Annotated in this window: 52 protein-coding genes, 1 tRNA gene and 1 pseudogene (2 of these 54 running past the window's edge); 31 read left to right on the forward strand and 23 right to left on the reverse strand. The window is 62.4% G+C overall.

From position 1 onward, the window contains the following. Positions 1-324: the start of a LysR family transcriptional regulator gene (locus tag PCE31106_RS17400; RefSeq protein ID WP_150564143.1), read on the reverse strand. The gene continues 672 nt to the left of window position 1, outside the view; the window shows 324 of its 996 coding nt (coding positions 1-324); it begins with the start codon at positions 322-324; the stop codon falls past the left edge of the window. 250 nt (positions 325-574) lie between these two features. Here PCE31106_RS17400 and PCE31106_RS17405 point away from each other — a divergent pair, with 250 nt between their 5' ends. From PCE31106_RS17405 to PCE31106_RS17425, 5 genes are all read left to right on the forward strand, one after another. Next, positions 575-949 (forward strand): HAD family hydrolase, encoded by a 375-nt coding sequence (locus PCE31106_RS17405; RefSeq protein WP_017231689.1) that lies wholly within the window; start codon positions 575-577, stop codon positions 947-949. Positions 950-991: 42 nt separating this feature from the next. Beyond that, a complete protein-coding gene (locus tag PCE31106_RS17410) occupies positions 992-2,122 on the forward strand; it encodes a Re/Si-specific NAD(P)(+) transhydrogenase subunit alpha (RefSeq protein ID WP_150564144.1) in 1,131 nt (376 codons plus the stop codon). A 15-nt stretch (positions 2,123-2,137) separates the two neighbouring features. Beyond that, entirely contained in the window at positions 2,138-2,482 is a 345-nt protein-coding gene (locus PCE31106_RS17415) for an NAD(P) transhydrogenase subunit alpha part 2 (RefSeq protein WP_023596913.1), read from the forward strand. A 1-nt stretch (position 2,483) separates the two neighbouring features. Then, positions 2,484-3,926 (forward strand): NAD(P)(+) transhydrogenase (Re/Si-specific) subunit beta, encoded by a 1,443-nt coding sequence (locus PCE31106_RS17420; RefSeq protein ID WP_150564145.1) that lies wholly within the window; start codon positions 2,484-2,486, stop codon positions 3,924-3,926. Positions 3,927-4,032: 106 nt separating this feature from the next. Beyond that, positions 4,033-4,983 carry a LysR family transcriptional regulator gene (locus tag PCE31106_RS17425; protein WP_150564146.1) on the forward strand — a complete coding sequence of 317 codons (951 nt, stop codon included), beginning with the start codon at positions 4,033-4,035 and terminating at the stop codon, positions 4,981-4,983. Positions 4,984-5,252: 269 nt separating this feature from the next. Here PCE31106_RS17425 and PCE31106_RS17430 read toward each other — a convergent pair whose 3' ends face one another. Next, entirely contained in the window at positions 5,253-6,011 is a 759-nt protein-coding gene (locus PCE31106_RS17430; protein WP_150564147.1) for a 2-keto-4-pentenoate hydratase, read from the reverse strand. Between the two features lie 291 nt (positions 6,012-6,302). Here PCE31106_RS17430 and PCE31106_RS17435 point away from each other — a divergent pair, with 291 nt between their 5' ends. After that, a complete protein-coding gene (locus PCE31106_RS17435) occupies positions 6,303-7,022 on the forward strand; it encodes a GntR family transcriptional regulator (protein WP_150564148.1) in 720 nt (239 codons plus the stop codon). Between the two features lie 72 nt (positions 7,023-7,094). Here PCE31106_RS17435 and PCE31106_RS17440 read toward each other — a convergent pair whose 3' ends face one another. Then, positions 7,095-7,769 (reverse strand): GntR family transcriptional regulator, encoded by a 675-nt coding sequence (locus PCE31106_RS17440; RefSeq protein WP_039829942.1) that lies wholly within the window; start codon positions 7,767-7,769, stop codon positions 7,095-7,097. Positions 7,770-7,979: 210 nt separating this feature from the next. On the opposite strand from PCE31106_RS17440, the gene PCE31106_RS17445 reads away from it, so the two are divergent. From PCE31106_RS17445 to mdtD, 5 genes are all read left to right on the forward strand, one after another. Beyond that, a complete protein-coding gene (locus PCE31106_RS17445; protein ID WP_150564149.1) occupies positions 7,980-8,759 on the forward strand; it encodes an enoyl-CoA hydratase-related protein in 780 nt (259 codons plus the stop codon). A gap of 1 nt (position 8,760) precedes the next feature. Continuing rightward, on the forward strand, positions 8,761-9,990 hold the full coding sequence (locus PCE31106_RS17450; RefSeq protein WP_150564150.1) for a CaiB/BaiF CoA transferase family protein: 1,230 nt from the start codon (positions 8,761-8,763) through the stop codon (positions 9,988-9,990). 155 nt (positions 9,991-10,145) lie between these two features. After that, positions 10,146-10,313 (forward strand): hypothetical protein, encoded by a 168-nt coding sequence (locus tag PCE31106_RS24035; RefSeq protein ID WP_174975254.1) that lies wholly within the window; start codon positions 10,146-10,148, stop codon positions 10,311-10,313. After that, entirely contained in the window at positions 10,297-12,168 is a 1,872-nt protein-coding gene (locus PCE31106_RS17455; RefSeq protein WP_150564151.1) for a glycoside hydrolase family 15 protein, read from the forward strand. Before PCE31106_RS24035 ends, PCE31106_RS17455 begins: the two co-directional genes overlap by 17 nt. A 112-nt stretch (positions 12,169-12,280) precedes the next feature. Continuing rightward, entirely contained in the window at positions 12,281-13,726 is a 1,446-nt protein-coding gene (gene mdtD / locus PCE31106_RS17460) for a multidrug transporter subunit MdtD (protein WP_150564152.1), read from the forward strand. 9 nt (positions 13,727-13,735) lie between these two features. Here mdtD and PCE31106_RS17465 read toward each other — a convergent pair whose 3' ends face one another. The 5 genes from PCE31106_RS17465 to PCE31106_RS17485 form a co-directional block, all read right to left on the reverse strand. Continuing rightward, on the reverse strand, positions 13,736-14,995 hold the full coding sequence (locus tag PCE31106_RS17465; protein ID WP_150564153.1) for an ABC transporter substrate-binding protein: 1,260 nt from the start codon (positions 14,993-14,995) through the stop codon (positions 13,736-13,738). Positions 14,996-15,175: 180 nt separating this feature from the next. Further along, complete coding sequence (locus tag PCE31106_RS17470; RefSeq protein WP_150564154.1) at positions 15,176-15,850, reverse strand: PqiC family protein; 675 nt, start codon at positions 15,848-15,850, stop codon at positions 15,176-15,178. Further along, positions 15,847-17,511, reverse strand: a complete 1,665-nt coding sequence (locus tag PCE31106_RS17475; protein ID WP_150564155.1) for a PqiB family protein — start codon at positions 17,509-17,511, stop codon at positions 15,847-15,849. The genes PCE31106_RS17470 and PCE31106_RS17475 overlap by 4 nt, the downstream gene beginning before the upstream one ends. Next, a complete protein-coding gene (locus PCE31106_RS17480; protein WP_150564156.1) occupies positions 17,504-18,148 on the reverse strand; it encodes a paraquat-inducible protein A in 645 nt (214 codons plus the stop codon). Before PCE31106_RS17480 ends, PCE31106_RS17475 begins: the two co-directional genes overlap by 8 nt. Further along, positions 18,145-18,777: a paraquat-inducible protein A gene (locus tag PCE31106_RS17485; RefSeq protein ID WP_150564157.1), complete on the reverse strand. Its 633-nt coding sequence runs from the start codon at positions 18,775-18,777 to the stop codon at positions 18,145-18,147. Before PCE31106_RS17485 ends, PCE31106_RS17480 begins: the two co-directional genes overlap by 4 nt. A 218-nt stretch (positions 18,778-18,995) precedes the next feature. Between PCE31106_RS17485 and fdnG the strand changes: the two genes are divergently transcribed. The 7 genes from fdnG (at position 18,996) to PCE31106_RS17520 (ending at position 28,295) form a co-directional block, all read left to right on the forward strand. After that, entirely contained in the window at positions 18,996-22,064 is a 3,069-nt protein-coding gene (gene fdnG, locus PCE31106_RS17490; protein ID WP_150564158.1) for a formate dehydrogenase-N subunit alpha, read from the forward strand. Between the two features lie 9 nt (positions 22,065-22,073). Continuing rightward, a complete protein-coding gene (gene fdxH / locus PCE31106_RS17495; protein ID WP_017232448.1) occupies positions 22,074-23,024 on the forward strand; it encodes a formate dehydrogenase subunit beta in 951 nt (316 codons plus the stop codon). 2 nt (positions 23,025-23,026) lie between these two features. After that, complete coding sequence (locus PCE31106_RS17500) at positions 23,027-23,674, forward strand: formate dehydrogenase subunit gamma (RefSeq protein ID WP_017232447.1); 648 nt, start codon at positions 23,027-23,029, stop codon at positions 23,672-23,674. A 51-nt stretch (positions 23,675-23,725) separates the two neighbouring features. Beyond that, complete coding sequence (fdhE, locus tag PCE31106_RS17505; protein WP_437343829.1) at positions 23,726-24,754, forward strand: formate dehydrogenase accessory protein FdhE; 1,029 nt, start codon at positions 23,726-23,728, stop codon at positions 24,752-24,754. A gap of 21 nt (positions 24,755-24,775) precedes the next feature. After that, positions 24,776-26,206: an L-seryl-tRNA(Sec) selenium transferase gene (gene selA, locus PCE31106_RS17510; protein WP_150564159.1), complete on the forward strand. Its 1,431-nt coding sequence runs from the start codon at positions 24,776-24,778 to the stop codon at positions 26,204-26,206. Beyond that, the gene (gene selB / locus PCE31106_RS17515) at positions 26,203-28,113 is read left to right on the forward strand and encodes a selenocysteine-specific translation elongation factor (RefSeq protein ID WP_150564160.1); all 1,911 of its coding nucleotides are present in this window, start codon (positions 26,203-26,205) and stop codon (positions 28,111-28,113) included. Before selA ends, selB begins: the two co-directional genes overlap by 4 nt. 86 nt (positions 28,114-28,199) lie before the next feature. After that, a tRNA-Sec gene (locus tag PCE31106_RS17520) sits at positions 28,200-28,295 on the forward strand. A gap of 204 nt (positions 28,296-28,499) precedes the next feature. On the opposite strand, the gene cynS is transcribed toward PCE31106_RS17520, so the two are convergent. From cynS to PCE31106_RS17565, 9 genes are all read right to left on the reverse strand, one after another. Further along, a complete protein-coding gene (cynS, locus tag PCE31106_RS17525; RefSeq protein WP_150564161.1) occupies positions 28,500-28,949 on the reverse strand; it encodes a cyanase in 450 nt (149 codons plus the stop codon). A gap of 33 nt (positions 28,950-28,982) precedes the next feature. Next, a complete protein-coding gene (locus PCE31106_RS17530) occupies positions 28,983-29,912 on the reverse strand; it encodes an ABC transporter ATP-binding protein (protein WP_150564162.1) in 930 nt (309 codons plus the stop codon). Further along, complete coding sequence (gene ntrB / locus PCE31106_RS17535; RefSeq protein WP_150564163.1) at positions 29,902-30,771, reverse strand: nitrate ABC transporter permease; 870 nt, start codon at positions 30,769-30,771, stop codon at positions 29,902-29,904. The genes PCE31106_RS17530 and ntrB overlap by 11 nt, the downstream gene beginning before the upstream one ends. A 15-nt stretch (positions 30,772-30,786) precedes the next feature. After that, positions 30,787-32,181 carry a CmpA/NrtA family ABC transporter substrate-binding protein gene (locus PCE31106_RS17540; protein WP_150564164.1) on the reverse strand — a complete coding sequence of 465 codons (1,395 nt, stop codon included), beginning with the start codon at positions 32,179-32,181 and terminating at the stop codon, positions 30,787-30,789. Between the two features lie 59 nt (positions 32,182-32,240). Then, entirely contained in the window at positions 32,241-33,596 is a 1,356-nt protein-coding gene (locus tag PCE31106_RS17545; RefSeq protein WP_150564165.1) for an FAD-dependent oxidoreductase, read from the reverse strand. Then, positions 33,593-34,732 (reverse strand): acyl-CoA dehydrogenase family protein, encoded by a 1,140-nt coding sequence (locus PCE31106_RS17550; RefSeq protein ID WP_150564166.1) that lies wholly within the window; start codon positions 34,730-34,732, stop codon positions 33,593-33,595. Before PCE31106_RS17550 ends, PCE31106_RS17545 begins: the two co-directional genes overlap by 4 nt. A 44-nt stretch (positions 34,733-34,776) precedes the next feature. Beyond that, a complete protein-coding gene (locus PCE31106_RS17555) occupies positions 34,777-35,316 on the reverse strand; it encodes an OsmC family protein (RefSeq protein WP_017232437.1) in 540 nt (179 codons plus the stop codon). 218 nt (positions 35,317-35,534) lie between these two features. Further along, complete coding sequence (locus PCE31106_RS17560; RefSeq protein WP_150564167.1) at positions 35,535-37,064, reverse strand: sigma-54 interaction domain-containing protein; 1,530 nt, start codon at positions 37,062-37,064, stop codon at positions 35,535-35,537. A 399-nt stretch (positions 37,065-37,463) separates the two neighbouring features. After that, on the reverse strand, positions 37,464-38,852 hold the full coding sequence (locus PCE31106_RS17565; protein WP_017232435.1) for an NAD-dependent succinate-semialdehyde dehydrogenase: 1,389 nt from the start codon (positions 38,850-38,852) through the stop codon (positions 37,464-37,466). 266 nt (positions 38,853-39,118) lie between these two features. Here PCE31106_RS17565 and PCE31106_RS17570 point away from each other — a divergent pair, with 266 nt between their 5' ends. The 6 genes and pseudogenes from PCE31106_RS17570 (at position 39,119) to PCE31106_RS17595 (ending at position 44,933) form a co-directional block, all read left to right on the forward strand. Next, positions 39,119-40,069 (forward strand): AraC family transcriptional regulator, encoded by a 951-nt coding sequence (locus PCE31106_RS17570; protein WP_150564168.1) that lies wholly within the window; start codon positions 39,119-39,121, stop codon positions 40,067-40,069. Positions 40,070-40,096: 27 nt separating this feature from the next. After that, entirely contained in the window at positions 40,097-40,981 is an 885-nt protein-coding gene (locus PCE31106_RS17575) for a LysR substrate-binding domain-containing protein (RefSeq protein WP_150564169.1), read from the forward strand. A 152-nt stretch (positions 40,982-41,133) separates the two neighbouring features. Next, on the forward strand, positions 41,134-42,357 hold the full coding sequence (locus PCE31106_RS17580; RefSeq protein ID WP_150564170.1) for a CaiB/BaiF CoA transferase family protein: 1,224 nt from the start codon (positions 41,134-41,136) through the stop codon (positions 42,355-42,357). A 198-nt stretch (positions 42,358-42,555) separates the two neighbouring features. Continuing rightward, positions 42,556-42,684 (forward strand): annotated as a pseudogene (locus PCE31106_RS24360) (enoyl-CoA hydratase); the annotation flags it as partial. Between the two features lie 44 nt (positions 42,685-42,728). Then, positions 42,729-43,520 carry an enoyl-CoA hydratase-related protein gene (locus tag PCE31106_RS17590; RefSeq protein WP_150564213.1) on the forward strand — a complete coding sequence of 264 codons (792 nt, stop codon included), beginning with the start codon at positions 42,729-42,731 and terminating at the stop codon, positions 43,518-43,520. A gap of 60 nt (positions 43,521-43,580) precedes the next feature. Next, complete coding sequence (locus PCE31106_RS17595) at positions 43,581-44,933, forward strand: MFS transporter (protein WP_150564172.1); 1,353 nt, start codon at positions 43,581-43,583, stop codon at positions 44,931-44,933. Positions 44,934-45,210: 277 nt separating this feature from the next. Here PCE31106_RS17595 and PCE31106_RS17600 read toward each other — a convergent pair whose 3' ends face one another. Both PCE31106_RS17600 and PCE31106_RS17605 read right to left on the reverse strand, forming a co-directional pair. Beyond that, the gene (locus PCE31106_RS17600; protein ID WP_150564173.1) at positions 45,211-45,942 is read right to left on the reverse strand and encodes an ABC transporter substrate-binding protein; all 732 of its coding nucleotides are present in this window, start codon (positions 45,940-45,942) and stop codon (positions 45,211-45,213) included. 186 nt (positions 45,943-46,128) lie between these two features. Then, on the reverse strand, positions 46,129-46,878 hold the full coding sequence (locus PCE31106_RS17605; RefSeq protein ID WP_369751549.1) for a GntR family transcriptional regulator: 750 nt from the start codon (positions 46,876-46,878) through the stop codon (positions 46,129-46,131). 146 nt (positions 46,879-47,024) lie between these two features. On the opposite strand from PCE31106_RS17605, the gene PCE31106_RS17610 reads away from it, so the two are divergent. From PCE31106_RS17610 to PCE31106_RS17625, 4 genes are all read left to right on the forward strand, one after another. Then, positions 47,025-48,323 carry an MFS transporter gene (locus PCE31106_RS17610; protein WP_150564174.1) on the forward strand — a complete coding sequence of 433 codons (1,299 nt, stop codon included), beginning with the start codon at positions 47,025-47,027 and terminating at the stop codon, positions 48,321-48,323. Between the two features lie 73 nt (positions 48,324-48,396). Next, a complete protein-coding gene (locus tag PCE31106_RS17615; RefSeq protein WP_017232426.1) occupies positions 48,397-49,131 on the forward strand; it encodes a maleate cis-trans isomerase family protein in 735 nt (244 codons plus the stop codon). A gap of 4 nt (positions 49,132-49,135) precedes the next feature. Beyond that, positions 49,136-50,551: a dihydropyrimidinase gene (gene hydA / locus PCE31106_RS17620; RefSeq protein WP_150564175.1), complete on the forward strand. Its 1,416-nt coding sequence runs from the start codon at positions 49,136-49,138 to the stop codon at positions 50,549-50,551. 30 nt (positions 50,552-50,581) lie between these two features. Next, positions 50,582-51,340: an aspartate/glutamate racemase family protein gene (locus tag PCE31106_RS17625; RefSeq protein WP_150564176.1), complete on the forward strand. Its 759-nt coding sequence runs from the start codon at positions 50,582-50,584 to the stop codon at positions 51,338-51,340. A 28-nt stretch (positions 51,341-51,368) separates the two neighbouring features. Here PCE31106_RS17625 and PCE31106_RS17630 read toward each other — a convergent pair whose 3' ends face one another. The 4 genes from PCE31106_RS17630 to PCE31106_RS17645 all read right to left on the reverse strand — a co-directional run bounded on the left by PCE31106_RS17630 (position 51,369) and on the right by PCE31106_RS17645 (position 54,921). Beyond that, positions 51,369-52,832, reverse strand: coding sequence for a heavy metal sensor histidine kinase (locus PCE31106_RS17630; protein WP_150564177.1), 1,464 nt, complete (start codon positions 52,830-52,832; stop codon positions 51,369-51,371). Further along, the gene (locus PCE31106_RS17635) at positions 52,829-53,506 is read right to left on the reverse strand and encodes a heavy metal response regulator transcription factor (RefSeq protein ID WP_130025430.1); all 678 of its coding nucleotides are present in this window, start codon (positions 53,504-53,506) and stop codon (positions 52,829-52,831) included. Before PCE31106_RS17635 ends, PCE31106_RS17630 begins: the two co-directional genes overlap by 4 nt. A 257-nt stretch (positions 53,507-53,763) precedes the next feature. Further along, positions 53,764-54,060: a DUF4148 domain-containing protein gene (locus tag PCE31106_RS17640; protein ID WP_150564178.1), complete on the reverse strand. Its 297-nt coding sequence runs from the start codon at positions 54,058-54,060 to the stop codon at positions 53,764-53,766. A 219-nt stretch (positions 54,061-54,279) separates the two neighbouring features. Continuing rightward, complete coding sequence (locus tag PCE31106_RS17645) at positions 54,280-54,921, reverse strand: LysE family translocator (protein WP_150564179.1); 642 nt, start codon at positions 54,919-54,921, stop codon at positions 54,280-54,282. A gap of 381 nt (positions 54,922-55,302) precedes the next feature. Here PCE31106_RS17645 and ribA point away from each other — a divergent pair, with 381 nt between their 5' ends. The 3 genes from ribA to mgtA all read left to right on the forward strand — a co-directional run. Continuing rightward, positions 55,303-55,950 (forward strand): GTP cyclohydrolase II, encoded by a 648-nt coding sequence (gene ribA, locus PCE31106_RS17650; protein ID WP_150564180.1) that lies wholly within the window; start codon positions 55,303-55,305, stop codon positions 55,948-55,950. Between the two features lie 533 nt (positions 55,951-56,483). Beyond that, positions 56,484-56,840: a hypothetical protein gene (locus tag PCE31106_RS17655; protein ID WP_150564181.1), complete on the forward strand. Its 357-nt coding sequence runs from the start codon at positions 56,484-56,486 to the stop codon at positions 56,838-56,840. A gap of 308 nt (positions 56,841-57,148) precedes the next feature. Next, a protein-coding gene (mgtA, locus tag PCE31106_RS17660) for a magnesium-translocating P-type ATPase (protein ID WP_150564182.1) crosses the window boundary here: on the forward strand, positions 57,149-57,159 show its start. Its footprint extends 2,758 nt past the window's final position; only the first 11 of its 2,769 coding nucleotides appear in the window; it begins with the start codon at positions 57,149-57,151; the stop codon falls past the right edge of the window.

Genomic DNA, 57,159 nt, shown 5'->3' on the forward strand with positions numbered 1-57,159 from the left:
AAAGAAATAGTCTCCCGCGCTGATCACGGCCACGTTGAGCTTGCCGCCCGTGATGCCCTTGAGGTGATCCATTGCCTCTTCGGTTTCGCGAAAGAGCGCAATGATCGCGCGGCTGTAGTGGAGCATTTCGGTACCCGCCGGCGTGAGGAAGACCTTCTTGCCCAACTGCTCGAACAGCGGCAGGCCGACGTGACTCTCGAGCTGCTTGACCTGTGTCGAGACGGCCGGTTGCGTGAGGTGAAGTTCTTCGGCGGCGCGCGAAAAGCTCAAATGGCGCGCCACGGCTTCGAAGACCTTGAGTTGACGGAGCGTGGCGTGTTTCATGCGGCGGTCATCCTGACATCGGCGGGGGGGCGGAACGATTTCCGCACGCTAAGCGTTGCCAAAGAAGTATAAGTAATCGTAGATGGTTTGCATAATTAACTTTAACTGTCTTTTATGGATTGGGCTGCGTAATCTGCAATGGCAGCCCGCATGAAAGTGGTGTGACAGCAAAGCGTCGGTGACCTGTCATGTCAGGCGAGCGCGGGTCTGCGTGTTCTGGAGACGATCACTGTTTTGGGAGAGCGCCATCATGTCTGTCATCGAATCGCATATCAAACCAGCTGCCCTGGCACCGGTTGCCAACGCCCATCTGCATGCGTTCAACAACGCATTCGTCGAATTGGGGCTGGACTGGTATTGGGACCATCCCACCTATGCCCGGTTGCTGCACGCGACCGGGAACCAAGATTTACCGCTGGCGTATCTTGAAGGCGCTTCGGCGCAGGCGTTGCGCATGGCCGAGCTGTTGCTGATCGGGGCTTACCTCGACGGACATCAGCCGCATCTGCTGCGCGCCTACGAGCCGGAATTCCTGTGCGACCTGATTCACTGCACTAAGGTGCGTTGCTTCGAAGCGGCCAATGAAGGGCGTTCGATGCAGTCGCCGAGAGCCGTTGCGGCCTGAGTTTCACAACACGACAGGGGCTCAGACCCCGAGACAATAACTATGCATATTGGCATTCCAAAGGAGACGGCCGCCGGCGAATCCCGCGTCGCGGCCACACCGGAAACGGTGAAGAAGCTGGTGGGCGCAGGGCATCGCGTCACCGTGGAGCGTGGTGCGGGCGAGGCGGCCAGCGTGCCTGATGCGGCGTATGTCGCAGCGGGCGCGTCGAGCGGTAGCGCGGCCGAAGCCCTTGGCGCCGAGTTGGTGCTCAAGGTACGCGCGCCGTCGATCGCGGAAATCGCGTTGATTCCACGTGGCAGTGCGGTGGTCGGCATGCTCAACCCGTTCGATGCCGAGAACAATGCGCGCATGGCGGCGGCGGGTGTCATTGGCTTCGCCCTGGAAGCCGCGCCGCGGACCACGCGCGCGCAAAGCATGGACGTGTTGTCTTCGCAGGCCAACATCGCCGGCTACAAGGCCGTGATGCTTGCCGCCAATCTGTATCAGCGCTTCATGCCGATGCTCATGACGGCCGCCGGCACGGTCAAGGCCGCGCGTCTGGTCGTGCTGGGCGCCGGCGTCGCCGGGTTGCAGGCCATCGCCACGGCCAAGCGTCTCGGCGCGGTCATCGAAGCCTCGGATGTGCGTCCGGCCGTGCGCGAGCAGATCGAATCGCTCGGCGCCAAGTTCATCGACGTGCCGTTCGAGACCGACGAGGAACGCGAGATCGCCAAGGGCGTGGGCGGCTATGCGCGTCCGATGCCGGCCGCATGGCTCGCGCGTCAGTCGCAACTCGTGCACACACGTTTGACGCAGGCGGACATCGTCATCTCCACCGCGTTGATTCCGGGACGCGCCGCACCGACGCTCATCGCCGAAGACACCGTCAAGGCCATGAAGCCCGGCTCGGTGATCATCGATCTGGCGGCAGGGCGCGGCGCGAACGGCGGCGGCAATTGCCCGTTGTCGGTAGCCGACGAGGTCGTCAAGGTGCATGGCGTAACGATTGCGGGCTACACCAACCTCGCGGGCATGGTGGCGGCCGACGCCTCGGCGCTGTATGCCCGTAACGTGCTCGACTTCCTGAAGCTGGTGATCGACAAGGAAGGCAAGCTCGTCATCGATACCAACGACGACATCGTCAGTGCGTGCCTGATGTGCCGCGACGGTCAAGTGCTGCGTGCGGCATAAGGGGGAGACACGACCATGGAAATGATCAATCACACGGTGATCAATCTGATCATCTTCGTGCTGGCGGTGTACGTCGGCTATCACGTGGTGTGGAACGTCACGCCTGCGCTGCACACGCCGCTCATGGCGGTCACGAACGCGATCTCGGCCATCGTGATCGTGGGCGCGATGCTCGCGGCCGGGCTCACGGAAGGCGCGCTCGGCAAGACGATGGGTGTCGTGGCCGTGGCGCTTGCGGCGGTCAACGTGTTCGGGGGCTTCCTCGTCACACAGCGCATGCTCGAGATGTTCAAGAAGAAAGACAAGGCCCCGGCAAAGACCGCGGCCAATGACGAAGCCGCAGCCAAGGGAGCGCACTGACATGAGCATGAATCTTGTGACGCTGTTGTATTTGGTCGCGTCGATCTGTTTCATTCAGGCGCTCAAGGGCCTGTCGAATCCGAAGATGGCGCGACGCGGCAATGCGTTCGGCATGATCGGGATGACGATTGCGGCGCTGACGACCGTGGCGCTGATCTTCGAGTTGCGCAAACTCTCGAACGGCAACTTCTCCGGACTCGGATTGATCCTCGCGGGGCTCGTGGTCGGCGGCGGCATCGGTGCGTTCGTCGCGCGCAAGGTCGAGATGACCAAGATGCCGGAGCTGGTCGCGGCCATGCACTCGCTGATCGGTCTGGCGGCCGTGTGCATCGCGGTGGCGGCGGTGGCGGAACCGGCGGCGTTCGGCATCGTGCCGGCGGGGCAGACGTCGTTGCCGGCAGGCAATCGTATCGAGCTGTTCATCGGCACGTTCGTTGGCGCGATCACGTTCTCGGGGTCGGTCATCGCCTTCGGCAAACTCTCGGGCAAGTACAAGTTCCGTTTGTTCCAGGGCGCACCGGTGGTCTTCACGGGTCAGCACATGGTGAATCTGGCGCTGGCGATTGCGATGCTCGGCTTTGGCGGTGCGTTCTTCGTCTCGCAGAGCTGGACGCCGTTCGCCATCATGACGGCCATCGCGTTCGTGCTCGGTGTGCTCATCATCATTCCGATTGGCGGCGCGGACATGCCGGTCGTCGTGTCGATGCTGAACTCGTACTCGGGCTGGGCGGCGGCCGGTATTGGCTTCTCGCTGAACAACCCGATGCTCATCATCGCGGGTTCGCTCGTGGGTTCGTCAGGCGCCATTCTGTCGTACATCATGTGCAAAGCCATGAATCGCTCGTTCTTCAACGTGCTTCTCGGCGGCTTTGGTGCCCAGGCGGGGGCGGGGGGCGCAGTGGGAGATCAACCGCAGCGGCCGGTGAAGTCGGGTTCGCCTGACGACGCCGCATTCCTGATGAGCAACGCCGAATCGCTGGTGATCGTGCCGGGTTACGGTCTGGCTGTCGCCCGCGCGCAGCACGCCCTGAAGGAGTTGACCGACAAGCTCGTCGAGAAGGGCGTGAGTGTGCGTTACGCGATCCACCCGGTGGCGGGGCGCATGCCGGGTCATATGAACGTGCTGCTCGCGGAAGCCGAAGTGCCGTACGACCAGGTGCTGGAGATGGACGAGATCAACGGCGAATTCGGTCAAACGGACGTGGTGCTGGTGCTCGGCGCGAACGACGTGGTGAATCCGGCCGCGAAGACCGATCCGACGTCGCCGATCGCCGGCATGCCGATTCTCGAGGCGTACAAGGCCAAGACGATCATCGTCAACAAGCGTTCGATGGCGGCGGGTTATGCCGGGCTGGACAACGACCTGTTCTACCTCGACAAGACCATGATGGTCTTCGGCGACGCGAAGAAAGTGGTCGAAGAGATGGTCAAGGCAGCGGCCTGATCGCCGCGACCGTTTGACTGGCGCAATACGGGGCGCGCCGCCGAGCGCGGCGCGCCGGAGCCACTGCGGTGGTTCGTTCGCTTAATTATCCGCAGGGCAATCGCACATGAACGTATCGCTGAGACAACTGAAGGTTTTCATGGTCGTGGCGCGCAGCAAGAACTTCAGCCGCGCCGGGGCCGAGATCGGCCTGACACAACCGGCCATCAGCCGGTGCATCAATGAACTGGAAGGACAGCTTGGCCTGCGTCTCGTTGACCGGACCACGCGCGAGGTCGCCCTGACCGACGCCGGTGTGACGCTCGCCGCCAGTCTCGACCGTGTGCTCGACGAACTCGAGATCGCCCTGCTGCAGACGCATGGCGCGGAAGCCCGCACGACCGGAAGGGTGCGCATCGGCGCCGCCCCGACCATCTCCGCGACGCTCATGCCGCGTGTGCTGTTGGCGTCGCAGGCAACGTATCCGGATGTGGCGCTTGCCCTCGTCGACCAGATGCAGCGCGCCGTTCTGGACAGCGTGCGCGCGGGCGATGTGGACTTCGGCATCGTGGTTGCGCCGCAGGGCGCGGACGACCTCACGACCGAGCACCTGATGAGCGAGCCGTTCTGTCTGGTGTGCCGCAGCGATCATCCGTTGGCCACACAGGCGGCCGTGCACTGGTCGGAGCTCTCAGGCGAAAATCTGGTGCTGCTCAATCAGAGTTCGGGCAGCCGTCCGCTCATCGATCGCGCGCTCACCACGCAAAAGGTGCAGGGAACGATCACGCAGGAGCTGGGGCATGTGAGCACCATCTTCCGCATGGTGCAGGAGGGGCTGGGGGTGAGCGTGCTGCCGCCGCTCGCGTTGCCGTTGCCGGAGAACTCCACGTTGGCCGTGCGTCCGCTGTTGCCCGCGTTCGAGCGCAACATCGTGCTCGTGCGGCGCAAGAACCGTTCGCTCTCGCCCGTTGCGCATACGGTGTGGGACCTGATTCACCGTGTCGTTCGCGAGCGCAACAAGAGCTTTGCGCTGGCGATGGACCGCCAGAGCGCTGCTTCCACGACGGCTGTCAACTGAATCTCTGAGTCGAATCAACGGCTTGCGTTCTCTCATCAAGGACTTGTCCACAGACTTGAACACAAAATCTGTGGATAAATCGTAGGCGCTCGCAGGCAGTTTGCCTGCGGGGAGCGCCTCCTGATCCGTTCGGTCGAAAACGCCATACCGATCAAGCGCTTGGCAACCGTGCCTCATTCGTTGTCCACAACGTTGTGAACAAAAACTGTGGATAAGTCGCGGCTTGATCGAAGGACACACTCACGGCGACCCCGGGCGATCGCCCACTCTTACTTCAGCGTGACGGACGCCTCGCCGATCCCGTCGATCGTGCCGCGCAGTACGCCCGCACCGCGCGCGGGAAGCATGCCCAGACAAGAGCCACAGGTGATCACGGCGCCCGCGTGCATCGTGATGCCGCGCTTGCCGTTGTGATTCACGAGCCACGTGAGCAAGGTGCGCGGATCGCCCCCCGTGTTGAATCCCGTGTCTGCCGGCGCGATGTTCACCCCATCGAGCGAGAACGTAAGCTTCGGCGTCAGGTAGTCGAGCGACGCATCGTAGGCGCGCCCGCTCCCGATCACGAGCGCACCGTTGTTCTGCAAGTCGGCCAACGTGAACCGACTGTCGAGACCGCTCGTCGCGAAACGGCTGTCGGTGATCTCGATCGTCACGAGCGTTTCGCCGACAAACATGAGCGCCTCACGCTCGTCGTAGATTCCCGGCTTGATATCGCGGGCCAGTCGGAACGCGATCTCCAACTCCAGTCCCGGACGGAAGAAGTCACCCAGTGCGAGAGTGCAGCCCGCGTCGCTCACGACGGAGGCGGGAATCGGCGCGCAATTCGGCAGATCCATCGGCGTTTTCGCTCCCACTTTCCACGCTGCGATCGTCTCGCCGAGCAAATCGAGGGTGCGCAATTGCACGGCGTAGGCGGCGTCGAAGTCCACCGGCAGCAGCGCCGGGGCGGGGGAGGCGATCGGCGTATCGCCGCGACGGGTGTCGGCCAGCAACTGGGCCAGCGATTCGACGGTGGGGGTCTCGAACATCTTGCAAGTCTCCTGGGAAAAAGGCGATGCCCCAGCGATGCGCTGGCGGCAAGTGGCTCCACATCGTATACAAAATTCAGTCGTTGTTGCGCAGTGCGGTGAACGTGACGCCTACTCGGTGAAAACACCACCTAACGTAGTCAAAGTCCTGGGGATCTGCGAGAATCGGACTTCGTAATATTTCGTAATATTTCGCGCGATGTGGCAGCGGGGACGCTTGCCATGGCTTGCGAAAGTGCAGTGCGTGCAGTCGATGACCTTCTTCTCCAAGCGAACGACCTGGCCAAGCCTATGCACTCTGTGACCCTGAACGTCCTGCGTGATCCTGTCATTCATCCGCCAGACGGCGAGACGGCGGCGCCCATCAGCCGGCAGGCGCTGCATCTTGCCGTGATGGACCGCCTGCGCAAGATGATGATCGAAGGCACCCTGCCGCCGGGCGCGCATCTGAATGAGCGCGCCCTGTGCGAGCAACTCGGTGTGTCGCGCACGCCGCTGCGCGAGGCGCTCAAGATGCTGGCCGTCGAGCGGCTGATCGAACTGCTGCCGAATCGCGGCGCGCGTGTCGTGACGTTGTCGGCCAGCGATATCGCCGATGCCTTCGAACTGCTCAGCGGCCTTGAAGCGCTGGCTGGCGAATTGGCTTGCGAGCGCATCACGTCCGCGGAAATCGACGATATCCAGGCGTTGCACAGCGAAATGATGACGTGTCACGCGAACGGCGACCTTCCCGGCTATTTCGACTGCAATCAGCGAATTCACGATTGCATCAATGTGGCGGCGCGTAATCCCGCCCTCACGCAAATGTACCAATCGGTCAATCAACGGCTGCAGGCGCTGCGATTCCGCTCCAATCTGCATGCCGGCAAGTGGGAGCAAGCCGTCGACGAGCATGTTGCGATGCTGCGCGCCCTGCATGCGCGCGACGGTGCCGCGCTCGGCCGACTGTTGCGTGGGCATCTGATGGCCAAGTGTGCCACCGTGCTCGCCCATCGACTCGCGGCCGCGTGACACGCCGGCGCGGCGCAGGCGTCGGAATGCGCTGGCGTGTTCACACGCTCACACATTCATGCGTTCACAGGCTCACGCCGCGCGCCCCAGACTCACCAATCCTTCGTTGAGCATGGCGGCGACATAGGCGTCGGTCTTGCTGCGCAGGTGCGCTTCCATCAGCGTGCGCAGTCGCTTGCCATCGCGTCGGCGTAGCAGCGCGAGCATTTCCGCATGTTCATCGACGGCCTGACGCCAGCGCTCGGGCGTTGGCGTCAATCGCTCGCGCACATACCGCAGGCGTGCGTTGAGATTGTGGAAATACTCGGCCAGCGGCCCGTTGTCCGCCATGCGCAGAATGCTCAGGTGAATCTGCTGATTCAGGGCGAAGTAGGCGGCGTGATCGGCGCGGGCGTAAGCCGATTCCATGTCGGCTTGCAGTTGCGTGAGGGCGTCAAGATCGGCCTCCGACGCTTTTTCGCACGCCTGCTCGCCCGAGAGTCCTTCGAGGACTGCCATCACGGCGAGCAGATTCACGACTTCGTCGACACTCACACGCGCCACGCGTGCCCGGCGCGTTTCCGAGATTTCCACCAACCCTTCGTTCGCCAGTCGCTTGAGCGCTTCACGCAGCGGCGTGCGCGAGACAGCCAGCGCGTCGCATAGCGCGCGTTCCGAGAGGGGCGCGCCGGGACGAAGCTCGCCGCGCACGATGCGCGCCTTGAGGGCTTCGTAAGCGGCGGCGTTCAGCGAGGCGGACGTGCTCATGCGCAATGATCGTGAAAATGGAATGCCAATTTTGATGGGGATGTCATCCGTCGTCAATCGGTAATGCGCGCATTTCCCACGTTAACCCTGAATTTTGCGATTGCCGCTTGCCAATCCCATCTCGAAGATCTTATCGTTTACGAAAAATTGGTATACCAAAAAGACAGGCTGGCCGACATCGGGTGCGTGCTGGCGTTGGAAGGAGGCTATGTGACATCCACCGTTCTGACCGAGCGAGACGGCGCCATCGCGCGGGTCACGCTCAATCGTCCTGAGAAGCTCAACGCGTTGACCAAGCCAATGTGGCAGGCCTTGGGCGACACGATCCTCACGTTGTCCGAAACGCCCGACGTGCGCTGTATCGTGCTGCGAGGGGCGGGCGAGAAGTCCTTCGCGCCGGGCAACGACATTGCGGAGTTCGAGACCGATCGCGCCAACGTCGAGCAGGCAAGAACGTATGGCGCGCTCATGCACCGTACGCTCGACGCCTTGTCCCGATGCCCTGTGCCGCTCGTCGCGATGATTCACGGCATTTGCGTCGGCGGCGGCATGGAGATCGCGGCGGCGTGCGACGTGCGCATCTGCGGCGAAACGAGCCGTTTCGGTGCGCCGATCAACAAGCTGGGCCTGGTGATGGCGCACGCGGAGCTATCGGGCCTGGTCCGTCTGCTCGGTCCCTCGCGCGCGCTCGAGATCCTGCTCGAAGGCCGGATCTTCGATGCGCAGGAGGCGTTGCGCATCGGGCTCGTGACCCGCGTGGTGGCCGACGGCGACGTCACGCGCGAAGCGTTGGAGAGCGCGTCGCGCATCGCTGCCGGCGCGCCGCTGGTGGCACGCTGGCACAAGCGCTTCGTGCGCGAACTGGCCAGCGGCCAGCCGCTCAGCGCCGCGCAGATCGACGAAGGTTTCGCGTGCTTCGGCACGGCCGATTTTCAGACGGGCTATCGCGCCTTCCTCGCGAAGACGCCGCCCGTGTTCGAGGGGCGGTGACATGACCGATACCGTCAAACCGGCCGGCGGGCCGTTGCAGGGTGTCAAGGTGATCGAGCTGTCGCACATCATGTCCGGCCCGGTGTGCGGCATGATGCTGGCCGACATGGGCGCCGACGTCATCAAGGTCGAGAAGATGGACGGCGACGACGCCCGTCGTTTTGCGCCGATCCTCCCGCACGGCGAATCGGCGTCGTTCATGATGCTCAATCGCAACAAGCGTGGCATTGCGCTCAATCTCAAGACGGAGGGCGGCTGCGCGGTGTTGCGCGAGATACTGGCGAGCGCCGACGTCGTCACCGAGAACTATCGCAAGGGGACGATGGAGAAGCTCGGCCTGGGTTACGAGACCCTGCGCGCAGCCAATCCGGCGCTCATCTATTGCTCGATTTCCGGCTATGGACGCACTGGCCCGTACGCCGACAAAGGCGGCTTCGATCTGATCGCGCAAGGGCTCTCAGGCCTGATGAGCGTGACGGGCGAGCCGGGTCAGGCGCCCATCAAGGCGGGCTCGCCGATTGCGGATATCAACGCGGGCATTCTGGCGGCGCTCGGTATCTCGGCGGCGTACGCGCATCGACTGCGCACGGGGCAAGGACAGATCGTCGACACGTCGCTGCTCGAAGCGGGATTCCAGCAGATGTACTGGGCGGCGGCCAACTTCTTCGCGAGCGGCGAGAATCCGCCGAAGCTTGGCTCGGCGAATCCGACGAGCACCCCCTATCAGGCGTTTCGAACGCAAGACGGGTGGATCAATATCGGCGCGGCCAATCAGGCGAACTACGAACGGTTGCTGCAGGTGCTCGACGCCCCCGAGATCGCCGGTGATCCGCGTTTCGCCACCAACGCCGGGCGCACGGCGCACCGTGCCGAACTCGTCGAGCGCCTCACGGCGTACCTGATGCGCGACACCACCGAGCGCTGGGTCGAACGGCTCGACGCCGTGGGCTTGCCGGTCGGCCCGGTGCTGCCGATCTCCGAAGCGGTGACGCACCCGCAGATCGTAGCGCGCGAGATGGTGGTGGAAACCGTGCACCCGCTGGACGGCCCGACACGCAGCATCGGTCTGCCGATCCGCTTTTCCGAGACGCCGAAACGCACGGGCGGTCCCGCGCCGCGGCTTGGCGAACACACGTGCGAGGTGTTGATGGCGTATGGCTTCGACACGACGCGGATTCGCGACTTGATCGCGCAGGGGGCGGTGCATGCGCTGGAGGACCGGCACGCGTGAGCGCATGACGTACGCCGCCCGTCGGCGATGCGGATTCTCCGCGTGTTGACGCGCAGCGCAGAACTTCCCTCCCGGTGGCCGGTCGGTTTTAGACTGGCGCATGACAGGCCACCGATCAATCCGACCCGACGCCCAACGTCGACAGGAGGGAGCGCATGACTTCTGGCAGTATCTCCGGCAATCGTCTCGGCCCGTCGCCGGCCCGATGGTCGCGCCTTGACCACGCGCGTAACATAGGGCTTCACTCGTTTGCGCTCCATCGTCTGCCGATGGGCGCGCTGTTCCTCTTCCCTTCGCGAGGTGAGCATGCCGGCACCTATTGAAGATTACGCAATGATTGGCGACTGCCGAAGCGCTGCGCTCGTCGCGCGCGACGGCTCGATCGACTGGCTCTGCTGGCCGTATTTCGATTCGCCCGCGTGTTTCGCGGCGCTGCTTGGCGGCCCGGAGCATGGCCGATGGAAGCTCGCCCCCGACGATCCTCGCGTGACCTGTACGCGTCGTTATCACGACGACACGCTGATTCTCGAGACCCGCTTCGAGACGGTGGAGGGCTGCGTGGCCGTGATCGACTTCATGCCGTTGCGCGACGGCGCGGCCGACCTTGTGCGGCTCGTCAAGGGCATCCATGGAACGGTGACCATGTCGATGGAGTTGATCCTGCGCTTCGACTATGGGGCGTCGGTGCCGTGGTCGCGTCCGCTCGACGGCGACGATCCCACCGGGCCGGGGATGCGGCTCATCGCGGGACCCGACAAGGTCGTGGTGCGCACGCCCATCGAGATTCAGGATGTGCCGGGCAGTCTGCGCGCGCGCTTCGATGTGACGGCCGGTGACACCGTGCCGTTCGTGCTTTCGCGTGTGCCGTCGCATCACGCCGATCCGCGAGAGATCGATCCGCTCGCCGCCCTCGCCGATACCGAGCGCTACTGGCGCACCTGGGCTCACCGCTGCCAGCTCGACGGCCGCTGGGCCGATGCGATTCGCCGCTCGCTCATCGTGCTCAAGGCGCTCACGTTCGTGCCGACGGGCGGCGTGGTGGCCGCGCCGACGACGTCGTTGCCCGAACAGCTCGGCGGCGAGCGCAACTGGGACTATCGCTATTGTTGGTTGCGCGACGCCACGCTCACCTTGCAGGCGCTCATGCTCGGGGGCTACTACACCGAAGCGAACGACTGGAGCGATTGGCTGGTGCGCGCCGTGGCCGGTGCGCCGTCGCAGGTGCAGATCATGTACGGACTCTCCGGCGAGCGGCGTTTGCCCGAGTGGGAGGTCGATTGGCTGCCCGGCTACGAAGGGGCGAAGCCCGTGCGCGTGGGCAATGGCGCGGTCGGGCAGTTGCAGCTCGACGTGTATGGCGAAGTGATGGACGCGTTGCATCAGGCGCGTCTGGGCGGATTGACGCCGGACGAGGCCACCTGGGAGGTGCAGACGAAGCTCGTGGCGCATCTCGAGACGGTGTGGCGCAAGCCGGACGAGGGCATCTGGGAAGTGCGCGGCGGACGCCAGCACTTCACCTACTCGAAGGTCATGGCCTGGGTCGCGTTCGATCGGGCGATCAAGTCGGCCGAGCGCTTCGGCCTGCCGGGGCCGATCGATCACTGGCGCGACTTGTGCAAGGAGATTCATGCGGACGTCTGCGCGCACGGCTTCGACACGACACGCAATGCGTTCATGCAGGCCTATGGTTCCGCGGAGATGGATGCGAGCGTGCTGATGATTCCGCTCGTGGGCTTCCTGCCGGCGAACGATCCGCGCGTGATAGGCACCATCGAGGCGGTCGAGCGAGACCTCATGCACGACGGGCTGGTGCAACGCTATCGCACGAGCCGGGTCGACGACGGTCTGCCGGCGGGCGAGGGCGCGTTTCTCGCCTGCAGCTTCTGGATGGTCGATTGCCTGGTGATGATCGGCCGTCAGCGCGACGCCCGTGCCCTGTTCGAGCGGTTGCTGTCGTTACGCAACGACGTCGGTCTGCTGGCCGAGGAGTACGACACGCATCATGCGCGTCAGGTCGGCAACTTCCCGCAGGCGTTTTCGCACATCGCGCTCGTGCACGCGGCCATCCGACTCGAAGCGCTTGCAGATGACGAGCGCGCGGATAATTCGGCGGACGAACAAAATGCCGATGACGAGGATCGGTTTGAACATGTGGGGTATCGCGCGATCGGGGTTTGAGATGGAGCGCGCGGCGCAACAGGGTCGGCCCGCCTGAAGCGGGCTAGAATTCTGCTTTCGCTTAATTCTTTTGAGGGACGGGATTGACCGCCGCGTCTCGTCACCACGCCGCATGACGCAAGACAAAACACTCACCGCGCTGCTGTGGATCGTAGCGGCGGGCTTTTTCATGCAGGCGCTCGATACGACCATCGTCAATACGGCGCTGCCCGCGATGGCGGCGAGCCTGGGCGAGAACCCGCTGCGCATGCAGCCCGTGGTGGTCGCCTACTCGCTGACGATGGCCATGCTCACCCCGGCGTCGGGTTGGCTGGCCGACCGGTTCGGCACGCGCCGCGTCTATTTCGTTGCGATTTTGCTGTTCGTGATCGGTTCTATCTGCTGTGCGATGGCGCACACGATGACGCAACTGGTGCTCGCGCGCGTGTTGCAGGGGGCGGGGGGCTCGATGCTCTTGCCGATCGGGCGTCTCGCGGTGCTGCGCACCTTCCCGGCGGGGCAATATCTGGCGGCGCTCGCGTTCGTGTCGATTGCCGGGCAGGTCGGGCCGATGATCGGCCCTGTGCTGGGCGGCTGGCTGGTGCAGGTTGCCTCATGGCATTGGATTTTCCTGATCAATGTGCCGATCGGCATCGTCGGCAGCTTGGCGGTACGGCGCTACTTGCCGCCTCCGGCGCGTGACGAGGTCATCGACGCCGGCTTTGACTGGGCGGGTTTCGCGCTGCTCTCGATGGCGATGGTGTCGTTCACACTGGCGCTGGATCATCCGTTCTCCGACCGGGGATGGGGGGTGTCCGTCGGGCTGGCGCTGCTTTGCGTCGTCACGACGCTGGGATATTGGCCTTATGCCCGGCGTCGCGCCGCGCCGTTGTTCCCGCTCGAACTCTTCGCGACGCGGAGTTTCCGCCTCGGGCTGCTGGGCAATCTCGTCGCGCGGATTGGCAGTAGCGCCGTGCCTTTCCTTTTGCCGTTGCTGCTTCAGGTGGCCATGGAGTATAGCCCGCTTGCGTCGGGACTGATGATGTTGCCGGTTGCACTGGCGGGCGTGGTGGTCAAGCGGATGGTGACGCCGCTGGTGGCGCGCTTCGGCTACACGCGTTTTCTGATGGTCAACACGGCGGTGGTCGGCGGTGCGATCGCGAGCTTCGCGCTGTTCGGGCCGGGGTGGCCGATGTGGCTAGGGTTGGGGCAACTGGCGATCTTCGGCGGCGCGAACTCGATGCAGTTCGCCGCGATGAACAGTGTCACCCTGAAGGATCTTGGCACGCGCCGCGCGAGCGCGGGCAATGGCCTGTTCTCGATGGCGCAGATGCTTGCGTTGGGACTGGGCGTGACCATCGGCGGCCAGTTGTTGGCACTGTTCGGTCAATTGGCCGGGCAGGCAGGCGAGGGCGGAATGGGCGGTACGGTGGCGGGGTTTCGACTGACGTTCGTATGTGTCGGGCTGATTACGCTCGCGTCGGCGATCATTTTCCGCCGCGTGGAGGATCCCGCGGCAGGGGGCGCCCAAGGCGGCAGCGAGACGCGACCCGCGTCTGCCACCGATCTCAGGCGCTGAGCGCGCGGGTTACCGTTTTACCAGCGCACACTTCGAATCGGCCAACGGGGCGAACGCCTTGTCGGCCGGAATCGTCTCCAGGATCTTGTACAGATCCCACGCCGACTTCGATTCGGCCGGCGTCTTGACCTGCACCAGCAGCATGTCGTGCACCAGCTTGCCATCGGCGCGAATGTGTCCGTTGCGGATCACCGGGTCGTCGATCTTCATCGACTTGAGCTTGGCCATGACGGTGTCGGCGTCGTCGGTGCCCGCCGCCTGAATCGCCTTCAGGTAATTGAAAACGGCGGAATAGACGGCGGCCTGCATCATGGTCGGCATCTTCTTGTGCTGCGCGTAGAAGCGCTGGGCGAAGGCGCGCGAGCGGTCGTCCTGGTCCCAGTAGAAGCCGTTCGTGAGAATCATGCCCTGCGCGTTCTTCAGGCCCATGCCGTGCACTTCAGTGATCAAGGACAACAGTGGCGTGAAGACCTGCTTGCCGCCCTGGATCATGTTGAACTGCGACGCCTGCTTGACGGTGTTGAGCGTGTCCGTGCCCGAGTTCGCCAGCGCGATCACCTGCGCCCCGGACGTCTGCGCGCGCAGCAGGTACGACGACATATCGGGCGAGTTCACCGGATGCTTCACCGAACCCACGACCTTGCCGCCCTGGCGCGTGAGAATCTCGCTGGCGTCCTTCTCGAGCGCCTGACCGAACGCGTAGTCGGCGGTGATGAAGTACCACGACTTGAGGCCTCGGCGAAGCAGCGCCTGCGACGTGGAATTCGCGAGCGCGTAAGTGTCGTACATCCATTGCACGCTGTGCGCTGTGCATTGTTCATTGCTGATGGCCGACGAACCCGCGCCGGTCACCAGCGCGATCTTCTTCTTTTCCTCGGCGATGCGATCGACGGCGAGCGCGACGTTCGAGAATGTCAGGTCGGTGATCATGTCGACTTTGTCGCGGTCGTACCACTCGCGGGCGATCGTGGCGCCGGTGTCGGTCTTGCCCTGAGAGTCGGCCGAGATCAATTCGATCGGCGCGCCGAGCACCTTGTGATCGTGCGCGAAGTCGTCGATCGCCATGGTGGCGGCGACCACGCTGCCTTTGCCAGCATTGTCGCTCGACACGCCGGACAGATCGGTGAGCACACCGATCTTCACGATGCCGTCCGAAATGCCTCCGCCGGCCGCGGGTTGGGCGGCGCAGACAACGGGGCCCAGCGCGGTAAGGGTGAACGAAGCGGCAACGGCAATCGCGCGGCGCAAGTGGCCGGTGAGGCTTGGCATGGGGTGTCTCCAATGTTCGCGTGATGACGCCCCGCCGTCGGACGACAGGGGTCGTTAGGTCTCGAACATATTAAACATCCCGTAATTGCTTGCGCAATCCGTAATCGCGTTGGCGCGTATCGGGATTTCCCTGGGGTTTCGCCTGCCCGGGAGACGGCGTATGCAAGGCGGCAACGGCCTTCAGCGCTCGCAGTGCGGCGTGGCGCCCTGCGCGCTGGTGGCAATGGCGTTGCCGATGCCCAATGCCAGCCGGTCGACGAGCCGGCGTTGCGCCGCGACCACGTCATCGATGCCACCCGTGCTACCCGACGCCATCTCCGTGCCGGCGAAGCGGCAAGTGAGCACGACGTCGCCCGGTACCCGGCGAACGCTCCACACGGCGGCGAGTGCGGCCTGCTCGCCCGGCACCGACTCGAAGCGCTGTACCGACGTCGAGACGCGGTACACGGTCAGGCCATCGGCGCGGGGCAGGCCATACACGTCCATCGCGCCGAGATGTTGCGTGAGCTTGCGCGAGATCGTCGACGTCAGTTCGGTCTTGAGCGGCGCGGCCCAGCGCGATTCTTCCAGAATGTCGACGCGACCGCCGCCGCGCGTGACGACGATCTGCGGCCGGTCGACCTGCTCAGGCACGGCGACCGGCGAGACTTCGACCGCATAGCGCGCCGCCGGCACGTTGGCGCCACTCGTGGCGGCGCTGCCCGCGGGCGTTCCCGTGTCGTCGGTCAGGGTGTAGAAGCGCGACGGCGGCGATGCACAGCCGGCGAGCACCAGGGTAAGCGCGGCGAGCACGGCGCGGGCCATCGGCGTCGCGCAGCGGCGCGGGCTACGGGTCATGTCAGGCGGGCTCGTCATGGTTGCGGATCCTTGGGTTTGCCGCGCAGCAGCGCCTCGGGATGCTGCTGCAGATAATCGGCCAGCGTGCCCAGCGAGCGCAAGGTCTTCGTCAGTTCCTGCATGGCTTGACGAACATCCTGCTGTACCGGGGCGTCTTCGGAAAGGGTGCGCTCGGCGGCGCCGAAGCTCTTCTTCGCCTCGCTCAGCGTGGCCTTCGCCTCGGGTGCGATCTCGCCGTCGAGCTGGCGGAACAGGCCCTGCGCGCTGTCGAGCGTCTTGTCGAGCTTGCGCAATGACGAATCGAGATTCTGCCCAATGCTGTCGAACGGAATCTTGTCGAGCTTGGTCGCGATGTCGGCAATCTGGAGCTGCAACTGGTCGAGCGTGTTGGGCACCGTCGGCATGACGACCACGTTGTCGACTTGCTCGGCGAGGGCGGGCTTGGCGTTCGGGAAGAAGTCGAGTGCCACGTACAACTGGCCCGTCAGCAGATTGCCGGTGCGCAACTGACCGCGCAGACCGCGCGCCACGAGCGAATTCAGAATCTGTCGGCTGGCAAGTTCGTCCGGCGGCAGGTTGTTCTTCGGATCGCGGCGGCGCAGACGGTCCGGATAGACTTCGACCGTCACCGGCATGTTGATCTGCTTGGTCGCCTGGTCGAATTCCACGCCGATCGACGTGACTTCACCGAGCGTGATGCCGCGGAAATCCACCGGTGCGCCCACTGCCAGACCGCGCAGCGACTGCTGGAAGCGGAACACGACCGTCATCGGATGCGTGTCGGGGGCCTTCATGGCAGTGGTTTCATCAGGGGCCAGGCGGAATTCCTGCCCAGCCTTGGCCATCACGCCGGCGCCCGACTCGTTCGGTGCCTGGAAGGCGATGCCGCCGATGACCACCGACGCCAGCGATTGCGTATTGACCTGAAAGCCGCTCGAATCGAGCCGCAAATCGATGCCGCTCGCATGCCAGAAGCGCGTGTTGGAGCCGACATACTGGTCATAGGGGGCCTGGACGAACACGCGCAGCGTGACGCCCTTGCCATCCGGATCGAGCGAGTAGGCTTCGACCTGACCGACCTGAATGCGACGGTAATAGATCGGCGAGCCGATGTCGAGCGAGCCGATGTCGGCCGCATGCAGCACGAAGGGCTTGCCCGGCTGGCCGCTGGAGACGACCGGCGGCACTTCGAGGCCCACGAAATGCTCCGACGATTCCTTCGACTTGCCGGCGTCGGCGCCGATATAGGCGCCCGAGAGCAGCGTCGACAGACCCGAGACGCTGCCGCCGGCCACGCGCGGTCGCACCACCCACCAACGCGAATCCTTGACCGCGAACCGCTTGGCGTTCTGCGTGAGGTCGACGGTCACGCGCACGTGCGACAGGTCGTCGGACAGCTCGATGTTCTTGACGGTGCCGATATCGACTTCCTTGTACTTGACCTTCGTCTTCCCGGCTTCGAGGCCTTCGGCCGTCTTGAAGTCGATGACGACGCTGGGGCCCCGCTCGATGATCGCCTTGGCGACGAGCGACAGGCCGATCACGGCGGCCACCAGCGGAATGAGCCAGACGAGCGACGGCGCCCAGCGTTTGCGCGGCTCGATGACCGGCGTGGGCAGCTCGCCGGCGCCGGGCGGCGGCGCGGCGTTGGGGGCTTGCGGATCTTTCGGGTCAGTCATGATCGTCCTGTTCGGTATCGTCGTCGCGGATCTGATCCCAGATCAACCGCGGGTCGAACTGCATCGAGGCGAGCATCGTGAGCACGACCACCGCGCCGAACGCCACGATGCCGGGACCGGCCTGGATCACGGCCAGCGACTGAATGTTCACGAGCGCGACCATCAGCGCGACGACGAAGACATCGAGCATCGACCAGCGGCCGATGAACTCGATCATGTGGTAAAGCTTGGTGCGTTGATGCGGGTTCCAACGGGCGCCGCGCTGCGTGGTGAGGCATAGCAGCGACAGCGCAATGAGCTTGAGCATCGGCACGAGAATGCTCGCCGTAAAGACGACGATGGCCAGATCGTACTCGCCGCTGACCCAGAAATAGATCACCCCGCTCATGATCGTGTCGCTGGAATTCCCGAGCAGCGAGCGCGTCTGCATCATGGGCAGGACGTTGGCGGGAATGTACAGGATCGCGGCGGCGATCAGCAAGGCCCAGGTGCGCGTGAGGCTGTCGATCTTGCGTTGATGCAGGGCCGCGCCGCAGCGCGGGCAGCGCGCGGTCTCGAGCGAGCTAACGTGGCGCGAGAGCCGTCCGCACGCCGTGCACGCGACCAGTCCGGCGTCTTTGGCGGTGAGGTATTTCATCGTGGCACCGTGCGCGATGGCGAGGCGTCGGGCGCGTCCGCATTCGGTGTGTGGTCGATCACGAGCCAGAGATTGCGCAGGTCGTAAGACAACACCATCGCCAGCAACACCGTGAGCGCCCCGAAGGCCCATAACGCGATGCCGGGCAACACGCTGGCCATGGACGAGAGTTTGACCACAGAGACCAGCACGCCCAGCATGAACACTTCGATCATGCCCCAGGGCCGGCAGAACTCGATGGCGCGCAACACATGGAAGACGGCGTACGGCCGTCGCCCGACCGAGAGCGGGCCGATCAGATGGACCAGTGCGAGCAATTGCGAGAGCGGCGAGAGCACGGTGGTGGTAAACACCAGCAAGGCGACGAGCCACATGCCTTCGCGATACAGCGCCCAGGCGGCGCCGATGAGCGTGGTGCGCGTGTAGATGCCCTGCACCTCGATCTCGACGATGGGAAACGCGTTCGCGATGGCGAACACGATCAGGCAAGTCAGCGTGAGCGCCAGCACGCGCGACAGGCGCAGGTCGGGGGCGCGGTAAAGCACCGAGTGACAGCGCACGCAGCGGGCCGCCTCTCGCGGGGGCACGTCCGTGCGACGGTGCAGCGTGTCGCAGTTGGGACATGCCATCAGGTTTGTCACGTCATCTTCAGGGGGCAAGGGGTTCATTCCCGGGGACGGTGACCAAAGTGACGCTCAGAATACCAAATTGTTGAGGAAGTTCCTGCATTGTGCGCTGCGGCGCAACATTCGGCATGGTTTGTGCTAAGTCACGGAAAACCGCAATGGTTTGCTCTATACTCAACGAACTCCCGCAAAGTTTTCGAATATTTGAGGAGATTTCCCCCATGCTGAATATGTCGAGGCGCCAGTTCCTGAAAGTGAGTGGCGCAACATTGGCCGGGTCCAGCCTGGCAATGCTCGGGTTCGCGCCCGATGCGGCACTGGCGGAAGTCCGCCAGTTCAAGCTGGCGCGAGCGACGGAAACCCGCAATACCTGTCCCTACTGTTCCGTGGCCTGCGGCCTGCTGATGTACAGCTATGGCGACGGGGCGAAGAATGCGCGGAAGAGTATTTTCCACATCGAAGGCGACCCCGACCACCCGGTCAATCGCGGCACTTTGTGTCCGAAGGGGGCGAGCCTCATCGACTTCATCCACAGCCCGAACCGTCTCACGCACCCGGAGTACCGCAAGCCCGGCTCCGACAAGTGGGAGCGGATTTCCTGGGACGATGCGCTCGATCGCATCGCCAAGCTGATGAAGGACGATCGCGACGCCAACTTCGTCGAGAAGACGGATGACGGCCTGACCGTCAACCGCTGGCTCACGACGGGCATGTTGGCGGCGTCCGCGTCGAGCAACGAAGTCGGCTATATCACGCACAAAGTCATCCGCAGTACCGGGATGCTGGGATTCGACAACCAGGCACGTGTCTGACACGGCCCGACGGTGGCAGGTCTTGCCCCGACGTTTGGCCGCGGTGCGATGACGAACCATTGGGTCGACATCAAGAACGCGGATCTGGTCCTCATCATGGGCGGCAACGCGGCCGAGGCGCACCCATGCGGTTTCAAATGGGTCACCGAGGCCAAGGCGCACAACAACGCGCGCCTGATCGTGGTCGACCCGCGCTTCAACCGTTCGGCATCGGTCGCGGATGTCTACGCCCCGATCCGTTCCGGCACGGATATCGTCTTCCTCGGCGGGTTGATCCATTACCTGCTCACGAACGACAAGATCCAGCACGAATACGTCAAGAACTACACCGACTTCACGTTCCTCGTGAAAGACGAATTCGCGTTCGAAGACGGCATCTACTCGGGTTACAACGCCGAGAAGCGCACGTACGACCGCAGCACCTGGGACTACCAGAAGGGCGCGGACGGATACGTTCTCACCGACCCGACGCTGCAACACCCGCGCACGGTGTTTCAGTTGATGAAGCAGCACTACTCGCGCTATACCCTCGAGATGGTCGAGCGCGTGTGCGGCACGCCCGCCGACAAGATCGACCAGATCTACAAGCAGATCGCCGAGTGTTCCACTCCGACGCGCACGATGACCATCATGTACGCACTGGGCTGGACGCAGCACTCGATCGGCTCGCAGATGATTCGTACCGGCGCGATGGTGCAACTGTTGCTGGGCAATATCGGGGTGGCGGGCGGCGGCATGAATGCGCTGCGCGGTCACTCGAACATTCAGGGCCTGACCGACCTCGGGCTGATGACCGACTTGCTGCCGGGCTACATGACGTTGCCCAAGCAGGCCGAGCAGACCGTGGAGCAATACCTGACGGCACGCACGCAAAAGCCGCTGCGTCCGAACCAGCTCAGCTACTGGCAGAACTATCCGAAGTTCTACGTAAGCCTGATGAAGTCGTGGTGGGGCGACGCGGCCACGGCCGAGAACCACTGGGGCTACGACTATCTGCCCAAGCTCGACAAGCCCTACGACCTGCTGCAGGTGCTCGAGTTGATGAACCAGGGCAAGATGACGGGCTACCTCGCACAGGGGTTCAACCCGCTCGCGGCGGCGCCGGGCAAGTTCAAGTGGGATCAGGCACTCGCCAAGCTCAAGTTCCTCGTCATCATGGATCCGTTGGCGACGGAAACGTCGGAGTTCTGGAAGAACTTCGGCGAGCACAACAACGTCGACTCCAGCAAGATTCAGACGGAAGTGTTCCGCTTGCCGACCACGTGCTTCGCTGAGGAAGACGGTGCGCTGGTCAACTCGGGGCGCTGGCTGCAGTGGCACTGGAAGGGTGCCGAGCCACCGGGCGAGGCGCGCACAGATATCGAGATCATGACGGGACTGTTCCTGCGCCTGCGGGAGATGTACAAGACGCAGGGGGGTAAATTCCCCGATCCGATCGTCAATCTGTCGTGGCCGTACGCCCAGCCGGAGCGCCCGTCGCCCGAAGAACTTGCCAAGGAGTACAACGGTCGGGCGCTCAAGGACCTCGTCGATCCGAAGGATCCGACCAAGGTCACCCGCAAGGCCGGTGAACAACTGGCGGGTTTCGCCGAACTGAAGGACGACGGCAGTACGTCGTCGGGCTGCTGGATCTTCGCTGGCGCGTGGACGCAGGCGGGCAATCAGATGGCGCGGCGCGACAACAGCGATCCGACCGGCATCGGGCAGACGCTGAACTGGGCATGGTCGTGGCCGGCGAACCGTCGCATTCTGTACAACCGCGCGTCGTCCGATCTTGCGGGCAAGCCGTTCAATCCGAAGCACAAGCTGGTGTGGTGGAACGGCAAGATCTGGACCGGGGCGGACGTGCCGGACTTCAAGGTCGACGAGGATCCGGCGCTCGGCATGAGTCCGTTCATCATGAACCCCGAGGGCGTGGCGCGCTTCTTCGCGAAGGGAGCCATGGCCGAAGGGCCGTTCCCCGAACATTACGAGCCGTTCGAGACGCCGCTGGGCTACAACCCGCTGCATCCGAAGCAACCGAAGGCCACGAGCAATCCGGGCGCCCGCGTGTTCCCGGACGATCTGGCCGTGATGGGCACCGCCGACAAGTTCCCCTATGTGGCCACGACATACCGTCTGACCGAGCACTTCCACTACTGGACCAAGCACGCGCTGCTCAATTCGATCATCCAGCCCGAGCAGTTCGTCGAGATCGGCGAGGCGCTCGCGAAGGAGATCGGTGTGGTGGCGGGCGACACGGTCAAGGTTTCGTCCAATCGCGGCTTCATCAAGGCCCGGGCGGTCGTGACCAAGCGCATTCGCGCGCTCAAGGTGGACGGCAAGACGATTCACCATGTGGGCATTCCGATTCACTGGGGCTTCAAGGGACTGACCAAGCCCGGGTTCCTCGCGAATACGCTGACGCCCATTGTGGGCGACGCCAATTCACAGACACCCGAGTTCAAGTCGTTCCTGGTGAAAGTCGAGAAGGCATAAGGGGGCGCCATGGCATTGCAATCACTGGATATCAAACGGCGCTCAGCCACCACGCTGCCCTCGCCCTCCGTGCGCGAGTCGCACACGGGGGACGTCGCCAAGCTCATCGATACGTCGAAATGCATCGGCTGCAAGGCCTGCCAGACGGCGTGCATGGAGTGGAACGACCTGCGCGACGAGGTCGGCACGAACGTCGGCGTGTACGACAACCCGGCGGACCTGACGGCCGATTCTTGGACGCTCATGCGCTTCACCGAGTACGAGAACCCGAAGGGCGACCTCGAGTGGCTGATCCGCAAGGACGGCTGCATGCATTGCGAGGACCCGGGCTGCCTGAAGGCATGCCCGTCGCCGGGGGCCATCGTGCAATACGCCAACGGCATCGTCGACTTTCATGAAGAGGCGTGCATCGGCTGCGGGTACTGCATCACCGGATGCCCGTTCAACATCCCGCGTATCTCGCAGAAGGATCACAAGGCGTACAAATGCACCTTGTGTTCCGACCGGGTGTCGGTGGGGCTGGAGCCGGCGTGCGTAAAGACGTGCCCGACCGGCGCGATCCTGTTCGGCACCAAGGACGCCATGAAAGATCAGGCGGCCGAGCGCATCGAAGACCTGAAGTCGCGGGGGTTCGAGAACGCCGGACTGTACGATCCGGCGGGGGTCGGCGGCACGCACGTGATGTATGTGCTTCATCATGCCGACAAGCCGTCGCTGTATCACGGTCTGCCGGACAATCCGCGCATCAGTCCGATGGTGACGCTCTGGAAGGGCATCGCCAAGCCGTTGGGCGTGGCCGCCATGGCGCTGACGGCGCTCGCCGGGTTCTTCCACTACATCAAGACCGGTCCGAACGAGACGACCGAGGACGATGAGGCGGCGGCCCGCCGCTACGACGCATCCCGCAAGGGTAACGGTCCCGATGGCCAGAAGGGCGTCGCCACGCACGAGGAGGTCTGACCATGTCGAACGAACGCAGTGATCGTCAGGCGGACAAGGACGATCTGATCGAGCGCTACAGTGCCGGGCAGCGCATCAACCACTGGATTGTCGCGGGCACGTTCATTCTGCTCGCACTCTCGGGGCTCGCGCTGTTCCATCCGTCGATGTTCTGGCTGGCCACGCTGTTCGGTGGTGGATCGTGGACGCGGATTCTGCATCCGTTTGTCGGGCTGGTGATGTTCGTCACCTTCGTGTGCCTCGCCCTGCGGCTCGCGCGCTACAACCGGTTTGAATCGCGCGACACCGAGTGGATGAAAAAAATCGGCGACGTGTTGAACAATCGCGAAGAGAATCTGCCGGAAGTCGGGCGCTACAACGCCGGCCAGAAGCTGCTTTTCTACGTGATGGTGTTGTGCATGATCGGGTTGTTGCTCTCGGGCATCGTGATCTGGCGCGCCTACTTCGCGTTCTACTTCCCGATCGGGGTGATTCGTCTGGCTTCCGACGTGCATGCGGTGTGTGCATTCGTGTTGATTTGCGGCATCATTACGCATATCTATGCCGCGATCTGGATCAAGGGTTCCGTGCGCGCGATGACGCGCGGCACCGTCACCCGCGGCTGGGCGTGGAAGCACCATCGCGCCTGGTACAAGCAGCTCAACAAATGAGTCCGGCCCCGGTGGCCGGGCGCTCTTACGAGGCCGGCTACCTTGCAACGTATCCTTGAACCCGGACAGATCGAGTCGCTCGATCGGACCGCCATCCCCCGTCTACGCATGCCGCAACGCGCCGAAGTTTTCTCGGCGCGCGCGGCACGGCTGCGTCAACTGGCCGACGGCCATCCACTCGGCGACTACCTGCGCCTCATGGCGTCGCTGGTCGACGCACAGCAGCGCGTGCTCGACACTTTTCAGGCGGAACGTCCGACGGCCGAGTCGATCGAGCAGGCGCAATTGCACTGCATGCCGCTCGTGCCCGCGAACGGCGGATACGACGCGGGCCGATGGCAGCCGCTGCTCGCGCGGTTGCTCGATGCCATGTCGGCACAGCCGGACTTGCCCGCGCCGGTACGCGCTGTGCTTGAACGCGTTCGTGCCTCCAGTCCGGCCGCGCTCGACTCGGCCGCGCAATCGTTGCTCGCCGGGCATGGCAAGGGCGTCGATGCCGCCAGCGCGCCGTTCCTGACGGCGGCGTTGCAAGTGCTCTGGACGGGCGTGGCAAGCACGTTCGACGCGGGCGACGTGCCGATGCTCGACGTCCCCAACGTCTGTCCCATGTGCGGCACGCTGCCGGTGGCGAGCGTCGTGCGCATTGGCGGAGCGCATGAGGGCTATCGTTATCTCGCGTGCGGGCTGTGCTCGACCGAGTGGCATATGGTTCGCGTGAAATGCACACATTGCGAAGCGAGCCAGCATGTCGCTTATCACGTGCTCGACAAAACAGGGGATGCGGCGGCATCGGGGGCGGACCTGCAGGCGGCACATGTCGGAGGGGACGTTGTCAGGGGTGCCGATGGTCGTCCGGCGCTCGACGACGCGGCCAAACGCGTGGCGTCATCCCCGATCCGGGCAGAGTCGTGCGACGACTGTCATAGCTATCGCAAGATCTTCTACCAGGACAAGGATCCGTTCGTGGAGCCGGTTGCCGACGATCTCGCGAGCCTGGCCCTCGACGTGCTGATGGGCGAAGCGGGGTACGCGCGCGCCAACGGCAATCCGTTGCTCTGGCAGAACACCGAAACGGCTTAAGGGATTGCGGGGGTGCGGCGGATGGCCGAGCACGATCTTGAGTTTGCAGGGGCGGCGGATCTCCCGTCGCTAGACCGGCTGCTGGGGATGCCCGACTTTCAGGCAGCGTTGGCCGACTTCGGTCGCACGCAGGTGACCGACGCGTTGCGTCGCGATCTCGACGCGTGCCGCGCGGCAGCGCTTGCGGGCACGCTGACACATGACACCCTGGCCCCGGCTCGTTTCGGGGCACGCGTGACCCGCGCGCTGACCGAGCGCAACCGGGCGACGCTGCGTCCCGTCTTCAATCTCACTGGCACGGTGCTGCATACGAACCTCGGGCGAGCGTTACTGCCCGAGGTTGCCGTGGAAGCGGTCATGCAAGCGCTCACGGCGCCGGCCAACCTCGAATTCGATCTCGCAACGGGCGGACGCGGCGACCGCGACGATCTCGTCGCGCCCGTGCTGTGCGAATTGACGGGCGGTGAGGCGGCGACGGTGGTGAACAACAACGCGGCGGCAGTACTGCTGATGCTGGCGACGCTTGCCAAGCGTCGCGACGTCGTGGTGTCACGCGGCGAGCTGGTGGAAATCGGCGGTGCGTTTAGGATTCCCGACATCATGACGCACGCGGGCGCGAAGCTTGTCGAAGTGGGCACGACCAACCGTACGCATGCGGCCGACTATCGTAATGCCATCGGCGAGAAGACGGCCTTGCTGATGAAGGTCCATTGCAGCAATTACGCGGTCACCGGCTTCACCAAGAGTGTCGACGTCGCGGAGGTCGTGCAGATTGCGAAGCCGCATGGCGTACCGGTGGCGGTCGATCTCGGCAGCGGCACCCTGACGCCGCTGGAGCGCTGGGGGTTGCCGCACGAGACCACGGTGCAGGAGACGATCGCCGCCGGCGCCGATCTCGTGACGTTCTCCGGCGACAAGCTGCTGGGCGGTCCGCAGGCGGGCATGATCGTCGGGCGCAAGGATCTCATCGCACGGATCAAGAAACATCCGCTCAAACGAGCGCTGCGCGTGGGCAAGCTCACGCTCGCGGCGCTGGAGCCGGTGCTGCGTCTGTATCGCGACCCCGATCATCTGGCCGAGCGGCTCACCACATTGCGGCTGCTCACGCGAACGCGCGCCGACATGATGGCGCAGGCGCAGCGTCTGGCGCCGGTGCTCGCGCAGTCGTTGGGCGATGCCTATACCGTGAGCGCCGCGCCGATGGTGAGCCAGATCGGCAGCGGCGCGCTACCGGTCGAGCAGCTCCCGAGTTATGGCCTGGCGATCGTGCCGGCTGGCGGCGGCAAACGCGGCAGCGGACGCGCGCTGGCGGCGCTTGAAGCGGCATTGCGCGCGCTGCCGTATCCGGTGATCGGCCGGATTGCCGATCAAACGCTATGGCTCGATCTGCGATGTCTCGAAGCGACTGACGAAGCGCGTCTGGCGTTGCAGTTTTCGGAGCTTCGCGCATGATCGTGGGCACCGCCGGTCACATCGATCATGGAAAGACGAGTCTCGTTCGCGCGTTGACCGGGGTCGACACGGATCGTCTGAAAGAAGAAAAGGCGCGCGGCATTTCCATCGAATTGGGGTATGCCTACACCCCGTTGCCGGATGGCGAGGTGTTGGGATTCATCGATGTTCCCGGCCATGAAAAGCTGATTCACACGATGGCCGCGGGGGCCGTCGGCATTGATTTCGCGCTGCTCGTGATTGCGGCGGACGACGGCATCATGCCGCAGACGCGCGAGCATCTCGCCATTCTTTCGATGTTGGGGGTGAGGCGTGGCGTGGTCGCGCTATCGAAAGCGGATCGCGTCGACGCGGCGCGGCTGGCCGCTGTGACCCAGGAGATTTCGCAATGGCTCGCGAACACGCCGTTCGCCGAGGCCGAGACGGTGCCGGTGTCAGCGACGACGCCGGGCGACACGGGCGTGGCGGCGCTGCGCGAGCGGCTTACGCAGGCGGCGCAGGCATTGCACTCGTCCGGCAATGCGGCGCGTCGCGAGGACGCATTGTTTCGTCTCGCCGTCGATCGTGTCTTCACGCTGGCAGGCCATGGTACGGTCGTGACCGGCACGGCGTTCGCTGGCACGGTGCGCGTGGGGGACAACCTCACCGTGATGCCGCAGGGATTGCCGGTGCGGGTGCGCAGCGTGCATGCGCAGAACCGTCCGGTGGAGGCGGGGTGCGCCGGGGAGCGTTGTGCGCTGAATCTGGCGGGGGTGGAGCGCGACCAGCTTCGGCGGGGCAACTGGATCGTGGCGGCGGGATTGCCGGGGCCGTCGACGCATGTGGATGTCGAACTGCACTGGCTTGAAGACAGTGCGCCACTCACGCAATGGTTTCCGCTGCATGTGCACGTGGGCACGACGCATGGGCAGGCCCGCACGGTATTGCTGGAAGGGGACACGCTGGCCCCCGGTGGCACGATGCGCGTGCAATGGGTCTTCGATACGCCGGTGTGCACGATGCCGGGCGACCGCTTCATCGTGCGCAATCCGCAGGCGACGGCAACGGTGGGTGGCGGGCGGGTGCTTGACCCTGCGGCGCCGGAGCGCAGGCGTCGGTCGGCGGCGCGGTTGGCGTGGCTCGACGCCGTGGCGCGCGCGCTCGATGGCGAAGGATTGGATGCACTACTCGCGCAGGCCGCGTTTGGACTGACGAGCGCGCAGGTCATTGCGCTCACCGGGTTGCCGGCGGGGCAATGGCAGTGGCCGGCGAATGCGGTGGTGCTGGCGGGAGGGGAGGGGGAATCGCTCGCGTTTGCCCCTCAGGCGTGGGACACCGTGCGCACACGCGTGCTCGATGTGCTGCGCGACTATCACGCGCGCCAGCCGGACGAGCCGGGACTCGATGCTGCACGGCTGGGCCGCATGACGTGGCCGTCGTTGGATGCGTGGCGTTGGCGCGCCTTCGTGCAGGCCATGTTGCGCGACGGGGCGCTGGCCCGTACCGGGGCGTGGTGGCATCTGCCGGCGCACCGTGTGGAAATGACGGATGACGAGACGGCGTTGGCTGACGCGCTGCTGCCGCTGGTGGTGCAGGGTCGTTTCGATCCGCCGTGGGTGCGGGACATGGGGCGTTCGCTGAACGTGCCTGAAGAGCGGGTGCGTGCGGTATTGCGCAAGCTTGCCAGGCAGGGGCGGGTGCATCAGGTCGTCAAGGACTTGTTTTACGACGACGCGAGTGTCCAGGCGCTCGCCGACATGATCGCTAACGCGGATGGCAAGGTGGAAGCCGGTGCGTTTCGCGACACGACGGGCCTGGGGCGCAAGCGTGCGATCCAGATTCTGGAGTTCTTCGATCGTGCGGGATATACTCGCCGCGTTGGTGATTGGCATGTGCGCCGCCCCGGGGCGGAATGGGGCGCGGCGTAGGGTAGTCGGGATGCCGAACTCAGGTGATTCAAGCGGTGCCTGAGCGCGTGCACGACGATTTAGTCAGTCACATTACGTTGTCCGAAGGAAGGCATCCGTATCCGGTGATGCGGCCGGGCTTCAAACCCGGTTGGGGGCGTCAGCCGCTCCCAGGTCGGTTCGACTCCGGCTGCTTTCCGCCACAAGGCTTTCAGCGATTTTGCGTTCCGGAAATCCGCCGTATTCTTGTTCCGCAAAATTCACTTCGTGGACTTCGCTTTATCGCAGCGTCGATTGCGCACTTAGTGCCCGGCCATCACGCGCCAGTTCCAGTCAAGCCGGGCACGGCGCCGATGGCCAGGCCTTAGATGGCCCCGGTGAGCGTCATAGGCATTTCCGCCAGCCGGTCAGTAGGACTTGTATGGCAGAAATTTTCCGGAAAGCACCACGTTGACGCGATCGCCCTTCGCGTCCGCCTGACGCTGAATGTCCATCGAGAAGTCGATTGCACTCATGATGCCGTCCCCGAATTCTTCGTGGATCAGTTCCTTGATGGTCGTGCCATAGACGTTCACCAACTCGTACCAGCGGTAGATCAGCGGGTCCGTCGGAACCGCCGTCGGCAGTGATCCCTTATACGGAACGATCTGCAGCCATGCGATGGCCTCGTCGGAAAGCTCAAAGATCTCACCGACGACGGCAGCTTGCTCCTTGCTCAACTGCATTTGACCGAGGCATGCGGCAGTCGTCCACTCCTTGGCCATGCCGACTTTATCCGCAACATCTGCCCACTTGAGGCCCTTGCGTACCTTCGCCGAGACGATCATCTCGGTAACCTGCGTGCGACTCGAAATCATGTGACTATCCTCAAAAAAACTACCACTGGAAAATTAAGCCGTATTGCCCATGCGGAGCGCGCGGCCTTGATCAAGCTCCATAACGTTGTCCTGAGATAAGCCTGGACGAACAATTTGCGTCGTTTGATGCGTTTCACGACCGTGTTCGATATCCTGTTGAATCGTGGCGGAGCGTCTCACCAGAAAATCGATAAGATAGTTTCGAATCCTGTAGAACTGCGGATCGTGGACAAGCGTCTCTCGCGTTCGCTCCCGTGGCATCGTGTTCACCACAATTTCTGCAAGGCGCGCGCGCGGCCCGTTACTCATCAAGAAGATTCGATCAGCAAGCAAGATCGCTTCGTCGACATCGTGCGTGATCATGAAAACGGTCTGATGAGTCGCCAGACAGATGCGCAGAAGTTCATCCTGGATAACACCACGCGTCAGCGCATCGAGTGCCCCGAACGGCTCGTCCATCAGTAGCATCTTTGGTGCGACGGAGAATGCACGAGCGATCCCCACTCGCTGGCGCATGCCGCCCGATAGCTCCGATGGCTTTTTGTCGATCGCGCGCGTGAGGCCGACCATATCGAGGAAGCGCATTGCGCATTCGTCGATTTGCTGACGCGTCCAATCCGGATACCGGGAGCGAACAGCGAATTCGACGTTCTGCTTCGCGGTGAGCCAGGGCAGCAACGCATGACCTTGGAACACGACCCCGCGATCGAGGCTCGGGCCTGCAATCTCTCTCCCGCCCATGACGGCACCGCCACCGCTCGCCTGCTCAAGCCCTCCGAGTACGTTCAAAATCGTGCTCTTTCCGCAGCCGGAGTGACCAATTACGCAAATGAACTCGCCACGATCAATCTTGAATGTCACGTCTTCGAAGACCGGCGGAAGATCTGCGCGATAGCGTTTGGAGAGGTTGTCGACCTCAATGAAAGCACTGCCGCTGGCGGCGCGATTGTCATTACTCTGCATAGGTCACCTTCTTTTGCAGGCGGGCAAAAAGTTGATCAAGCAGCATCCCAACCACGCCGATGACGAGCACCGCAAACAGGACATTTGTCAGCGAAAGATTGTTCCACTGGTTCCATAGGAAATAGCCGACGCCCGTTCCGCCGACCAGCATCTCAGCAGCCACGATGACAAGCCACGCAATCCCCATCGAGATACGCATGCCGGTGATGATGGTCGGTGCAGCGGCGGGCAAGACAATCTGGATCGCCTTGCGCAACGGCGAGACTTCGAGAGTGCGGGCAACGTTTAGCCACTCACGTCTTACGTTCGCCACGCCGAACGCGGTATTGATCAGCATTGGCCATAGCGAGCAGATGAAAATCACGAAAATCGCAGAGACAGAGGCGTCCTTGATCGTGTATAGCGCGATTGGCATCCACGCGAGCGGAGAGATCGGCTTGAGCAACTGAATGAATGGATCAAAAGCGCGATAGAGCAGCGGAGACATGCCGATCAAGAAACCCAAAGGGATCGACACGATGACGGCGAGTAGATAGCCGCCGGCGACACGCAGCAGGGAATGGCCCAATTGAATGCCGATTCCTTTGTCATTGGGACCATGATCATAAAATGGGTGCGCGAGGTTCTGCGCTGCGACGGAAAAGAACTGTGCGGGTGTGGGGAAACCGTCGCTCTTCGGCTCCGACGATGGGTCGTCGGGCGTCTGCCCCATCAACTGTGCATACTCTTTTTGCTCCGCAGTCATTGGCGCGTGCTGAGCCTGCTTCCCCGCCGTTGTCGCGAATTGCCAGCAAACGAGAAAAATCGCAACCATGGCAAGTGACACCAGTGCAGCTTGCAATCGAATTGAAGACTTCATCTCATATCCTTTGAATCAGGTCCGCCTGATCGCAAAACTTGCAAGGTATTTGGCCGGGTTGGCAGGGTCGTATTCACGGCCCATCACTGAGAATTTCCGCATCCCGCCAGCCAACGCATCGTGGTCGACTTCCTGCCCCAGTGCCTTCATTTGCGCACTTGCATCCGTAAGCAAGAACACCTTCTTGGCAAGGTCATCGTAGGAAATTTGCTTCTTGATGTAGCCCCACCGCTGCATTTGCGTGAGCATCCAGGTGGCCATCGAGTACCATGGAAGCGGTTGAAAATCCGTTCGATCTGGCTGATCACGCACATTTCCGAGCCCATCGGCGTAGTGGCCACTGAGCGCTTGCAGAATGACCGATTCCGGCTGGTTCAGATAGTTTGGCGTCGCGATGGCGCGCGCGATCGCAGGACGGTTCTCTAACTTGTGAGCGCTCGCGGACGCCTTCAGCAACGCACGGTATAACGCTACGAATGTGTTCGGGTTCTGGTCAATGAAGCCCTGCGCTACACCGAACGCACAGCACGGGTGCCCGTCCCAGATGTCGCGCGACAAGATGTGAATGAAACCCACCTGGTCATACACAGCACGTTGATTGAAGGGATCCGGTCCGAGGAACCCATCAATGTTGCCGGCCCTCAGATTGGCGATCATTTCCGCAGGCGGAGTCACGCGGAGCTGAACATCACGGTCGGGGTCAAGTCCATGCTCCGCCAGGTAGTAGCGGAGCAGGAAGTTGTGCATGGAATACTCGAACGGAATGGCGAACTTGAAGCCCTTCCAGTGCTTCGGGTCCCGGTTGTCCTTATGCTTCAGCGCCAACGTGATGGCCTGGCCGTTGACGTTCTGAATAGCTGCGACTCGCATGGGCTGGGCGGAAGACCCAAGCCCCATGGAAATAGCGAGCGGCATCGGTGCCAGGAAATGCGACGCGTCGAGCTCGTGATTAAGCATCTGGTCTCGAACCAGCGCCCAACCGGCCGTCTTGCGAAGCGAGACGTTGAGACCCTGCTCCCGATAGAAGCCCATGGGATCCGCCATGATCAGCGGTGTGGCGCAGTTGATCGGGATGAAACCTATCTTCAGGTCCTTCTTCTCCATAGGACGCCTTTCTTCCGCCATCGCCTGAAGGTCGGCCAATGGGAGCACGCTGGCAATGGCGGCACGTGCGGCGTTGATGCCGACCGCACGAAGGAATCGCCGGCGCAGCGCGTCGTGGGGGAACAGCGCCCTGACAGCTGCCATTTCGAGGAAATGGCGCGACTGGACGTCTTCATCGTGCACTGGGGGGCGAGCGACAACGCTGCTGCGGGCATCGTGTTCGTCCTGACTGGCGTGCATGCCGCATGAGCAGCGCTCCAGCGAGTGGTCTGCGCTATACGGACGATACGGATTTTCATCTTTCATGTTCGACGCACCTGGTTTGATTCGGACTCGGGTTAGCCGCCCTAGGGGCAGCAAGGCATTCAAGCGACAAGCCGCTGCTGTGCGAAACCCGCTTCGATGCGGGCAATGACTCGACCATCGAGGCGCTGCTCAATCCGAATTTGACCCTCTCGATCTTCGGGAGCACCCCACGTACCCGTGGCGCTCGGGACGCCGTGGATAACGATGGGGAAAGCCTTCGTTTTCAGACGAATCAGCGGCGTGCTGTGAACATAACCGGCATGCTCGCGGTTGAGCACGTGATGCGAAAGCGCCCCCGCTTGCCGCACGATCGGCTCGATGAATCGGCATGGCACGCCGGCAACGCTGATGCAATCGCCAATCGCATAAATGTCTTCGATGCTTGTCTGCATCGTGTGCGGATCGATTACGATGCCTCGATCAAACGCGAGCCCGGCCATTTTCGCGAGGCGGGTCTCAGTGACGAGCCCCGTCGCAGCGACGACTTCATCAACGCGAATTTGCTCGCCGCCTTGCATTTGAATGATCCTTTGGCCGTTGTCCGCTTTCTCGATCCTCTCGATGCGACGCCCCCCCAAGAATCTGACACCCGCATCCTGTAGGCCCGTCAGGAGCCTGTCAGAGACGACCGCTGGAACCAGACTGGCCAGCGGGCCGAGGTTGATATCGATTAGCGACACGGCATGGCCTGCACGCGCAAAATCCTCCGCGAGTTCGCACCCAATCATCCCCGCACCGACGATCGCAACGGTCTTTTTCGCGCCATCCAGGCGTGCCTGAATCCCCGACCATCCCGCCAAATCATTGACACGCCAACATAGCGAGGCCGGCATTTGCTCCGGTAGTGCAGGGCGCGCGCCCTGCGCGATCGCGAGCTTCGTATAGCGAAGTGCACCTCGCGTGGTACGTACCTGTTTGATGGACGGAGAAATGCCGACGACAAACGTTTCTGTCATCAGACGCACATTAAGGCGCCGAGCTGCATTGACGGCCGACTCCCGAACCAGATCGGCAGGCTTCAGGCTGCGCCCGAGTGCGACGGACAGTTCCGGCTTGAGGTATCTGTCGCCGTTGCATGCGGTCACGAGCGTAATAGGTACAGCGGGGTCGAGCGCACGCAACGCCTCTGCCGCACTCCAACCGGCAATGCCACCGCCCACGATCACGACGCCGAGCTCACGTGTCGGCGTAACGACCGCGGCATCGTCCGAGCGTGCAGTGCGCTCCAACGGTTCGTAAGGCTCGAAATCCGCCTTGACAACGCCACAGAGCGGACAAGCCCAGTCCTCCGGAATGTCCTCAAATCTCGTCCCCGGTTCAAGCCCGCTATCGGGATCGCCCAATGCCTCGTCGTAAATCAAGCCGCAGGCGCGACAGAGGAATTGCCGCCACGGCAAATTCGTCGGGGTGCTCATTCGGGGACCTCCTCTTTCGACAGACGAGCCATCTCCCAACGCAGGTGCTTGATGGCAGGCGTTACGATCGCGACGAACTGAGCCTCGCGAATACGGCGTTGCGGCGCAGCGCTCATAAGGTAGCCGCGCGCGCCCTGATGCATAAGCGCCGAATTCGCAGCACGTAATGCCAGTTGCGCGCCTTGTACGCGCGCGTCCAGCACATGAAGTAGATAGTCTTTGCTGCCGTCGTATGGCGTTTGCGCGAGCTTGGCGACGCGACTCCACAGCTCGTCGTACTCCGCCTGAAGCTCGGCCGGACCGTCTTCCAGAAATTGGTTGACGTGACCAAGGACTGGCTCGACTTCGCGGATAGAGTCGATGCTGCCCTGTGCAATGCCCATTGCCATCCCGGCTTGCAGCAACACAAATACAGCACGTATCTTCGCAATGAGAGGACGAGCAGGATCTGCGATCATTGCGGCGTCGCCGACAAAGTAGTTGTCGAGGCGCACGCCCCAGGTGCTGGTTCCTTCCATGCCCGAAAATTCCGGGCATTGGCGCAATACGACCTCGGGCGTCAGCTTCAGCAGGAACATGATCTCGTGCGACACCGAGCCATCGTCGCGGAACACGCCTGCCATGGCGCCGCAGTAATGTCCCGGCGCGATATGACTTACCCACGGCAGTGCGCCGCTAACGTGATATCCGCCGGGCACCTTCACTGCGCGTAGCAGTATCTTTTCGATGCCGGCAATTGCTTTCATCGGGTTCGAAAGCGCCGTGCCCCCGAAGGTACGCCCCATCGTGTGATCGTCGAGCAGTTCGCCAGTCAGCGCAGGATTGCCGGATTGCTCCATGTAAAGCCCACAGACGTCATGTGCCCATGTGAGAAATCCCGTCGACCCACAACGGCGACTCACAGCGCGCATAGCGTCCAGCGCCAGGCCAACCCGACGACCGCCTCGCTCGAGGTGCGCGCCGAACGCGCCTGCGGTGCCGAGCGACCCCAGGATTTCGAGCGGGTAATGACCCTCATCAATACGATGCGCGGCTTCCGCGAGCGGGCCGTCGGAGATGGCCGTCACGTTTGCCATGACGTGGGAATCGGTCCACGTCGAATCGATCCGGTCGCCAGGAAATTCAACCGCTTTCATGATGCGATACTCCCGTTATTCAGTGTGATGGAGCGTGCCGCGGCTTACTCCGCGAGCGCGATGCTGAACGGGATGGGATTGCGCATGCTGTTGGCAACGGGAGAGAAGTGATTGGCGTGCTTGACGATGTCGTCCAGCGCCTCGCGCGTGGCGTCGCCCTCGATGAGGACCTTCACACGAATTTCCTGGAAGCCCATTTGCGCGGGTTGGCGTTCGGCGCCACCAGCGCCCCACGCGGCGGTATTGCCGATGTCGGCTTCCAGGAAGATTTCGAGACGCGAAAGCTTGACCTGGCGGTAGGTCGCCACCGCCGTAATGCCGACGCTCAGGCAACCGCCCAGCGCCGAGAGCGCGATCTCGCCCGGCGCAGGCACCGTGTTTTCACCGAAGAGATGGACCGGCTCGTCCACGACGACCGGGTTGTGGGTGCCTACATAGCTCCACGAGCGGAACTGCCCCTGCATGACCGTATGGACCTTGTTGCTGCCCTTGCGCTCGGGATTTTCACGGCCGGCGGCGGCAAACTTCAGAAGGCCTTCGCGGTCGATGGGGCGCAGGTAGGTGGTGACGGTTTCGGTACTCAAGGTAATTCTCCTGGTGACAGACGTGGCATATGAGCCGGATGAAACGATCTGCGAGATCGCACATCCATCAAAGCAACGACCGTGCCAGGACGGGGTAAAAATCTATAGGGTGCTGTATTTCTTATATTTTTTATGGCCGACCACGCTGCAAACCCAATGAGCAGCCAATCCCGAATTGTTGACAATGTCGACAATTTGTCGAACATTGTCGGTCGTATTTAGCCGCAAATTTTCTGCCAGCGATACGAGAACTGACGGGGCGTCAACCCGAGGCGTTGCGCTGCTCGCGACTTGTTGCCGCCAGCCGCGCGCAATGCCTGACGCAGTTCATCTGCCGAATGTGAGTCGTTCGCCATGTACTGACGCACCCCTTCCGGAATTTGAACCGTCTGCTGCAGAGTCGAACCGGGAGTCTCGAACAGTGGCGCCGGTTCCGCTGCGGGTAGAAACCGTTCAACATCGTCCGAATGGAGTATTGGCCTGTCGGCGAGCAGCACGACGCGTTCGATAAAATTCGAAAGTTCGCGGATATTGCCAGGCCATTGATGGTCCTCGAGCCTTGCGAGTGCATCGGGCGCAAGATTGACGTTGCGCTGGTTTGCCTGGTTTGTACGGCTGAGAAAATGCAGTGCCAAAGCGCGAATGTCACCTTTGCGCTCGGCTAACGACGGAAGACGAATGGGGATAACGTTGAGTCTGTAGTACAGATCCTGTCTGAACAGGCCGTTCGCAACATCGGTTTCCAGGCTTCTGTTCGTCGCTGCCACAAGCCTGACGTCCACCTTGATTTCACGCTTCCCACCCAGCCGGGTTATCGTTCCCTCCTGCAATGTACGAAGCAGCTTTCCCTGCAACGTGAGAGGCAGCTCACCGATTTCGTCAAGGAAGATCGTCCCTGAAGACGCCTGTTCGAAAAGCCCCTCTCGCACACCGGTCGCACCCGTAAACGCGCCCCGCTCGTAGCCAAACAATTCGGATTCGAAAAGCGTGTCGGGGATTGCGGCACAGTTCACCTTTATGAACGGCTTGTCACGGCGTTGACCCGACAAGTGCAGTGCTCTGGCGAACAGCTCCTTGCCGGTGCCTGAATCGCCGAGCAGCAAGACACTCGCCGATGCATCCGAGACTCGCTCCAGCTCCGAAATCGCTTTAAGCAGCGCGGGCGAAGTCCCCACGATTCCGTACTTCGCGCTCTCATGCTCAAGCGCGTGCATCAACATCTCGTTCTGCTCTTCGAGTGCGCGAGTCTTTGCCTTCATCATCGAATCAAGATGAAGAAGGTGGCCGGCCAGTGTCGACAAGATCCGCAAAATAGACACGTCGCTCGATAATGCACGATTGCGGACACGAATTCGATGGCACGCCAGGACGCCGATGCTTCGATCCTCAATTCGGATGGGGAGCGCGATAAACGACACGGGCCCCGGCGGAAGGCGGTCTCGTGTAACCGCCCGCGCAAGAAAGACATCGTCTCGATCGATGTCCTGCACGATCGTCAACTGGCCATGGCGCAGTACATGCCCCGTTATGCCTTCACCGACCTTGTAGCGCCCGCGTTCGATTTCGTCCGGCTTGAGGCCATACGCATATTGGATTCTGCAACTGTCAGTCGCACCATCGTCCAGAAGCACGATGCGCCCACGGTTCAGCCCGAGGAGCTCGGACATCAGATGGAGCGTTTCACGAAGAATGACGTCCGGCGATAGCCCTTTGCCTACGAGGCTCATTATTTGTTGGAGAAGGAGCATCTCCTGCTCTCTCCAGAATGCCGGCGAATCGCTTTCACTATGCTGGGAACTCATCTGGCCACCCGTGAGATAACAGATCCCATCATAAGATCAACCCGGGCATGAAACATATTCGTGGGCCGAATTCGCCAGCGATGTATGCGCACTCATTCAATAGGGGAAGTAACGAGGCGAGGGCGCCTGGTTAGGGGGGAATAACGCCGGCCAGACTATGGCTCGATTTTCGGCAAGACGATGGGGGAACCCATATCTCGCGCCCGGCCGTCCACCTTTTGATGTCTTCTTCCAATGCCTAGCTCATCGTCTGAACCTCGAAAATGACGTGAGCGGGTTCTCACTGGGTCAATACATGAACTACCTCCCGATAGTTCATGTATTTGTCCGCACCCCCAATCGAACCTATTGGGCGGCCTCCGCCAACCCAGCCATCAGCACATACTTCACTTGAACATACTCTTCGATGCCGTAATAGCCTCCTTCCCGACCATAGCCCGACTGCTTGACCCCGCCAAACGGAACGGAAGCCGTACCCACCGAGCCTGAGTTCAGGATCACCATGCCTGCCTCGATGTCGCGCGAGAGGCGAAATGCCCGCCCGAGATCGCGGGTAAATGCGTAAGCGACCAGACCGTATTCGGTGGCGTTCGCACGCGCAATCACCTCCTTCTCGGAGGCGAATGTGTAAACCGGGAATACCGGGCCGAAGAGTTCCGTCGAGCAGATATCCATGTCGTCGGCGACGTTCGTGAGGATGGTCGGCGCATAGAAGAGACCACCGTTGTCGTGTCGCCGCCCACCGAGCAACGTTTTCGCACCGCTCTTTTGCGCCTGCTCGACGAGCCGAGACACCTTGTCGAGTGCCGCCTGATTGATCAGAGGCCCCACTACGAAGTCGGGCTGTAATCCCTGGTCGACACGGATTCGCTCGACGGCTTCCGTCAGGCGCTGCACAAAGCGATCGTGAATGCCGGCCTGCACGTAGATGCGGTTTGGCGAGATACAGACCTGTCCAGAGTTGCGTAGTTTTGCCGCAACGAGCCCTGAAATTGCCTGTTCGATGTCTGCATCATCGAACACGATGAACGGCGCGTTGCCACCGAGTTCCATCGTCAGCTTTTTCAGCGTATCTGCGCTTTGCCGAGCGAGCAGCCGGCCGATTTTGGTCGATCCGGTGAACGAAATCTTCCGGATGCGCGAGTCGCTGGTCATCATGCCGCCGATGGACGCAGGGTCGCCCGTCACCATTTCAAAAACACCCTCGGGAATGCCGGCGCGCCTTGCGTATTCAAGCAACTTATAGGCGGTCAGCGGCGTTTCCTCGGCAGGCTTGATGATGATCGTGCAACCGGCCGCGAGTGCGGTAGCGACCTTGCGTGCAATCATCATGAACGGAAAATTCCAAGGCGTGATCGACGCTACCGGGCCGATCGGCTCCTTGGTGACCAGCACTGCAGCATCGGCGGCGTGCGATGGAATCGTATCGCCATACACGCGCCTGGCCTCTTCCGCATACCATTCGATAAAGCCTAGACCATAGTCGATTTCGCCGAGCGCTTCGGTCAGGCACTTTCCGTTCTCGCGCGAGATCAGTTCGGCAAAGTCCTGCCTGTCTTGCCTGACCAGCTCGAACCATTTGCGCAGCAAGTCGCTGCGCTGCCTGGCCAGCTTCCGGGACCATTGAGGAAAAGCAGCGCAGGCGCGATCAATCGCCTCACGCACCTCCTGCTCAGTATGATGCTTGACGTGACCCACCACGCTGCCGTCCGCGGGATTCCTTACTTCGATCATGAAATATCCTTGAGTCCATGTTGGAAGGGTGATTGTCGTGAGCGGGAAATACACTCGAAGCACGCGAAGTGAGCGACGCGCGTCGACCGATGACGCGCCCTCGGCATGACCGCATGCGACAACCTGTGAAAATGTTATGAGCGCGGGACACGGCGGAAAACGCGCATTCGTCTGTGATTCTTGCCTGATCCTATGAGTGGCTGGTGCTTTTCCCGACTCGATGCGAAACTGCGCTCGTCGACCGCTAAGGTTTTTTTGTCTCCGCCATGGAATCCGCATCGAAACGTCAGGGGCGCGTGCGCCAACAGATGATCGAGTTGTTGCTCGAGCTCGCGCCCAATGAGGGCTATAACCTTTCACCGCTGCCAGATATACGCTTCCTGCGTTCGAATCGGTCGTTGACCAGAACGCCAGTGCTCTATGAGCCGGGCATCGTGATCGTGTGCCAGGGGCGCAAGCGCGGCTTCTGGGGCGATCAGGTCTATCTTTACGATGCCCAGCGCTATCTGGTGGTCTCGGTGCCGTTGCCGTTTTCGATGGAGACCGACGCGAGCGAAGCCGAGCCGTTACTGGCGATTTATTTACGGCTGGATTTCGGCATTGCCGCCGATTTGCTGCTACAGCTCGAGGAGCACGAAGCGATGACGCCGATGCCACCTCGTGGCATGGCAACCACCACGCTCGATATACCGCTGGGGCAGAGCGTCTTGCGCTTTTTGCAAGCCATGTTGAATCCTCTTGAGGCTCAGATCCTCGGGCCGGCGCTGGTGCGGGAAATCTATTTCCGGGTTTTCTTGGGCGAGCAGGGCGGCTCGATGCGCGCCGCTTTGAGTCGCCAAGGCAATTTCGGCCGCATTTCCCGCGCGATCCGCAAGATTCATACAAATTTTGCGGAACCGTTGACGGTGGAGGAACTCGCCGCCGAAGCGCGCATGAGCGTGCCGACTTTCCATGTGCACTTCAAGGCGGTGACCGACACCTCGCCCCTGCAGTACATCAAGTCCACGCGCTTGCATCAGGCGCGGCTCCTGATGGCGCGGCTCGGCACGACCGCGGCGGCGGCGAGTAGCCAGGTCGGTTATGAAAGTCCGTCTCAATTCAGTCGCGAGTTCAAGCGGCTGTTCGGCGGCAGCCCATTACAGGAAATCGCGCGCATGAAGCGCAATTTTGCGCTGCCCGACGAAGGCGCGCCGTCGATTTTTGTATCGTCGCACTAACCCATACTCTCTGGACAATCCTCGAACATGGCCCGCCGCGACTCGCTTCCGCCACTCAATCCCACGCGCGCCTTCGAGGCGACCGGGCGTCTGCTCAGCATTTCCAAGGCGGCCGACGAGTTAGCCGTCACCCCAGCGGCGGTGAGCCGGCAGGTCAGGGCGCTCGAGGATTTTCTGAAGGCGCCGCTGTTCGAACGGGTGCGCGGCGGTCTCGTGTTGACCGCGGTGGGCGCTCGTTATTTGTCGGAGTTGATGCCGCTCTTCGCCACGCTGCGCGAAGCGACGGAGGCGATCGTGTCTGGCAGCCAGAGCAACAACGTGCTGCGCATCCGCTCGCCGGCCACGTTCGCGGTGCGCTGGCTGATTCCGCGGCTCGCCAGCTTTCACCGGCTGAATCAAAACATCGACGTGCAATTGACCACATCGTCGGCGCCGCTGAACTTCGCGCTGGAAGACATTGACGCGGGCATTCAACTGGGCGATGGCGACTGGCCCGGCATGAACACGCAGCGCCTGATTCCCAACGAACTGGTGCCGGTGGCTGCGCCCATGCTCACCTTGAAAAGGCCGAGACAGCTCGAAAGTCAAACACTGCTGCATTCGCTCGCTCGCGCCGACGACTGGGGGCTGTGGCTGGCCGCCGCGGGCGTGTCGAGAATCAACGCGCTGCGCGGCATGCGTTATGAGACATCGCTGCTGGCCTACCAGGCGGCGATCGAGGGGCACGGCGTGGCGATCGCACAGAAGGCGCTGGTCGAGAAGGATTTGACCGACGGCACGCTGGTCATCCCGTTTGGGCCGACACTCGATCGCGGCGCATACACCTACTATTTCGCATGGCCCTCGGGCAAGCGGCAGACAGCGGCGTTGCGCGCGTTTCGCGAATGGCTTGCCACGGTGGTGCAAAGCTAGCGCTGATGGCGGGGCACATGACTTTACAAAAAGTCAAAAGGTACGATCAATAAAGTCGTTTGTCCGCGCTACGCGCGCTCTCTATCCTGTTCTCAATGGCTGCAAATCGGTGACACGAATGTCATTTGCAGCGCAGAACCGGATAGGAAAAAATGATAAGAGACAGTCTTCGAGGCGTACGCGTGCTGGATTTTTCGCACGTGCTGGCCGGGCCGGTTTGCTCCATGATGCTGGCCGATTTCGGTGCGGACGTGGTCAAGATCGAGCCGCCGTTCGGTGAGCTGGGGCGCAAGATCGGGCCACCATGGATCAACGGCGAGAGCGTCGCCAATCTCAGTGTCAATCGCAACAAGCGCAGTCTGGCGATAGATCTGAAAACCGAGGCTGGCCAGCGAACGATAAGGGAGATGGTTCGGCAGGCCGATGTGATTGTCGAGAACTTCCGGCCCGGCGTCATGGCGACGTGGGGTCTGGATTATGCGTCGCTTGAAGCGACTCACGGCAAGCTGGTCTATTGCTCGATCTCCGCGTTCGGACAAACCGGTGCTGCACGCAGTCGTCCGGCCGTCGACGGCATTATCCAGGCCGCCAGCGGGCTGATGAGCACGCTCGGTGAGCCTGGTTCGGCGCCGTTGAAGGTTCCGGTGCCGGTCGCGGACATGGTGGGCGGCTATATGGCCACCATTGCCGTGCTCGCGGCACTGCACCAGGTCCGATGCTGTGGCGCGGGCCAACATCTGGACATTAGCTTGTTTACGGCGGCCGTTACGCTGCAGCAGGTCGGCTTCACGTCGTTTCTCGCCTCCAACACTGACCCAGAAAAGGTCGGCAGCGCGGCGCCTTACGCGTCGCCCAATGAGGCGTTCCAAACCCGAGACGGCTGGTTGATGATTGCCGCCTATCACCCGCACAGATGGGCGTCGCTTTGCGAGGTGCTTGACTTGCCTCATCTCGCATCGGACCCGCGCTTTGTCACCAACACGGATCGCGTGCGCAATCGGGCTGCCCTGCGCCGCGCGCTGGGGGAATGCTTTGCGACCCGCACCACATCCGAATGGCTCGACCTGTTGGCAGCTCGCGACATTCTGTGCGCTCCGGTTTCGACGTACAGGGAGGTGGTGGATTCTCGCGAGTATCGCGAAAGCGGAATCGATTCGAGCGTTGATCATCCGATTGCCGGCAAGGTGCGGCTGCCTGGCTTTGCGCTCGGCAAAAGCGACGACACGCGTGCCGCGGATGTCGCCGCGCCGCTAGTCGGGCAGCACTCAATTGAGGTTCTCGCGGAATACGGTGTTACCCACGAGGAGATCACCAGGCTGATCGGCCTGGGCGTGATTCAGACCGCCGCTGCGCAAGATGCGCCGGTCTCTCTGTAGGAGGTGGGGGTGACGTGCGCTCCCGTACTTGTCGAGAAGCATCGACGGGTCACGTTGCTCAGGCTGGCATCTGACAATCCATGCAATCCGCTAACTGACGCGCTTGGTCGGATCGATGCCGACGACCCAGTGCATGCAACTTTCATCACTGGCTCAGACAAGACATTTGCAGCGGGCGCTGACATATGCCCATCCGTTGAGTCGTCCCTGGGCGACGGTCTGTTATTCGAGCGACGGCTTTTTCATGCTGGCTTCGCGTTGCACGATCAGAAGGAAGGCATGGCGGCGTTCTTGCAGAAGCGAGCGCCGGAATTTCTCAATAAGTGAGTATCTGTATGAATCGCTACGCAATGAACACCAGACAGGATGTCATGACGACCGACGACGCTCAAAGCGAAGGATTGGTCTTGACCCGCGTCGTCAACGGCGTGATGACAATCACGCTGAATGAACCGAAAACCGGTAACGCGCTCGATGTGGCGATGACCGAAGCGTTGGCAGACGCCCTGGAGCGGGCGAGCGGGCTTTCGAACGTGCACTGCGTTTTGCTCCGGTCCTCGGGCAAGCATTTCTGCACGGGTGGCAACGTGAAAGACATGGAGGCTGGCGCCGATCTGATGCAAGGCTCTGTCGAGGCGGTCAGGGAGCGCCTCGCGGGTAGCCTGCATCGAATTCCCCGCGCGTTGCATGCGTTGCCGGTGCCATCTATCGCCGCCGTCAATGGTGCCGCAGTGGGCGCGGGATTCGATGTTGCATTGATGTGCGATTTGCGCATTGCCGCGGAAAATGCCCGTTTCTCGGAAAGCTTTCTGCGACTTGGTTTGGTCTCTGGCATCGGCGGGGCCTGGTTCCTTACTCGGATTGTCGGGGTCGCCAAGACAATGGAGTTGACGCTGACCAGCGAATTCATCGATGCGTTCCAAGCGCTTGATGCCGGCATCGTCTCGCGAGTCGTGGCCGTCGATGCATTGGACGCGGAGGCGGAGCGACTGGCTGAAACAATCGCCAACAGCCCTCCACACGCTTTGCGAATGGCCAAGCAACTGGTTCGCCAATCGGCGGAAGCATCGTTGCCGACAGCCTTGGAGATGGCCGCATCGATGCAGGCCATTCTTCTTTGCGGTGAAGAGCACAAGGCTGCGGTTCGCCGGTTTCTCAAGTGAAGCGTTGGCAGACGACGTGCGCTATGTAATACAAATAAAAATCAATGGAAGGAGACAGTCATGAACACGCATCATCGCCAACCGGCGGCGCTACGGCAAATGTTGAAGATCATCACAACCTCGAGCTTGGGAACGATGCTCGAGTACTACGACTTCTTCGTGTACGTCGCGCTGACGGGCACACTGACGCAATTGTTTCTGCCGTCGCAGGACAGAACCGTCGCTGCGCTCGCGGGCGTCGCGACTTTTGGCATTGCTTACCTCGCGCGACCCATCGGCACGATTATCTTTAGCCCTATGGCGGATCGTATCGGGCGCAAAAAGACCTTTGTCATCACACTTGTGTTGATGGGTGTCGCGACTGTCGGCATCGGTTGTTTGCCGACTTATGGCGCAGTCGGGGTGGCCGCACCCGTCGCCTTGCTGGTGCTGCGCATTACGCAAGGCATTGCGCTCGGTGGGGAGTATGGCTCAGCTGTGGTCTATGTGGTCGAATACGCACCGCAGGACAAGCGCGGCATGTTCACGAGCGTCTTGCAGAGCACGGCCGGGGTCGGCCTGTTGCTCGCCCTGGCGATAGTGTCTGCATTGCGACTGACGCTTGACGCCCACGCATTCGCCACTTGGGGCTGGCGCGTGCCTTTCCTGGTCTCCGCACCGATCGTCGCGATTGCAACGATGATTCGGTTGGGCATGAAGGAGACGCCGGTGTTCGTGGAAATGCAGGCAAGCGGGCGTTTGTCGAAAGCGCCCCTGTCCGACACGGTGACCAGCAAATCCTCATGGAAAGCCATTCTGGTTGCGATTTTCGGTGCCCAAGGGGGCACTTCGGTATCGTTGTACACGTCGATTGTCTACATGCTGTACTTTCTGCAGAACGTGCTCAAGGTGGAACCGACTCACGCCAGTCTTTGTGTGGCGGTTGGCATCATAATCGCGACGCCGATGTTCCCGGTGTTTGGCCGCTTATCCGATCGAATCGGACGAGCACGGGTGATGTTCATCGGCATACTGCTATGGATGGCCAGCGCGTATCCGACCTTTGCCGGGATCCGCACGGGTGTGCTCAACGAGGCCTGGGGTGTGGTCGCGGCACTTATTACGGTACTCGCCGTGTTGACCGCCATGATCATGGCGCCGCTACCCGCATTTATCGCCGAGTGCTTTCCGCCTCAGAGTCGGACAACCGGATTCGGACTGGCGCAGCAACTGGGCAACATCCTGTTCGGCGGATTTTTACCGCTCATCAGCCTGTCGCTGGTAGCGCTGACCGGCAACCAACTGGCAGGGGTGGCCTATTCGATTGCGTCACTGGTGCCCTGTCTTGCGGTTACCTATTTCTGGGGATTAAAACGAGATCGCGCCAATCGCCGGCCGGATTTGATGAACGCGCCGGCACCGGCTGGCAAATAATACGTCCGGCAACACTTTGCCCTCACGTGCTGTCGGTGAACACAGCGATAATCCGCAAATTATCGCTGTGGAGCATGACCGGTCCAGGCATGTCCGTCAGCATTTATGGAGCAACAAATCAGCTGCATGTGGCGACAGTCCATGACGGGGATGATCGGCAAGTGTGAACTTCACACATCGTCGACGCATGTTCGATTCGGAGAAGGAGCTTCGACGATGACGAATCGGTCAACTTTCGTTCGCCGCCTTTGGCTTCGTGGTGGATGCGTAAGTCGTCTCACGCCGCAGGCGCAACGCTAACCCCTGTCACGCCATGTCGTTGCATGGCATCCGCCACGAAACCCTCGCGTTTCATGTCTTCCACAAACGTCTTCAGAAATGCCACAGCCGCCTCGCCGCGCGTGATCGGCATACCCATGGCTTGCTGAATGACCATGAAACGCTCGTCGAGCAGCCGATAGCCCGTCAGTGCGGCCACGTCGTGTTCGAGCTGTTGCTTCACGCCAGCGGCCACTTCACAGCCCGTTTCGATGAACGTCTTGACCACCGTCGGCGACGTGGGCGCGCGCACGATGTCCGCGTGCTTGAGTTCGCGCGTCAGGAACAGGTCATACGCGCTGCCTTTACCGACGACCACGCGCGTGCCCGCCTGATCGACCTCGGCGTTGGTCTTCACCGGCGAGGCGTCGCGCACCAGGTAAAAGCCTTCGATAAGCAAGTACGGTGCCGTGAAACCGATCGTCGTGGCGCGGCGCGGATCGATGGCGAAAAAGCCCACGTCGGCCTGCTCGTTCGTCACCGTCTCCACCGATTTGCCGGCGGCATCGACCACGACAAGCGCAAGCTCGACGCCCAACCGCTTCGCCAATTCACCCGCCAGATCGACTGAAATGCCGACCGGCCTGGATTGGGCGTCAAGCCCCGCCAGAATCGGATTGCCAAGGTTGATGCAGGCACGCAGCACGCCAGTCGGCGCAAACGCGGCAAGGAGGGTCGAATCGAGCGTCATGGTCAGGATCGGGAGGTCTGGGGTTCGAGAATATCGGCGATCTTGCCGATGGCGTCGATGGTGTGGCGCAGGGGGACGCGTTCTGTATACCGGCACCGGCCGTAAGATTGGCTTGCGCCAACGCTCAGGCCATCCCGACGCGCCTTCTCACCAGTGTCCCTGCGGCCGATGCGTGGGCGCGACGCGTCAGCTTGCCCCGATCTCGCGTCCGCGACGGTGGGGCTCGCCGAGCCGAATGGCCTCGGCGACCACGCTCAGCACTTCGGTCCCTGTGTTCTCGGAGTGCGCCTTGAGCACCTCGCCCAAATGCGGCCGTCCGGCTTCGCGCAGGGCCGCCATGATCCGGTCGTGCTCTTCGTGCGATTCCTGCCAACGCGAAAGATCCGCGTTCGCGGCGCCGCGTGCGCGGTGCACCTTGCTCATTAATGTGGCATAGAGCGACGAGAGCACCGGGTTGCCCGCGCCATCCACGATCATCTGGTGAATCTGCTGGTTGATCCGGAAGTACTCCGTTCGAAGCCCCTTGCCGTGCGCGTCGAGCATCTGCTCGTGCTTCCGTTCGATCGCGGCCAGCGCGCTCTCGGTCAATCGCCGAGACGCCAGTTCGCCCGCCATGCCCTCCAGGCCATGGAGGACTTCAAACGTCGCGCGAAGCTCGTCGAGATCGAGTGGCGCGACCCGGTAGCCGATGTATTGCCGGTGCAGCACCAGCCCCTCGGACACCAGCGTCTTGAGCGCTTCACGCAACGGCGTCTTCGAGACGTCGAACATTTCGCAAAGCGCCTTCTCGTCAATACGCTCGCCCGGCGGCAGCTCGCCTTCTTCGATCATGACGCGCAAGCGCGCCGTAATCTCGGCCGCCATGCCTAGCGTGCGGAGTTTGAGGGACTTCTGGAGGGGGAGGGTCACGGTCTCGAGCGTGTTTATCAGTGTCATAAACATCCTACCATATAGGGAAATCCCTAGAATAGATTTCAATTAAATCAATTATTTACCGATATTGTAATTACAGATTACAGATTCTATACTCACTCTCAAGTCGCGACGAAAGCTATGTAAGTCATCTACTCTGGAGATTCACCATGCAGTCGACAGGCAGGGTTGCCGCTATGGCAGGCACGAAGAGCGCTGTGCGCTGGAAGATTTTTTTCTTGATGCTGTGTCTGATCTCGATCAACTACATCGATCGGGCGTCGTTGTCGGTGGCCATGCCGCTGATCTCGAAGGAGTTCGACCTCACGCCCGCGATGGAAGGGTTGATCCTGAGCGGATTCTTCTGGACGTATGCCGTCATGCAGATTCCGGGCGGCATGCTGGCCGACAAGCACAAGCCGCGCATCGTGATCGCGCTGGCCACGGTCTTCTGGGGCATCTTTCAGGCGGCGGCCGCCCTGTGCACCAATGCCACGTCGTTGCTGCTCACGCGTTTCGGGCTCGGCGCGGCCGAGGCACCGATCTATCCGGCAGGCGGCAAGTTGAATGCCATCTGGATGACGCAGTATGAACGCGGCCGCGGTGCCACGTTGCTCGACGGCGGCGCCCCGCTGGGGGCCGCCCTCGGCGCCATCATCATCACCTGGCTTATCACGATGCTTGGCTCATGGCGTCTGGCGTTCGTCGTCGCGGGCGTTGGCACTGTGCTCGCCGGCTACGTCGCCTGGCGCTACATTCGCAACACCCCGCGCGAACACCCGGGCGTGAACGACGAAGAGGCGACCTACATCGAGGAAGCGCAAGCAAGCGAGCACCGCGCCGAACCGGCCAACCTCTCCGGTCGTTCGCTCGATTTCTTCAAATACCGTTCCGTGTGGTGCATGGCGCTGGGCTGGATGTGCTTCAACACGGTCTTCTACGGGCTGCTGACCTGGATGCCGAACTACCTCCACAAGGTTCACGGGTTCGATATCAAGCAGATGGGCGGCGCCAGCTTCATCATCTTCTTTTGCGGCTTTATCGGCGAGCTGTTCGGCGGCTGGGTCGGCGACAAGTGGAAGGCCGCGGGCGGCTCACCCAACAAGGTCATGCGTACCCTCTTCGGCATTGCCGCCGTGATCGCGACCGCATCGATCTTCTCCGTGGCGTATGTGAAGAGCGATGTCATCACCGTGGTGCTGCTGTCCTCGACGCTCTTCTTCCTGCGCTGGTGTGGCCTGTACTGGTGCATTCCGTCCATTCTCGGCACGCGCAACAAGGTCGGGTTCCTCGGCGGGGTGATGAATCTCGGCGGCAACATCGGGGGCATCAGTGTGCCGCTGATCGTCGGCGTGATCGTGCAGACCACCGGTTCGTATTTCCTCGCGCTGATGTTCTTCGCGGCCGCTGGTGTCGGGTTGTTCATCTGCTCGACGCTGATCGACTACGAACGCAAGCTTCCGGTTTGATTCATCGGATACACGTTTCTCCCTTGATCGGCACGCCGCCCAGGCTGCCGGTCATCGCATTTTTGGTACGACCATGACGACCCAAAAACGTAAATTGCTTGGCATGCTCACGCCGTCTTCCAACACCGCGCTGGAACCGATTACCAGCGCGATGGTGGCTGACCTCGATCATGTCTCTGTCCATTTCTCCCGCTTTCGCGTCACGCAGATTTCTCTCGGCGAGAACGCGCTCGGCCAATTCGACCTGGAAAAGATTCTCGACGCGGCGCGGCTCCTCGCCGACGCCGAAGTCGATGTCATTGCGTGGAACGGTACGTCTGCCGGGTGGCTGGGCTTCGAGACCGACGAGGCGCTGTGCCGACAGATCACCGAAACGACAGGCATTCCCGCCACCACGTCCGTGCTGGCGCTCAACGAGATCCTCGCGCGGACCGGCGTGACCGAGCTCGGTCTCGTGACCCCGTATCTGGAAGATGTGCAGCAACGCATCGTTGCGAACTATGCGCGTCAAGGCATTCGTTGCACGGCAGAGCGCCATCTGGGGCTGAGCAAGAACTTCGAGTTTTCCGAGGTCAGCGCGCAGACGCTGGAGGCACTCGTCAACGAGGTGGCGCAAGCGCGCCCGCAAGCCATCACCACGTTCTGCACCAACCTGCACGCCGCGCCGCTCGCCCGCGCGCTGGAAGCCAAGACCGGCATTCCCGTGTACGACACCATCTCGACGGTGCTCTGGAAGTCGCTGCGGCTCGCCGGCGTCGACACGCGCGCCCTGAGCGACTGGGGTCAACTGTTCCAGCAAGGAGAGTAAGACGATGAGCGACACCTTCGATCTGGTCATTCGGCACGCTGACGTGGTCACGGCCGCCGATCGCTTTACTTGCGACATCGGCGTGCGCGACGGCGTGATCGCCGCGCTGGGCCGGAACCTGGCCAGCGGTGCGCGTGAGGTCGACGCCTCGGGATTGCTCGCGCTGCCTGGCGGTGTCGACGGCCACTGCCATCTCGACCAGCCGATGCCGGACGGCCTGCGCATGGCCGATGACTTCTTCACCGGTACTCGCGCCGCCGTGTGCGGCGGCACGACGACGGTGATCCCGTTTGCCGCGCAAGAGAAGGGCGGTTCGCTACGCGCAGCCGTCGACGACTATCACCGCCGCGCGGAAGGGCGCGCGGTGGTGGACTACGGGTTCCATCTGATCGTTGCGGACCCAACGGAGAAGGTGCTCCGCGAAGAGCTGCCACAATTGATTCGCGAAGGGTACACGTCGTTCAAGATCTACATGACCTACGACGATCTGAAGCTCTCGGACCGCGAGATTCTGGAAGTGCTGTCCGTGGCCCGCGAGCATGGCGCGCTGGTGATGGTGCATGCGGAGAATTCGGATTGCATCGCATGGCTGACGGACAAGCTCGTCGGGCAGGGTCGCATTGCGCCGAAGTTCCATGGCCTCGCGCGGCCGGCGGCCGTCGAGCGCGAAGCCACGCACCGCGCGATCACCTTCGCCGAACTGGTCGACGTGCCGATCCTGATTGTTCATGTCTCGGGCAAGGATGCCATCGGTCAGATTCGCTGGGCACAGGGCCGTGGCATGCAGATTCTGGCCGAGACCTGCCCGCAATATCTGTATCTGAGCGCCGAGGACATGAATCATCCGGGCGATGACGGTTACGCGGGCGCCAAATGCGTTTGCAGTCCGCCGCCGCGCGATGCCGACAACCAGGAGGCCGTGTGGAAGGCGTTGAAGCAAGGCGTGTTCTCGGTGTTCTCGTCGGATCACGCGCCGTTCAACTATGAAGATCCGCAAGGCAAGAAGCCGGGCGGCAAGCCGCAGTCGTTCGAGCATATCCCCAACGGCATTCCCGGCATTGAGACGCGCCTGCCCTTGCTGTTCGATGGCGTGCATCGCGGACGCCTGTCGATTCATCAGTTCGTCGAGCTGACGTCCTACCGTCCGGCGCGGCTTTATGGTCTGTATCCGCGCAAGGGCACCATCGCCGTGGGTGCGGACGCCGACATCGTGCTGTGGGACCCGGAGATGCGCACGACGATTCGCAACACCCAACTGCATCATGCCGTCGACTACACGCCGTACGAGGGGCGCGAGGTCGTCGGTTGGCCGGTGCACTGCTTCTCGCGTGGCGAACAACTCGTCGCCGGTGGGCAATATCTGGCGCCGGCTGCAGGGCGCGGGCGCTTTCTGCCCGCAGACGCGCCGTCGCTGGTGTGACGCAAAACAACGACAGTGGCAGGAGATTTCATGCGCTTACTTGTAGTGAATCCCAATATCTCGACGAGCGTGACGGGGCTGATTGAAGCTGAAGCCCGTCGCGCCGCATCGCCGGAGACGACGCTCGCCTTCGCGACGGCGTCGTTCGGCGTTGCCTACATCGAGACGCGTTTCGAAGCGCTCGTCGGCGGCTACGCCACGGCGTGTGCTGCGGCGGAACAGGCGGGCACGTTCGATGGTCTCGTGGTGGCGGCGTTCGGCGACCCGGGGTTAGGGGGGATCAAGGAGCTATTCGACGTGCCGGTGGTCGGCATGACCGAAGCGGCGTTGGCGAGCGCGTGCCTGCTCGGCGCGCGCTTTTCGATCATTGCCATCTCGCACCGGATTCAAGCCTGGTATCGGGAGTGTGTCGAAGCGAACGGGCTGACGTCGCGGCTCGCCAGCATTCGCAGCCTGACGTCGCCGTTGCGCGATATTGCGACCGTGCAGGAGGACCATGCGGAGCGCCTCATCGAACTGAGTCGGCAAGCCGTGGAGGAAGACGGCGCCGACGTGATCGTGGTGGCGGGTGCGCCGCTGGCAGGACTGGCGCGGACATTGCGCGATCGCATTCCGGTGCCGGTCGTCGATGGCGTTTCCAGCGCGGTCCGGCATTGCGAGTCGCTGGTGGCATTGCAGCCGGGCGTGGCGCGCCTGGGCAGTTTTCAGTGCCCGCCCGCGAAGCCGCACGCGGGGCTGCCGCTCGCCGTGAGCCGGATGCTTGAAGCGCCCGGGGCACGGGACGTTTGATGCCGGAGATTGCCCGGCAAAAACACCGTCACCGTTGGGGCCACGACAGGCAGAATGTCGTTCTGCCGTCGCGGCTCGTGACGGCGACGCGCCCGTCGTGAAGCCCCATGATCGTTTGCACAATGGCGAGCCCCAACCCGGCCGAAGCGCCGCTGGTGCCGACGCCCGACGGCTGCCGTCGCGATTTGTCCCCCCGGTAGAAGCGGTCGAAAATGCGTTCGATATCTTCATCGTCGATCGCGACGCCGGGGTTGGACACGGATACGTCGACTCGGCCTGCCTTGACCTCGGCGGAAATTTCAATCGTGCCGACATGGGTATGCCGGATCGCATTGGCGAGCAGGTTCCCCACGGCTCTGCGGAACAATTCCAAATCGGCTTTCAGCATCGTATCGGCGCGGCCTGATACGTGAATCGCCGACCCGGCCTCGTCTGCCAACCCTTCAAAATAGCCGGCTATGTTCCCGAGTTCGTCGGCAACATTGAACACTTGCATATGGGTAATGAATTGGGGGTGCTCCGCTCGCGCGAGAAACAGCACGTTCTCGATCATCCGCGACAGGCGGTCGCACTCCTCGAGATTCGACGCCAGCAAATTTTCATACTCGTCGACGCTACGCGGTCGACGAAGGGCGACCTCGGTTGCCCCTTTGATGTTGCCAATGGGCGTTCGCATGTCATGGGCGAGGTCCGCCGTGAACTGGAACAGTCGCTGAAACCCTTCCTCCAGGCGCGCCAGCATTCGATTGAGCGACATTGCCAACGCGCTGAGTTCCGTTGGCGATTGCACGACCTGTAGGCGGGCATCGAGACGGGTCGGAGTAATGTCGGTGGCGTCAGCGGTCATTTGGCGTAGCGGCCGAAGGGCAAATTGAATCAACAGATAGGTGGCAAGCATCGTGACCAGGCTGCCGACGATGCCCGCCATGGTGAGCTGATCCCGGTATTTGTCCAGCAACCGGAGCGGGGCCCTGACATCGCGAACCACGATCCCGTTCAAACGGGTCCCGTCGCGAAGCCGAACGTCAAAAGCAACGCTCCTGACCGGGATTTTCTGATCCGTTGTCCACGCGACGACATCCGACGAGGCGATCTTGGCGTTGTCGGACACGCGCGCCTGCTGCAACGGTATGGTGGCGGGGTCGAGCCGGACGCCTTTGTCCGGTGCGGAATCCAGGTCGTCAATGACCTGGTTCGGGCCATAGGAGAGGAGACGATCGCCTTTCGGGTCGAACAGCACGAGGGACAAGGCGCGATCGCCCAGCACGGCACTCACCAAGCGGGGCGTGTGCGACTTCACATCGTCCTTGGTCTCGAGTTCGGACGCCAGACGTCGCACGTGGCGGCTGGCCAGTACGACATCCGAGTCGAGCTCCGTCTTGACCTGACGGTCCAGCGCTACATATAGGTAGCACCCCACGAGGACAAAAACGGCAAGTAGCGTGACGCCGAACGACAGGGCCAGCGTTGCGGCAAGGGAACGGCGAATCATGATTCGTCTCGGACCTCGAGCACATACCCTACGCCACGCACGGTATGTATCAGCTTTAGCGCTTGGTCATCATCGATTTTCGACCGTAGCCGGCGGATGGCAACTTCGACGACGTTGGTGTCGCTGTCGAAGTTCATGTCCCAGACATACGAGGCGATTTGCGTACGCGTGAGCACTTCACCTTGTCGGCCCGCGAGCAGTTGTAACAAGGCAAACTCGCGCGGCGTAAGTTCGATCCGATGGCCGGCCCGTTTGACACGCCGGCGCAGCAGGTCGATCTCCAGATCCCCGACGCGCAGCGTTTCCGAGTCTCGCGGAGGCCCCCGCCTGGCAAGCGTACGGACCCTGGCCAGCAGCTCAACGAACGCGAAAGGTTTGACGAGATAGTCGTCGCCCCCGGCCTCGAGGCCGCGAACCCGATCGTGGACGTCGTCCAGCGCCGTGAGAAACAACACGGGCGTTCCCTTGGTCGCGCGAAGGCGTTTGACCACGGCCCATCCGTCCATGACGGGAAGCATGACGTCCAGAATGATGACGTCGTACTCCTCTTCCTGTGCAAGCAGGAGCCCTTGCGCGCCATCGGTTGCCAAATCCAACGAGATGCCGGACTCCTCGAATCCCTTTTTCAGGTAGGCGCCGGTCTTCGGCTCATCTTCAATCAACAGAACGCGCATGCTTTGTCGCCTCGGAATAGGCGCGTCGCGCCGCATTGGCCGACGCTACGCTTGCCCATGATAGCCGAACGCGGAACGCGTCTTGAACGCCATATCGGCGATAGTGCGCTCCGGGCGTTGTGTCGGCGCGTTGTCACGTGCGAGCGGCTTCGCGGCGGCTGACCTGTTGACGAGCCTTGCGGCACGGCGGACGAGCCACGGTGCAAATTCCATTGCCGCCGGTGACCGTTCGCCGCGCACATCAACTCGCGTCACGATCACGAGCCAACGTACATCGCCGCCGTGTCGTTCGTGCTTTGCTGGCTCAGGACTTGCGGTGCCGAGCCAAGGCTCGATGCGCTCGCGGTGTGGGGTTGCGATTGCAGCGTGGCTTCTGCAGCCTGAATGTTGTCCGGATAGTGAGCGTTGCTCGCGGAAGGAACATAGCCAGCCTTCTCCATCTGAACGAGCTCATGCTGAACGCTTGCACGTGTTGTTTGCGATGCCTGAGCAAACGACAGGGCGGGGATGGCGAGCGCGCAAGCGACGATGACGGACTTTACGATCGATTTCATGATGTTTTGCCTCAACGGTTTGGTTGTGAGTGCCAACGCGAACGCTTCGCGCCGGCCGGTCCCGCCGTGACGTTGGCGTCTCAGCGTTGAAGGCATTTTGCGGTGCGGGGGCTGACCCGATCGTTACTGGGAGATTACAAAAATGAAAGGTGTCTGCGGGCGCGGGCAGGAAGCAGGGCGGTGGGGCGGGGAAGGTCCCGGAACGCGAGGGAAGCGGCGTTACCGCGTTGAACCGTTCGACGTTGCCAGCGCAGCGACGCCAAGGCCGATGTACAGCAGACCGGTCACATACTTCCCGGCCCCGGGCTTTGCGCGCCGGCGGGTGAGCGCCTTGCCGATGGTGCGCGCGAGTGCCGCGTAAGTGATGTCGCTCAACGCACCGACGCACACGAGCAATACGCCGAGCGTCGCGATTTGCAGTGGCACATGGCCAGACTCGGGGTTCACGAATTGCGGCAGGAAGGCGGCGATGAAGAGCCCCGTCTTCGGATTGAGCAGATTGACGAGAAAGCCTTTCTTGATCGATGTGCCGAGCATGCGTGCTGGCGGCAGCGGCGCGGTGCCGAGCGCCGCGGGTTGGCTGCGCATGGCCTTCACGCCGAGAAAGATGAGATAGGCCGCGCCGAGCGACTTGATCACGCTGAACAGCAGTGGGGAGGCCAGCAACAGGGCGGTCAATCCGCCCGCCGCGAGGGCAACGTGGACAAGCGTGGCCAGCATCACACCAAAGCACGACGCCAACCCGAAGCGAAATCCCTGGCTGGCGCTCGCCGTCGCGATGTAGATCGTATTCGGTCCCGGAATCGCAACGAGTACGGCGACGGTGACCAGAAAGTAGGGAAGCACGGTGATATCGATCATGGGGCAGAGGGAGTGGCGCGATCGGTGACGCAACCGAAGGCGCGGAAGCATTGACCGGTGTCGCAGGCATGACGGTGCGCTCGGGCATCGTAACATCGTGACGGCTGGCGCAATGGGGGCACGATGGTCTCGTTGGCGTCCTTGCCGGGTCGGCGCGGCGCGACACGACACGGCGCCGTAGCCGACCCAGTGCACGACGCGCCGCAGCGCGTAATACGTTAGATCGACGCTGGCCGGTTGTCAGCCGATGATCAGGCGCCGTGAAACGGTGTGTTGCATGCCGTTGCGGGCCGAAATTCGGAAATGGCGTTACACTTCTAGCGCACGCCCCGCCATCCGGTGGCGGGCGACTCCCCAATTTCGGTCTGTTTGAACGTCAACATGAAGTCCCCTGGTACTGCCTCTGCCACGCCCGCGTGCGACGCTGGCGAATGCGTCGAGCTTGTCGCAACGGCGACCCTGCCGACCCGATACGGCACCTTCACCTCTCACGCGTTTCGCGTCAAGGGCAGCGACAACGAGCACCTCGCGCTGGTCATGGGCGATGTCGGCGGCGATGCGCCCACGCTCGTGCGTCTGCACTCCGAATGCCTGACGGGGGACGTCTTCGGTTCCTATCGCTGCGATTGCGGAGAGCAACTCGATGCGGGGATGCGCAAGATTGCCGAGGAAGGGCGCGGCGTAATGCTGTACCTGCGGGGCCACGAAGGGCGCGGTATAGGCCTGAGCAACAAGATTCGCGCGTATTTGCTGCAGGAACAGGGCCGCGATACCGTCGAGGCCAATCTCGATTTGGGCTTGCCCGACGACGCCCGTGAATACGACTCGGCAGCCGCGATTCTGCGCATTCTCGGCGTGCGTTCGGTGCGCCTTATGAGCAACAATCCGAAGAAGTTCGATACGCTCGCGAAGCACGGCATTCCGGTGTGCGAGCGCGTGGCGCTCGACATCCCGATGCGCGAAGAGAACGAACGCTATATCCGCACCAAGCAGGTCAAGTTCGGGCATTACTTCGAAGAGAACGAGTAAGCCCGTGTCGCGCAGCGCCGCGACGCGCTTCACAATGGACACGCCATCGTGCCCGCGAGGTGGGAGTTAGTCATACGTTTGGCCGAAACGCTCGACCTGTGGCGCGTCCGTTGCGTGCTTCACTTCGAAGGGAACACCGAGCGGCATGGGCAAGTTCCCATCTGGTGTGCGGCGCAGCAATTTGTGCTTGACGTTGCAATTTGGCAGCAGTTACCATCCGCCCTGTCTTCCACTTAAGGGGTTTGTCCGTGAATTCCGATGCCAGTAGTAGTCGACCTTTGATCGACTGATTGCCTGAGGATCCACAGCCATTCCCTGTGCCGCGTCCTCATGCAGGATGCGGTGTCTAGCGCCACCGAACGCTCGCCTTGAGCGTGACCGCTCCGGCGCAATTCCCGCAGAAATTTCACTGTCGTGCCCGTGAGGGGCGTTGTCGTCTTGCGCATGCGTTTGGCATCGCAACGGAGCGCCCGCACCGGCCGGCCGTCCGTGCCGTGCGCGGTAGGGACGATTCGCAGCCATGCGAGGAAATCATGCGCGCTATTCAAACGTTGCAAACTTTTCAGGCTTTCCAGAGCCCACCGACGCTCCCCACCCCGGTGTCGCGTCTGACCATCGTCTGCCTGGCCGATGCCCTTGGGGCATTGCGCAAGCAGATGTTCATCGATCTCACCGCCCTCGGCCTGCGTGCCACGCGCGTCAGCATCACACGCTGGAGCGATCGCGACGAAGCCTCGGCCACCGTCACGCTCGACTGTCCGGCCGCTTCGCGCGCGTCGCTCACTTCACTCGTCATGCGCCTGTCCGGCGAGCGCAGCGTGCGCCGCGTGTACTGGTCCGACGATGCCGCCCGTCACGCTAGCGCTGGCGCCAGGTCCACACACGGCTGATTCCGTCGTCCCTGTCGCAACGGTGTTTCTTGCCAGACAGAGCGCCAGTGCCTGCCGGTGTACCGAATATAAAAACGTAAGGAGTCCAATATGGAAGATGGAAGTAGCCGAATGAGGCCCGTCGGGACCCTGTGCTTGGCACGTAGGGTTCCGACGGGCGATCCCCAAATCTTTTCACCATCACCGACCGCGCGCCGCGCGGCGCGGCTGGGTACGTTCGCGCTTTTTTTTCGGAGACATGACCTCCGGTAGCGCCTGACGAGACCGGCCGGCCGCCATACCCGCGTAAGCCGCGCCAGGAATTCGTCATGAACAAGCA

Origin of the sequence: Pandoraea cepalis, from assembly GCF_902459665.1 — a bacterium.
Classification (GTDB): Bacteria; Pseudomonadota; Gammaproteobacteria; order Burkholderiales; family Burkholderiaceae; genus Pandoraea; species Pandoraea cepalis.

Bases quoted from the DNA above. Each gene is read 5' to 3' on its own strand.
- PCE31106_RS17545 (WP_150564165.1), bottom strand. From the start codon at position 33,596: ATGAGCACCCCGACGAATTTGCCGTGGCGGCAATTCCTCTGTCGCGCC.
- PCE31106_RS17625 (WP_150564176.1), top strand. From the start codon at position 50,582: ATGCGCTTACTTGTAGTGAATCCCAATATCTCGACGAGCGTGACGGGG.
- PCE31106_RS17640 (WP_150564178.1), bottom strand. From the start codon at position 54,060: ATGAAATCGATCGTAAAGTCCGTCATCGTCGCTTGCGCGCTCGCCATC.
- PCE31106_RS17570 (WP_150564168.1), top strand. From the start codon at position 39,119: ATGGAATCCGCATCGAAACGTCAGGGGCGCGTGCGCCAACAGATGATC.
- fdxH (WP_017232448.1), top strand. From the start codon at position 22,074: ATGGCATTGCAATCACTGGATATCAAACGGCGCTCAGCCACCACGCTG.
- ribA (WP_150564180.1), top strand. From the start codon at position 55,303: ATGAAGTCCCCTGGTACTGCCTCTGCCACGCCCGCGTGCGACGCTGGC.
- selA (WP_150564159.1), top strand. From the start codon at position 24,776: ATGGCCGAGCACGATCTTGAGTTTGCAGGGGCGGCGGATCTCCCGTCG.
- ntrB (WP_150564163.1), bottom strand. From the start codon at position 30,771: ATGAAGTCTTCAATTCGATTGCAAGCTGCACTGGTGTCACTTGCCATG.
- PCE31106_RS17560 (WP_150564167.1), bottom strand. From the start codon at position 37,064: ATGCTCCTTCTCCAACAAATAATGAGCCTCGTAGGCAAAGGGCTATCG.
- PCE31106_RS17645 (WP_150564179.1), bottom strand. From the start codon at position 54,921: ATGATCGATATCACCGTGCTTCCCTACTTTCTGGTCACCGTCGCCGTA.
- PCE31106_RS17410 (WP_150564144.1), top strand. From the start codon at position 992: ATGCATATTGGCATTCCAAAGGAGACGGCCGCCGGCGAATCCCGCGTC.
- PCE31106_RS17655 (WP_150564181.1), top strand. From the start codon at position 56,484: ATGCGCGCTATTCAAACGTTGCAAACTTTTCAGGCTTTCCAGAGCCCA.
- PCE31106_RS17580 (WP_150564170.1), top strand. From the start codon at position 41,134: ATGATAAGAGACAGTCTTCGAGGCGTACGCGTGCTGGATTTTTCGCAC.
- PCE31106_RS17485 (WP_150564157.1), bottom strand. From the start codon at position 18,777: ATGGCATGTCCCAACTGCGACACGCTGCACCGTCGCACGGACGTGCCC.
- PCE31106_RS17450 (WP_150564150.1), top strand. From the start codon at position 8,761: ATGACCGATACCGTCAAACCGGCCGGCGGGCCGTTGCAGGGTGTCAAG.
- PCE31106_RS17440 (WP_039829942.1), bottom strand. From the start codon at position 7,769: ATGAGCACGTCCGCCTCGCTGAACGCCGCCGCTTACGAAGCCCTCAAG.
- hydA (WP_150564175.1), top strand. From the start codon at position 49,136: ATGAGCGACACCTTCGATCTGGTCATTCGGCACGCTGACGTGGTCACG.
- PCE31106_RS17435 (WP_150564148.1), top strand. From the start codon at position 6,303: ATGCACTCTGTGACCCTGAACGTCCTGCGTGATCCTGTCATTCATCCG.
- PCE31106_RS17610 (WP_150564174.1), top strand. From the start codon at position 47,025: ATGCAGTCGACAGGCAGGGTTGCCGCTATGGCAGGCACGAAGAGCGCT.
- PCE31106_RS17405 (WP_017231689.1), top strand. From the start codon at position 575: ATGTCTGTCATCGAATCGCATATCAAACCAGCTGCCCTGGCACCGGTT.
- PCE31106_RS17470 (WP_150564154.1), bottom strand. From the start codon at position 15,850: ATGACGAGCCCGCCTGACATGACCCGTAGCCCGCGCCGCTGCGCGACG.
- PCE31106_RS24035 (WP_174975254.1), top strand. From the start codon at position 10,146: ATGACTTCTGGCAGTATCTCCGGCAATCGTCTCGGCCCGTCGCCGGCC.
- PCE31106_RS17455 (WP_150564151.1), top strand. From the start codon at position 10,297: ATGCCGGCACCTATTGAAGATTACGCAATGATTGGCGACTGCCGAAGC.
- PCE31106_RS17475 (WP_150564155.1), bottom strand. From the start codon at position 17,511: ATGACTGACCCGAAAGATCCGCAAGCCCCCAACGCCGCGCCGCCGCCC.
- PCE31106_RS17425 (WP_150564146.1), top strand. From the start codon at position 4,033: ATGAACGTATCGCTGAGACAACTGAAGGTTTTCATGGTCGTGGCGCGC.
- selB (WP_150564160.1), top strand. From the start codon at position 26,203: ATGATCGTGGGCACCGCCGGTCACATCGATCATGGAAAGACGAGTCTC.
- PCE31106_RS17540 (WP_150564164.1), bottom strand. From the start codon at position 32,181: ATGAAAGATGAAAATCCGTATCGTCCGTATAGCGCAGACCACTCGCTG.
- mdtD (WP_150564152.1), top strand. From the start codon at position 12,281: ATGACGCAAGACAAAACACTCACCGCGCTGCTGTGGATCGTAGCGGCG.
- PCE31106_RS17600 (WP_150564173.1), bottom strand. From the start codon at position 45,942: ATGACGCTCGATTCGACCCTCCTTGCCGCGTTTGCGCCGACTGGCGTG.
- PCE31106_RS17590 (WP_150564213.1), top strand. From the start codon at position 42,729: ATGACGACCGACGACGCTCAAAGCGAAGGATTGGTCTTGACCCGCGTC.
- PCE31106_RS17415 (WP_023596913.1), top strand. From the start codon at position 2,138: ATGGAAATGATCAATCACACGGTGATCAATCTGATCATCTTCGTGCTG.
- PCE31106_RS17565 (WP_017232435.1), bottom strand. From the start codon at position 38,852: ATGATCGAAGTAAGGAATCCCGCGGACGGCAGCGTGGTGGGTCACGTC.
- cynS (WP_150564161.1), bottom strand. From the start codon at position 28,949: ATGATTTCGAGTCGCACGCAGGTTACCGAGATGATCGTCTCGGCGAAG.
- PCE31106_RS17480 (WP_150564156.1), bottom strand. From the start codon at position 18,148: ATGAAATACCTCACCGCCAAAGACGCCGGACTGGTCGCGTGCACGGCG.
- PCE31106_RS17530 (WP_150564162.1), bottom strand. From the start codon at position 29,912: ATGCAGAGTAATGACAATCGCGCCGCCAGCGGCAGTGCTTTCATTGAG.
- PCE31106_RS17605 (WP_369751549.1), bottom strand. From the start codon at position 46,878: ATGACACTGATAAACACGCTCGAGACCGTGACCCTCCCCCTCCAGAAG.
- PCE31106_RS17430 (WP_150564147.1), bottom strand. From the start codon at position 6,011: ATGTTCGAGACCCCCACCGTCGAATCGCTGGCCCAGTTGCTGGCCGAC.
- PCE31106_RS17630 (WP_150564177.1), bottom strand. From the start codon at position 52,832: ATGATTCGCCGTTCCCTTGCCGCAACGCTGGCCCTGTCGTTCGGCGTC.
- PCE31106_RS17420 (WP_150564145.1), top strand. From the start codon at position 2,484: ATGAGCATGAATCTTGTGACGCTGTTGTATTTGGTCGCGTCGATCTGT.
- PCE31106_RS17500 (WP_017232447.1), top strand. From the start codon at position 23,027: ATGTCGAACGAACGCAGTGATCGTCAGGCGGACAAGGACGATCTGATC.
- PCE31106_RS17595 (WP_150564172.1), top strand. From the start codon at position 43,581: ATGAACACGCATCATCGCCAACCGGCGGCGCTACGGCAAATGTTGAAG.
- PCE31106_RS17575 (WP_150564169.1), top strand. From the start codon at position 40,097: ATGGCCCGCCGCGACTCGCTTCCGCCACTCAATCCCACGCGCGCCTTC.
- PCE31106_RS17635 (WP_130025430.1), bottom strand. From the start codon at position 53,506: ATGCGCGTTCTGTTGATTGAAGATGAGCCGAAGACCGGCGCCTACCTG.
- PCE31106_RS17615 (WP_017232426.1), top strand. From the start codon at position 48,397: ATGACGACCCAAAAACGTAAATTGCTTGGCATGCTCACGCCGTCTTCC.
- PCE31106_RS17465 (WP_150564153.1), bottom strand. From the start codon at position 14,995: ATGCCAAGCCTCACCGGCCACTTGCGCCGCGCGATTGCCGTTGCCGCT.
- PCE31106_RS17550 (WP_150564166.1), bottom strand. From the start codon at position 34,732: ATGAAAGCGGTTGAATTTCCTGGCGACCGGATCGATTCGACGTGGACC.